General features: G+C 48.9%; 44 protein-coding genes (2 of these 44 only partly in view). 23 read left to right on the top strand and 21 right to left on the bottom strand.

Features of this window, described 5'->3' with window-relative positions; translation table 11 throughout:
* From P304_RS14455 to P304_RS14440, 7 genes are all read right to left on the bottom strand, one after another.
* On the bottom strand, window positions 1-44 hold the beginning of the coding sequence (locus P304_RS14455) for a putative bifunctional diguanylate cyclase/phosphodiesterase (RefSeq protein ID WP_051321485.1). 1,765 nt of this gene lie to the left of the window's left edge; 44 of the gene's 1,809 nt are visible here — the first part of the coding sequence; the start codon lies at window positions 42-44; its stop codon lies beyond the left edge, outside the window.
* On the bottom strand, window positions 41-2,335 hold the full coding sequence (locus tag P304_RS16130; RefSeq protein WP_051321484.1) for a PhnD/SsuA/transferrin family substrate-binding protein: 2,295 nt from the start codon (window positions 2,333-2,335) through the stop codon (window positions 41-43). The genes P304_RS14455 and P304_RS16130 overlap by 4 nt, the downstream gene beginning before the upstream one ends.
* A 179-nt stretch (window positions 2,336-2,514) precedes the next feature.
* Window positions 2,515-5,160 carry a response regulator gene (locus P304_RS16125; RefSeq protein WP_051321483.1) on the bottom strand — a complete coding sequence of 882 codons (2,646 nt, stop codon included), beginning with the start codon at window positions 5,158-5,160 and terminating at the stop codon, window positions 2,515-2,517.
* Between the two features lie 436 nt (window positions 5,161-5,596).
* Window positions 5,597-6,100, bottom strand: a complete 504-nt coding sequence (locus P304_RS0106780) for a bacterioferritin (protein ID WP_027389930.1) — start codon at window positions 6,098-6,100, stop codon at window positions 5,597-5,599.
* Window positions 6,101-6,135: 35 nt separating this feature from the next.
* Window positions 6,136-7,590, bottom strand: coding sequence for a catalase (locus P304_RS0106775; RefSeq protein WP_027389929.1), 1,455 nt, complete (start codon window positions 7,588-7,590; stop codon window positions 6,136-6,138).
* A gap of 100 nt (window positions 7,591-7,690) precedes the next feature.
* Window positions 7,691-8,188: an EAL domain-containing protein gene (locus P304_RS17455; protein ID WP_269077601.1), complete on the bottom strand. Its 498-nt coding sequence runs from the start codon at window positions 8,186-8,188 to the stop codon at window positions 7,691-7,693.
* Window positions 8,088-9,557 carry a diguanylate cyclase domain-containing protein gene (locus P304_RS14440; RefSeq protein ID WP_027389927.1) on the bottom strand — a complete coding sequence of 490 codons (1,470 nt, stop codon included), beginning with the start codon at window positions 9,555-9,557 and terminating at the stop codon, window positions 8,088-8,090. The genes P304_RS17455 and P304_RS14440 overlap by 101 nt, the downstream gene beginning before the upstream one ends.
* A gap of 203 nt (window positions 9,558-9,760) precedes the next feature.
* Between P304_RS14440 and P304_RS0106760 the strand changes: the two genes are divergently transcribed.
* Window positions 9,761-11,149 carry a PAS domain-containing sensor histidine kinase gene (locus P304_RS0106760; protein WP_027389926.1) on the top strand — a complete coding sequence of 463 codons (1,389 nt, stop codon included), beginning with the start codon at window positions 9,761-9,763 and terminating at the stop codon, window positions 11,147-11,149.
* Between the two features lie 5 nt (window positions 11,150-11,154).
* Here P304_RS0106760 and P304_RS0106755 read toward each other — a convergent pair whose 3' ends face one another.
* From P304_RS0106755 to P304_RS0106730, 6 genes are all read right to left on the bottom strand, one after another.
* A complete protein-coding gene (locus P304_RS0106755) occupies window positions 11,155-13,629 on the bottom strand; it encodes a U32 family peptidase (RefSeq protein WP_027389925.1) in 2,475 nt (824 codons plus the stop codon).
* Complete coding sequence (gene yqeK / locus P304_RS0106750; protein WP_027389924.1) at window positions 13,626-14,204, bottom strand: bis(5'-nucleosyl)-tetraphosphatase (symmetrical) YqeK; 579 nt, start codon at window positions 14,202-14,204, stop codon at window positions 13,626-13,628. The genes P304_RS0106755 and yqeK overlap by 4 nt, the downstream gene beginning before the upstream one ends.
* Complete coding sequence (locus P304_RS0106745) at window positions 14,201-14,893, bottom strand: P-loop NTPase family protein (RefSeq protein ID WP_027389923.1); 693 nt, start codon at window positions 14,891-14,893, stop codon at window positions 14,201-14,203. The genes yqeK and P304_RS0106745 overlap by 4 nt, the downstream gene beginning before the upstream one ends.
* 144 nt (window positions 14,894-15,037) lie before the next feature.
* Window positions 15,038-17,686: a transporter substrate-binding domain-containing protein gene (locus tag P304_RS16115; protein WP_051321481.1), complete on the bottom strand. Its 2,649-nt coding sequence runs from the start codon at window positions 17,684-17,686 to the stop codon at window positions 15,038-15,040.
* A gap of 38 nt (window positions 17,687-17,724) precedes the next feature.
* Entirely contained in the window at window positions 17,725-18,171 is a 447-nt protein-coding gene (locus P304_RS0106735; RefSeq protein ID WP_027389922.1) for a response regulator, read from the bottom strand.
* Between the two features lie 14 nt (window positions 18,172-18,185).
* On the bottom strand, window positions 18,186-19,781 hold the full coding sequence (locus P304_RS0106730; protein ID WP_160165025.1) for a sensor histidine kinase: 1,596 nt from the start codon (window positions 19,779-19,781) through the stop codon (window positions 18,186-18,188).
* A gap of 133 nt (window positions 19,782-19,914) precedes the next feature.
* Between P304_RS0106730 and P304_RS14425 the strand changes: the two genes are divergently transcribed.
* A complete protein-coding gene (locus tag P304_RS14425) occupies window positions 19,915-21,513 on the top strand; it encodes a hybrid sensor histidine kinase/response regulator (protein WP_051321480.1) in 1,599 nt (532 codons plus the stop codon).
* On the opposite strand, the gene P304_RS0106720 is transcribed toward P304_RS14425, so the two are convergent.
* Window positions 21,488-23,245 carry a PAS domain S-box protein gene (locus P304_RS0106720; RefSeq protein ID WP_027389920.1) on the bottom strand — a complete coding sequence of 586 codons (1,758 nt, stop codon included), beginning with the start codon at window positions 23,243-23,245 and terminating at the stop codon, window positions 21,488-21,490. The genes P304_RS14425 and P304_RS0106720 overlap by 26 nt on opposite strands.
* 258 nt (window positions 23,246-23,503) lie before the next feature.
* Here P304_RS0106720 and P304_RS14420 point away from each other — a divergent pair, with 258 nt between their 5' ends.
* The 10 genes from P304_RS14420 to P304_RS0106670 all read left to right on the top strand — a co-directional run bounded on the left by P304_RS14420 (window position 23,504) and on the right by P304_RS0106670 (window position 41,676).
* Window positions 23,504-23,788: a FeoA family protein gene (locus tag P304_RS14420; RefSeq protein WP_051321479.1), complete on the top strand. Its 285-nt coding sequence runs from the start codon at window positions 23,504-23,506 to the stop codon at window positions 23,786-23,788.
* Entirely contained in the window at window positions 23,785-25,908 is a 2,124-nt protein-coding gene (gene feoB / locus P304_RS0106710) for a ferrous iron transport protein B (RefSeq protein WP_027389919.1), read from the top strand. Before P304_RS14420 ends, feoB begins: the two co-directional genes overlap by 4 nt.
* Window positions 25,909-26,081: 173 nt before the next feature.
* Window positions 26,082-30,890 carry an NAD-glutamate dehydrogenase domain-containing protein gene (locus tag P304_RS0106705; RefSeq protein ID WP_027389918.1) on the top strand — a complete coding sequence of 1,603 codons (4,809 nt, stop codon included), beginning with the start codon at window positions 26,082-26,084 and terminating at the stop codon, window positions 30,888-30,890.
* Window positions 30,891-33,596, top strand: a complete 2,706-nt coding sequence (glnD, locus tag P304_RS0106700; RefSeq protein ID WP_027389917.1) for a [protein-PII] uridylyltransferase — start codon at window positions 30,891-30,893, stop codon at window positions 33,594-33,596.
* Complete coding sequence (gene pilM / locus P304_RS0106695) at window positions 33,593-34,621, top strand: pilus assembly protein PilM (RefSeq protein ID WP_027389916.1); 1,029 nt, start codon at window positions 33,593-33,595, stop codon at window positions 34,619-34,621. The genes glnD and pilM overlap by 4 nt, the downstream gene beginning before the upstream one ends.
* Window positions 34,543-35,910: a 3-deoxy-D-manno-octulosonic acid transferase gene (locus tag P304_RS0106690; RefSeq protein WP_084417590.1), complete on the top strand. Its 1,368-nt coding sequence runs from the start codon at window positions 34,543-34,545 to the stop codon at window positions 35,908-35,910. The genes pilM and P304_RS0106690 overlap by 79 nt, the downstream gene beginning before the upstream one ends.
* Before the next feature lies 1 nt (window position 35,911).
* Window positions 35,912-37,069, top strand: a complete 1,158-nt coding sequence (locus P304_RS0106685) for an efflux RND transporter periplasmic adaptor subunit (protein ID WP_027389914.1) — start codon at window positions 35,912-35,914, stop codon at window positions 37,067-37,069.
* Entirely contained in the window at window positions 37,066-40,116 is a 3,051-nt protein-coding gene (locus tag P304_RS0106680; RefSeq protein ID WP_027389913.1) for an efflux RND transporter permease subunit, read from the top strand. The genes P304_RS0106685 and P304_RS0106680 overlap by 4 nt, the downstream gene beginning before the upstream one ends.
* Before the next feature lie 98 nt (window positions 40,117-40,214).
* Window positions 40,215-41,027: a histidinol-phosphatase gene (locus tag P304_RS0106675; RefSeq protein ID WP_027389912.1), complete on the top strand. Its 813-nt coding sequence runs from the start codon at window positions 40,215-40,217 to the stop codon at window positions 41,025-41,027.
* Window positions 41,020-41,676 carry an HAD family hydrolase gene (locus P304_RS0106670; protein WP_027389911.1) on the top strand — a complete coding sequence of 219 codons (657 nt, stop codon included), beginning with the start codon at window positions 41,020-41,022 and terminating at the stop codon, window positions 41,674-41,676. Before P304_RS0106675 ends, P304_RS0106670 begins: the two co-directional genes overlap by 8 nt.
* Here the strand turns inward: P304_RS0106670 and P304_RS0106665 are convergent.
* Genes P304_RS0106665 through ftsY form a run of 4 tightly spaced genes read right to left on the bottom strand, consistent with a single transcriptional unit; the run spans window position 41,603 to window position 45,560 of the window.
* On the bottom strand, window positions 41,603-43,084 hold the full coding sequence (locus P304_RS0106665; RefSeq protein ID WP_027389910.1) for a PAS domain-containing protein: 1,482 nt from the start codon (window positions 43,082-43,084) through the stop codon (window positions 41,603-41,605). The two genes, P304_RS0106670 and P304_RS0106665, sit on opposite strands and share 74 nt — an antisense overlap.
* A gap of 40 nt (window positions 43,085-43,124) precedes the next feature.
* Entirely contained in the window at window positions 43,125-43,964 is an 840-nt protein-coding gene (locus P304_RS0106660; RefSeq protein ID WP_027389909.1) for a tetratricopeptide repeat protein, read from the bottom strand.
* Entirely contained in the window at window positions 43,961-44,347 is a 387-nt protein-coding gene (queD, locus tag P304_RS0106655) for a 6-carboxytetrahydropterin synthase QueD (RefSeq protein ID WP_027389908.1), read from the bottom strand. The genes P304_RS0106660 and queD overlap by 4 nt, the downstream gene beginning before the upstream one ends.
* Window positions 44,340-45,560, bottom strand: coding sequence for a signal recognition particle-docking protein FtsY (ftsY, locus tag P304_RS0106650; protein WP_236613312.1), 1,221 nt, complete (start codon window positions 45,558-45,560; stop codon window positions 44,340-44,342). Before ftsY ends, queD begins: the two co-directional genes overlap by 8 nt.
* A gap of 101 nt (window positions 45,561-45,661) precedes the next feature.
* Here ftsY and hemL point away from each other — a divergent pair, with 101 nt between their 5' ends.
* The 11 genes from hemL to P304_RS0106595 all read left to right on the top strand — a co-directional run bounded on the left by hemL (window position 45,662) and on the right by P304_RS0106595 (window position 54,757).
* Entirely contained in the window at window positions 45,662-46,942 is a 1,281-nt protein-coding gene (gene hemL / locus P304_RS0106645; protein ID WP_027389906.1) for a glutamate-1-semialdehyde 2,1-aminomutase, read from the top strand.
* 52 nt (window positions 46,943-46,994) lie between these two features.
* The gene (locus P304_RS14415) at window positions 46,995-47,228 is read left to right on the top strand and encodes an AtpZ/AtpI family protein (protein ID WP_236613311.1); all 234 of its coding nucleotides are present in this window, start codon (window positions 46,995-46,997) and stop codon (window positions 47,226-47,228) included.
* On the top strand, window positions 47,218-47,586 hold the full coding sequence (locus tag P304_RS0106635) for a hypothetical protein (RefSeq protein ID WP_027389905.1): 369 nt from the start codon (window positions 47,218-47,220) through the stop codon (window positions 47,584-47,586). Before P304_RS14415 ends, P304_RS0106635 begins: the two co-directional genes overlap by 11 nt.
* A 62-nt stretch (window positions 47,587-47,648) precedes the next feature.
* The gene (atpB, locus tag P304_RS0106630; RefSeq protein ID WP_027389904.1) at window positions 47,649-48,311 is read left to right on the top strand and encodes a F0F1 ATP synthase subunit A; all 663 of its coding nucleotides are present in this window, start codon (window positions 47,649-47,651) and stop codon (window positions 48,309-48,311) included.
* Window positions 48,312-48,479: 168 nt separating this feature from the next.
* Window positions 48,480-48,701, top strand: a complete 222-nt coding sequence (gene atpE / locus P304_RS14410) for an ATP synthase F0 subunit C (RefSeq protein WP_034764586.1) — start codon at window positions 48,480-48,482, stop codon at window positions 48,699-48,701.
* A gap of 92 nt (window positions 48,702-48,793) precedes the next feature.
* A complete protein-coding gene (locus P304_RS0106620; protein ID WP_027389902.1) occupies window positions 48,794-49,435 on the top strand; it encodes a redox-sensing transcriptional repressor Rex in 642 nt (213 codons plus the stop codon).
* Between the two features lie 9 nt (window positions 49,436-49,444).
* Window positions 49,445-50,404, top strand: coding sequence for an NAD(P)H-dependent flavin oxidoreductase (locus P304_RS0106615; RefSeq protein WP_027389901.1), 960 nt, complete (start codon window positions 49,445-49,447; stop codon window positions 50,402-50,404).
* A gap of 4 nt (window positions 50,405-50,408) precedes the next feature.
* Window positions 50,409-50,909, top strand: coding sequence for a low molecular weight protein-tyrosine-phosphatase (locus tag P304_RS0106610; RefSeq protein WP_051321503.1), 501 nt, complete (start codon window positions 50,409-50,411; stop codon window positions 50,907-50,909).
* Window positions 50,890-51,495 carry a class II aldolase/adducin family protein gene (locus P304_RS14405; RefSeq protein ID WP_051321478.1) on the top strand — a complete coding sequence of 202 codons (606 nt, stop codon included), beginning with the start codon at window positions 50,890-50,892 and terminating at the stop codon, window positions 51,493-51,495. Before P304_RS0106610 ends, P304_RS14405 begins: the two co-directional genes overlap by 20 nt.
* Window positions 51,492-52,211 (top strand): 2-C-methyl-D-erythritol 4-phosphate cytidylyltransferase, encoded by a 720-nt coding sequence (gene ispD, locus P304_RS14400; protein WP_051321477.1) that lies wholly within the window; start codon window positions 51,492-51,494, stop codon window positions 52,209-52,211. Before P304_RS14405 ends, ispD begins: the two co-directional genes overlap by 4 nt.
* A 47-nt stretch (window positions 52,212-52,258) precedes the next feature.
* Window positions 52,259-54,757, top strand: a complete 2,499-nt coding sequence (locus P304_RS0106595; protein WP_027389899.1) for a TIGR03960 family B12-binding radical SAM protein — start codon at window positions 52,259-52,261, stop codon at window positions 54,755-54,757.
* A 7-nt stretch (window positions 54,758-54,764) separates the two neighbouring features.
* Here the strand turns inward: P304_RS0106595 and P304_RS0106590 are convergent, their stop codons facing one another.
* The 3 genes in view from P304_RS0106590 to P304_RS0106580 are tightly spaced (at most 14 nt apart) and all read right to left on the bottom strand, a layout consistent with a single transcriptional unit that may run on beyond the window.
* Window positions 54,765-55,598 (bottom strand): UbiA-like polyprenyltransferase, encoded by an 834-nt coding sequence (locus P304_RS0106590; RefSeq protein ID WP_051321502.1) that lies wholly within the window; start codon window positions 55,596-55,598, stop codon window positions 54,765-54,767.
* A 14-nt stretch (window positions 55,599-55,612) separates the two neighbouring features.
* Entirely contained in the window at window positions 55,613-57,604 is a 1,992-nt protein-coding gene (gene ligA / locus P304_RS0106585; protein ID WP_027389897.1) for an NAD-dependent DNA ligase LigA, read from the bottom strand.
* On the bottom strand, window positions 57,604-57,671 hold the end of the coding sequence (locus tag P304_RS0106580) for a DUF2232 domain-containing protein (RefSeq protein ID WP_027389896.1). Its footprint extends 826 nt past the window's final position; 68 of the gene's 894 nt are visible here — the last part of the coding sequence; its start codon lies beyond the right edge, outside the window; it ends in the stop codon at window positions 57,604-57,606. The genes ligA and P304_RS0106580 overlap by 1 nt, the downstream gene beginning before the upstream one ends.

Raw genomic sequence — 57,671 nt, 5'->3', positions numbered from 1 at the left:
AGTATGGCCGCACTAATCAGGAAAAAAAGCGTTAAATAGGTCACGTACGTGCCTCCGTTGTAGTATCGCCAGTATAATCATTTTTGAGCAACCAACGATGGAGCGCAGCAGATAACGCATTGCGGTCGATTGGTTTGCCTAAGTGGTCGTTCATTCCCGCTGCCAGCACCCGCTCCCTGTCGTGAGCCAACGCCGCAGCCGTCAATGCTATAATCGGTAACGTCTGATGGGTCGAGCGAATGTGCCGAGTTGCTTCAAACCCATCCATTACAGGCATTTGCAAATCCATTAGTATAAGGTCAACCGGTTGTTCGGCGACCATTTTCACGGCGATGGCGCCATTTTCGGCGTGCATTACCTCGGCGTTCATCCGTTGGAGAATATACGTGATTACGTCGACATTCAGGGGATTATCTTCCACAACTAAAATTTTCTTTCCCCTCAGGTCAATTTTGGCAAGGGCTGGCGTGCGCATTGGTTGCGTGTCAGCAACGGGAAACGCTATTGCTATCACCACTTCTGTCCCGACGCCGAATGTACTTGTCAGTGATATCGTACCACCCATTAGCTCCGTCAACCGTTTGGCTATCGTTAGCCCAAGGCCTGTTCCACCATAGCGGCGCGTGGTAGAGGAGTCGGCTTGTGTATAGGCCGAAAAAAGTCGCGCGAGTTGCTCTTGCTTCATCCCGATCCCGGTATCGCGTACGGTAAATCGGACGAGCACCGTCTCATTGATCTGTTCCGCCAGCGTGACATCAAACGTCACTGACCCAGTTTTTGTAAATTTAACGGCATTGCCGATAACATTCGTCAACACCTGTGCCAAACGTCCAGAATCTCCGATGACGGCAGCAGGGAGCTGTGGATCGAAATGGCTTATCAATTCGATCCTTTTGGTCGATGCCGTGTGCGCAAACAGATCGCGCATCAGGCGAGGTATTTCCGGTAAAGAAAATGGCTGGCGTTCGATTTCAATTTTACTCGCTTCGATCTTAGAAAAATCGAGAATGTCGTTAATAATTCCCAGCAACAGGTGTGACGCGTGCCCTATTTTCGCACAAAATTTCTTGGTATTTTCGTCGCGACACTGTTCTTGCGAAATTTCGGTGATGCCAATAATGGCGTTTAAGGGAGTGCGGATTTCGTGACTCATATTAGCAAGAAATTCCGATTTGGCCGTATTGGCCGCTTCAGCTTGGTGCGCCATATCGCGTGCATAGTCAAGGGCTTGGGAAAGTTCCAGATTGGTCTTTTGTAAGACGTCATCGGCATCGCGCAGCGCTTGGCGTTCTGCGTCAAGTTCGCATAACGTTGTCTGTAATGCGTGATTGCGCCGGATAAGCGCGAAAAGCAACACGATAATAATAGCGAGGAAGAAAAATGCCGTACTACTGGTGACGCGATATTGTTCCCATAAATCATGCAGGGTGATGTCGTGCTTGATATCATACGGGGGAATTTGTAGCGCACGCGCTAATTGTTCGACCGGAAAATAGTCGGCGGGTGGACTGAATCCACCAATATTTGATTCACGCGCGGAGAGCACGTTTTCATCCATTGCCAGCAAGACGGAAGCAATTTGCCGTACATGACGATCGTCCACATGCGGCAGCGCCAAAAAAGGCCACTCGGGATACAACCGCGTCGAGGTTACATAGGGAAATCCCGGAAAGTTCTGTTGATTGATGACGCGAATCTGATCTTCCGTTATTCGCCCCTCGTTTATGAGACTTTCTAGAATGCCGGTGCGCACAAAACCAACGTCTGCTTGGCCGCTAAGAACGGCATTGACCACTGCATCCTGATTCTCAGCAAGTACGAGCGTGACATCACTTGGAACATGTATACCGGCTTGTTGGAGTTCAAAGACTTGCGTCTGGTACCCTCCAAGGAACGTGCGTCCAGGGGTCGCAATCCGTTTTTGCTTTATATCTTGCAGGGTGAAAACATCAGAGTCATTGCGGGTCAGTATTACTCCCCCGAGACTGCTTGTTAGGATCCCTTTTTCATAACTCAGCAACGTGGCCAGCACACCGGTAAATGAATTCCTGCTTCTCAAGTCAAGGTAGTGGCTTGGGTTGGTAAAAATAAGATCTAACTCATTGCGCGCCAGCTTTTCTTCCATTTCTGGCTTTGTCAGAATCAAGAGTTCTACCTGTAGCGTGCTGAGTTGCGCGTTGAGGTGGTTGATAAACGTGAGCAGTTGTTTTTCAAGATAGGGTTTGGAACGATACGCGAAGACACCTAAGCGCAATGTATCGTGCGCCTGCACGTATGCAGGCAGAAGCACGAAACCGATGAATACACTACAGAATGTTTTGCATACCAGTCGCATAGCTATCTCCCTTTATCTTGTGGCAGGAAGCGGTTATCATACAAATCACGAAGTGTATCTTCAGCAGGGATAATATGCTTTTCGTACATGTTACGAGCGACCGTCACGGCGGCTTGCGGTAGAGTGCATCTTGCCGATTCACCACAAAGTGATCGAGAGCACGGTAATGGGTATGGCATCTATCGCCCTTTCCCAGCAGTGTGTTCAATATCCAGCCAATAGCTAATCGTACGGATGAGGTGTTCAGAACGAATTGGTTTACTCAGGTGATCATTCATCCCAGACGCCAATACTTTTTCCCGCTCTTCGACCAATGCTGCGGCCGTGAGTGCGATAATCGGGATGAACGGGGCAAATTCTCGGATACGGCGTGTCGCTTCGTACCCATCCATTATAGGCATTTGTAGATCCATTAAGATCAAAGCAAATGCCTTGTTTTGCGCATACTGTACCGCTTCAGCTCCGTTGTGAGCCACCGTTACGACTATCCCTTCCCGTTGTAACATGCGGCAGACAACCTGCTGGTTAATTTCATTATCTTCAGCCACGAGTATTTCACAGCCGCTCAGCGACTGAGCTGCCACAGGGAGATGGAGTGGTGCTTGCGCCAACTCTTTGGCATATTCAAATCGCAGGGTAAAAAAGAACGTCGTGCCAAAGTTCGGCTGCGAAGTAACGCCAAGTGTGCCACCCATTGCGTCCGTCATGTGGTGCGCAATGGCTAACCCCAATCCCGTACCACCAAAACGGCGCGTAATGGAGGTGTCTGCTTGTGTAAATGGTTGAAATACGCGCGCGACTTGTTGTTGATCCATCCCAATACCGGTATCGGAAAGAGAAAAGTGAAAGGCGATACTTTGTGCCGTACGTTCGACAACGGTGATTTCAAAACGGATTTTTCCGTGTTCGGTAAATTTCAGTGCGTTGCTGATGAGGTTGGTTATAATTTGCCCGAAACGGATGGAATCTCCGACCACCATGGTATGCGCTTCTGGGGGGAATATCAGTTCTAGGCGGATCCCTTTGTCGCTAATTGCCCGTTCAAAAAGTGATATGGCTTGCTGGCACGGAGTGATCAGAGAAAACACATGGTTGTCGAGTTCCAGTTTTCCGGCTTCGATTTTAGAATAGTCCAGTATGTTATTCAGAATACCCAATAACATCTGCGACGAGCTGTGAATTTGGAAAATGGCATCACTATCTTTACAGCTTCCGCAACCATCTTTGTCCTGAATGGCCAGTTCACCCAAACCAATAATGGCGTTCATTGGCGTCCGGATTTCGTGACTCATATTGGCCAGAAAATCTGACTTTGCGCGATTGGCTGCTTCAGCTTCTTCCATGCTGCGGCGCAAAGCCGCTTCGGTATCTTTCAGCGCACTAATATCGCTAAAGGTAATAACAGAGCCGCTACGTTTGTCAGCAAACGGTTTCACCGATAAACGAACTGGAATGAGTTGACCATCTTTACGGCGGAATATCTCTTCGCCAAAAAATGGTTCCTGTCGTTTGATGGCCGTCATGACAGGGCACTGCTCTGGCGGAAGGTAGTTATTACAAGAATGGGTATGGAAGAGTGCGTGGCCATCCTGGCCGATGACTTCGGATGGGGTATATCCCAGAATTTCGGCGCCTGCACGGTTAATGGCTGTAATAATCCCTGCCGTACTGCTGACATACAGCCCTTCCGCCATCGTATTGGCAATAACTTCGAGATATTTTTTTTCTTGCTGGCTCCGCTGACGACTCAATAAGAGTGAATAGAGCAATGCCGCCGCAATCAAAATCAAGATCATAGCTACGGTGTACTGAATCCAAAATGTGACCTGAATCTGCTTCAGCTCTGGAGCAGACTCAATCGAAATAAGATACCCTACAACCACATCGTGCGTGTTACGAATCGGCGTGAGAATCACCACAAAGCTGTCGCCATCATGTGTGAGCGGAAAAGTACCACCAATGCGACTGGCAAGAGCCTGTTGGAAGGGTTGATGTGTACGCAGCGTTTGCAATTTCAGTCGGCTGGTATTGCTCATCTGCGGTGGGGCATACGGCAACATGCGTAGGGGATCTTCTTCCAAATAGGCGGGATTTCCTGTCCACGTTACATAATAGTGGTGCAGCTCTTCAAAAAGTATCGGATCAATGAATTCTCTATTCAGAATTAATTGAAATTCACGTTTAGGATAGAGGTGCTGCATTTCGAGCCGGAGTGTTTCAAAAGGCAAACTGAATTCAACGGTTCCAAGGTGCTCGTCCGCAGCGGTTATAATAGGGAATACCATACGAAAGCCGGAAATAACCCTTCCTGTCTCAAAGGCATACACGGGCGAGCGTGTTTCGTTCGCTCGCCGCACAGAAGGGCGAATGGAGCTTAAATCATCGCCATACCGCTCAGGCATATGCATGCGGAGTAAACTGACACTTGACGGGAGGTGAAATTGTAATTGCCCTAAGCCAAGGCGCTGCAATTCCTTATAAGTTGGTGCTATATGCTGATACAAGAGATCTCTGGCTCGATCACGTGTGTGTGAATCCTGTGCCATACGCAGTATACTGAGCGTATCTTCCGATAGAATATGCTGCCGAAAGTAACTTTGCATGGTGTTTTGATGAATACGGCTGACCGCTTCCCAAGCAACGTCTTGAGACACTTGGTAGGTGTGTAAGGTGTCTCGTTGGTGCCCATTGCGAATAAAATTAAAAAAAATCGCGGCACTGACGATGAAAAATGAGGCAAGGAGAAGAACGAGAAAGAAATGCGAACGGAACGGACGGACAGACACCATGCGTAAAAGAAGATCTTGTTGCGTTGCTTGTTTCACTCGCCTACCACCTCTGCATGCTACCCTGATATCAGGCCTTTAACCTTTATTTGTAACTATTCAGCACTTTTACCCGTCATCTCGAACGTATGTGAGAGATCTCGCCTTTGAGATTTCTCGCTTCGCTCGAAATGACATAAAAAACCTTGAAAAAACTGGTAACTGTTCAGCACTTTTACCCGTCATCTCGAACGTATGTGAGAAATCTCGCCTTTGAGATTTCTCGCTTCGTTCGAAATGACATAAAATCTTTGAAAATACTCTGGTGTTATTAAGCTGAATAGTTCCCTTTTTTTGAGGAATCAATACTACTCTATACAACGAGAGGTTTCGAGCGAAATATCACGACCAAAGTGATTTCTTTGCGATAAACGCAGTAAGCCAAAGCATGACGAACATGCTTTGGCTCTGCGAGTGTACTTGGTCACAACGTGGATTATTGCGCGGTGGGTGCACCCATTCCGCTACGGCTCTTGCTCCGTTCCATCGACTGCAGCGCAAGGTAATTTTCGCCAAACCGCTTCAGGTTATCAATTTCATTATCATATTGGTCGAAATGACGCTCTTCGTCCAACACCAGCTCTTCAAAAATTTTCTTGGTCGCGGAATCTGCATTCGCACCACATTCGTTGGCCATGCGGTTGTAATCGAGCGCACTGTGCTCTTCCATTTGGCGAGCCATTTCTAACATTTTTGCCACATCTTTGATCGGCTTCACAGGGTCGCTCGCTTGCATCACAATATCGCCACCCAGAAAAAGAATGCGATCAGCCAGCTTTTCCACATGAATCATTTCTTCAATCGCGGTGCGCTTAAAGAGCATTGCCAGTAAGTCGTACCCCTGATCATCACAGTGAAAGTGAAAATACATATACTGATGCAAGGCGGTGATTTCGTCGGCTACTGCCTGATTTAATAACGTAATGCTTTTTTCATGCATAAAGGCCTCCTGAAGATATGTTGGTTGCAAAAAACTTATACAGGAACGTCACTCATACTGATGCCAAGCGCCTTGGCAACACCTTCGCCATAGGCCGGATCGGCTTTATAGCAGTTACCGATATGGCGAACTTTAATCATTTTTGGGGCATCCCCCATCGCACGTGCGGTGTTTTCGAACAACACGTGCTGCTGTGCTGGTGACATCAAGCGGAACAACTTCCCTGGTTGCGTGTAATAGTCGTCATCTTCGCGATGGTTCCAGTGGTCAGCCGCACCTTCAAGCGATAGTGGTGGCTCGGCAAATTCCGGCTGCTGCTGCCACTGTCCATAGCTATTCGGTTCATACCCTAACGTGCCACCATGATTGCCATCCGTGCGCATAGCACCGTCTCGGTGGTAGCTGTGGAACGGACAGCGTGGCTTGTTGACTGGGATTTGGTGGTGATTGACGCCTAACCGATAACGTTGCGCATCACCGTAGGAGAAGAGTCGCCCTTGTAACATTTTATCGGGCGAGAAGCTAATACCCGGCACCACATTGCCAGGATTAAACGCCGCTTGTTCAACATCTGCAAAGTAGTTTTCCGGATTGCGGTTAAGCTCCAGCACGCCCACTTCGATCAATGGATAGTCTTTATGATACCAAACCTTCGTAAGATCAAAAGGGTTATGGGGATAGGTTGCCGCATCTTTTTCCGGCATAACCTGAATCAACAGGGTCCAACGTGGAAAATCTCCATTTTCAATACTGTCGTACAGGTCGCGTTGGTGGCTTTCACGGCATTTACCAATAACAGCTTCTGCTTCGGCATCGGTCAGGTTTTTAATCCCTTGCTGCGAACGGAGATGGAATTTGACCCACACACGCTCGTTGTTGGCATTGATCATACTGAAGGTATGGCTGCCAAATCCATGCATATGGCGATACGTTGCTGGAATACCGCGTTCGCTCATGGTGATGGTAACCTGATGAAGCGCTTCTGGAAGCGACGTCCAAAAATCCCAGTTATTCTGCGCACTGCGTAAGTTGGTGCGCGGGTCGCGTTTGACGGCATGATTGAGATCAGGAAACTTCAGTGGATCGCGCAGGAAAAATACCGGCGTGTTGTTGCCGACGAGATCCCAATTGCCTTCTTCGGTATAGAATTTGACTGCAAAGCCACGAATATCGCGTTCAGCGTCTGCCGCTCCCCGTTCACCAGCAACCGTGCTAAAGCGAATAAAGAGTTCGGTTTTTTTGTTGATTTCCGAAAAGATTTTCGCTTTTGTATACTGGGTTATGTCATGTGTGACCGTAAACGTCCCAAAAGCGCCGGAACCTTTGGCGTGCATCCGTCTTTCGGGTATCACTTCGCGATCGAAATGTGCCAGTTTTTCTAAAAACCAAACATCTTGCAGCAACATCGGCCCACGTTTTCCCGCAGTCAGAACATTTTGATTGTCAGGAACGGGAGCCCCACCGGTAGTCGTTAATTTCTTTTCACTCATGAGCTACTCCTTGTTTGTTAAGGTTATCTAAACATTTTACCCGCACATAAATTGCCAGCATTACCGCTCACAGTCAAGAGTAATCCCTAGTTAAGATGCATTATTCTCCAGATAAATCGTGTGCCAGTTTCTCCAGTTGGTTTAGCGGTACAGGTTCATCGAAGAGAAACCCTTGGAAGGCATGGCACCCATACTCAATCAACTGTTCAAATTGCCTTTCGGTTTCAACACCTTCGGCAACGACCCGAAAGTTCATATGCTCGGCGATTGCCATGATAGATTGGACAATATCGCCACTATTGTTCAAGGTATCATCCAAGTTGGCAATAAAAGAGATATCAATTTTCAATTGTTCCAGCGGAAGTTCGTTCAGGTGCTTGAGTGACGAATAGCCGGTGCCAAAATCGTCAAGCGCAACACCAACGCCTATTTCACTGAGATCCTTTAACACCTGGATAGAACGTTGCATATTTTCCGCCAGGATTGATTCTGTCACTTCAAGTTTTAATTTGTGTGGTTGAATTTGAGCGAGGCGGACAAGGTCGTAGATTTGCTGCACAAATCCCGATTGCAGAAAATGACGTTTGCCAATGTTCACCGCGAGTTGCAGCCGCGAAAGTCGCGGATCGCTTTCCCATGCTTTCAGGGTATGGCAGGNAGGTGGTTTCAAGCACCCACGACCCGATCTGAACAATTAACCCATTCTCTTCGGCCAGCTCGATAAAATCTGCCGGCGCAATAAAGCCCCGTTCCGGGTGATCCCAACGCAGCAATACTTCGGCGCCGAACATTTTCCCTTCGCGATTAAATTGGAGTTGATAATAGAGACGAAATTGATTGTCTGGTAGCGCGGCAAAAAGATCGGCACTCAGTCGAGCGCGGTATTCGAGCTGAGAATGGAGCGCAGGGCTAAAGAAACAGAGCATTTCGCGCCCGTTGCCTTTCGCGTAATACATGGCCGTGTCAGCACGACGCAGCAAATCGCTGGCGGTAATTTCCTGGCCACGAAATAGCCCGATGCCGATACCAGCGGTGATATGCAGTGTTTCTTCCCCATCGCCAACAGGCTGTGAGATGGCTTCGCGAATGCGCAACGCTAAATTTTCGACTTGTTCCGTTGCGTACCCAACATTATTGCCAATGTGCTTCATGATAATCATAAATTCATCGGCACCATAGCGACCAAGAAAGCACGTATCGGTGTTGATCGTGTTCAGAATACGCTGAGCAGACATTTTGAGGATCATATCGCCGCCCATAATGCCAAGTGCTTCGTTCAGCGTGCAAAAATTGTCCAGATCAACGAATATCAGCGCGCAGTAGCCACCATCATTCAGCTCATTATTTACCATCGTTTTACATAATTCATCCTGCAGCATGCGTCGATTCGGCAGTCCGGTTAATGGATCGCGCAACGCAAGTTTCTGCATCGCTTCGACCTGATATTCAACGATCAACGCTGAAGCCTGCTGCGTGAAAAGATTTTGACCACTCCCTTCGCGAGTGTTTTTCGGTTCACGGGTATGAAAAATTTTATTCAGCCGGTGCTGTTCATTCAGTTGATCAATAACGCTTTGCGCCCCCTCTACCATCAGCATAATGCAGCGAGGTGGTACACGGAGTAAATCAGTTGGAAAGTGAGTTACCACAGCAAGATTAACGGGAATATGGACAGAATCAATGCGGAGCTGTACAAAAACACTCTCTTCAGCAGGAGCTGTTTGTGGCCGTTGCGCCAAAAATGCATCAAACGCAGAAAGATATTCGGAGGCGATTATATCACGCAGAAACATCAGTTCAATATGCTCCGGCGAAATATGAGACATCGCAAGAAATCGATTATTGACCTGCACAATTTTGTAATGCGCATCAACAACTATCAACGCTGTGGGAAATGCTGTAAAAAACTGCTGGAATTGATCCTGTAATACAGAAGCAGAATTTGAGGCATTACCATTATTTCCCATAAAGCCACCTTACTATACGGCCGGAAACGGTCGATATTCTCTATTTTAAAAAAGATTCACAACTTTCTATCTCTCAATCATCACCGCTTGCTACTTTACCGTTGCAATGGAAAAATATCAATTATACTTTAGTGCCAGTAAGATATCGTTACAAACGTTATGCCCATAAAGCCTGAGCTTTATAATGCATACTTGGAGTAGAAATGAGACGCGAAAATTGGGAGCAACGTAAGCGAAAGCTCCAAGAGCGAGCCGAACAGATGTTGCAGGCCGCCGACAAAAGCTACAACAGTGAAGATTTTCCTGCCGGAATAAGTGAGTTGATTCACGACCTGACTGTCCAGCAAGTCGAACTCGAGATTCAAAATGATGAGCTGCAGAAGGCACAATTCGAACTCGCCCAAGCCAATGAACGTTTAATGAACCTGTACCACTTTGCGCCCATAGGCTTTTTGTTGATTGAGTCGCATGGTATGGTCATTCAGGCGAATAAAACCTTTGCCGATCAAGTTGGCACTCCATATCAAGAAATGGCAGGAAAGCCATTCGTTACCTTTGTGTATGCAGAAGATAAATCGATATTTCACGGTCGTTTTTCCACATTTTTTAAGTCGCCTGAAGGGAAGCATATTGATGTGCGGATCGCACAAGCAAAAGGGGCATTTTTCTATGCTCGGATTGTCGGCTGTACTCAAATGGGGAAACTCTTTAACCATAATGCCGCCCCCGATGATGAGATGCTTTTGGTCGCGATTCACGATATTACCGAACAACAGAAGGTTCAACTGGAACTACAAATCACCCTTATGACCATGCAGCAGCAAATTGACAGCGGCATTGACTTATGCCGCAGTAAAGATTCGATCATTGCTGAGCAAAACCGACGCCACTCTCTGTTTAAGTTGCTGGTAAATATTGCCCACCAATGGCGCCAACCATTAAACGTCTGCGGCATTATGATTCAAGAAATTGGCGAAATGATACGTCAAAACGATATTGATACCGACCTCGCACTCGAATATACCACTGACGCGATGGATCAACTTATCAGCCTTTCGAATACCATTTCGGTGCTCACCAATATGTACGATTCACAAAGTGCACCGAAGCTCTATTTCATCAAACAACTGATAACCACTGCACTGAGCTATATTACCAATGACCGGTTACAAGTAATCGAAATTGACATGCAGATCCCCGACGAACTCACGATCTATGCCATTGAAAGTGACATGGTAGAAGTGTTCTTGGAGCTTATCGGAAACGTTATCAACATTACGCAATCCCGCAAACTCGATTCCGTTCGTTGCACAATTACGGCACGAGCGCTGACACCGGAACGGATTCAGCTTATTTTCGATGATACCGCGGGCGGAATTGATCCAGCGGTCTTGCCGTACCTGTTCGATCCTTACAGCACAACTGCATTTAAAGGGCAAGGCAAAGGGCTTGGACTCTATCATTTGCGCCATATTATCGAAAACCGTTATCGCGGTTCAATAGAAGCCGAAAGCAGTAAAAGTGGCGCCCGATTTATCATTACGATAGGAAAATTGGCGATTGATGAGGCGAGCACTACAAAGGTGTGTTGATTTCTCTAGCGTTTGCGACTGCGATACGCTTTGTTTTTCATCAATTGCCCTTCATTAATGCCACAAAGCTCACTGACTTGCAATTCACGGACGAGCTGACCATTGTCGATTCGTCCGGCAAAGAGATCCTGATAACACTGGAGTTTTTGGCGCAACTGTTCGGCGGTATCAAACAGTGCCTCAATGCGATATTCTCTCACACCGTGCTGCTTCAGATCAGGAATCAAAAATGCCGATGACTGCGCAATGCCATGAAACATCGTATTGCGACACGCTTCGTCGGTTTTCACCGGATGACTTACCTGTTCAGGATCGCGCAACGCCACGCGATGCCGTTCACATATTGTACCGCACTGCGGATACCCAACCGCATTCGTTAAAAACGCCGCAAACACGCAAAAATCCATATGAAAAGCGGGCATATGGTGATGCAACGTCACTTCCCATGATATCTCAGGAGCCGCCCGCAGCAATGCCAGTAATTGCCATTGATTCAAATCATATGAGGGACAAAGCGTTGAAAGCCCAAAGTTCTGATACGTCTTCGCCGCAACGGCATTGGTGATATTGAAACTGAAATCGCCACGGTACTCGCCATCCCACTGATGCTGTTTCAGCCACTGCAAAGCACCAGCATTGCGGAGTAAAAATCCATCAGGCTTGAGCGCTGCCAACGTTTTCAGGTAGTGCCATTCACCGGGTTTCAGGATGCGGTTCGTGGCAATCGCCGTTGTATGCCCCATCTGTCGCAGTTGTTGCAAGGCTGCGCCATAGTCCTGCCCATATTCAAAATCAAGGTACACCGTACCCAGCGTCATCCCAGCCAGCGCTTCAAGTTGTTGCGGCAAACGGAGCAGCACATTGAGACGTGGTGTCGTAACCTGCGGCATACTCTTGGCCGTCACCTGATACGGTGCCAGCCACTGTTGCGCCTCGCTGAGCGCAACAACGTGCGATGGAGTTGCGGCTATCCGTTGTGCATCAAGCATTTCCAGAGCTAAACGCCGCATTTGCTTAATTTCGCGACTATGTAAAAAGAGATCATTGGCGATAAAGACATGGAATTGATCAATCTGATATGCCGTGTCACTCAAGGTGCCACACGCCTGGCGCACATTCTCAACCGTCAACGGTGCCTTTTGCGACAATTCCAGTTGTGACGTTGACTCCACACAAACCGTACGCCCCTCAGGATCGCTGACACGGAGCGATAGCGGCGTGCCAATCGTTCCCTGCACCTCGAAAGAAACCGGAATGCGACGCAGCCGATGTTTATCCTGATAACTGAGTCGCAGCTGCCGTTGCTGTTCTGGAGCGCTATTCCAGTACACACCATCACCAGCGCGGACAGCGTGCAGGGGGAAGTCGCGTGCCATTTCGATACGATAGCGCTGTTTTCCCAGCGCAGTACTATCGTATATCGCGCCGCCATGTTCGGAACATCGCTCGTCACCAGCGAACAGAAGGCCGTCGCCACGTTCAACCCGATGCGAGGCCTGAATAACCAGACTCCGCTTGTCACAACTTTCAACCGTACCGAGGTGGAAACCACGATGTGCACTATACGTTGCAGATACCAATGATTGATTATTCGTCCCTTGCAGCCAGCCACTCCCGACACCACGCGAAAACGTTACTTCCATCATTATTTCCTGCAACGGATCACGTTCCAGTGTCGACGAAACGGCAGCATCAATAGCACGGCGATAGGACGCCACAACAGCGGCAATGTGTTCCGGCGACTTCAGGCGACCTTCGATTTTGAATGATTCGATCCCCATCGCCACCAACTCTGGTATGTGCCGCAAGCCGCAAAGATCGTGTGGTGAGACTAAATAGCGACGGACACCGAGAGTGCGCGGTTGACCGTCTACCATCAAGTCATAAGCAAAACGGCAACTTTGGGCGCATTGCCCCCGATTGGCGGAACGTCCACCAATGCTTTCCGATGTCAGGCATTGCCCTGAATACGCAACGCAGAGTGCACCGTGGACAAAAACTTCCAGTTCCGCATCGGTTTCACGGCGAATACGTCGCAAGGCATCGAGCGAAAGCTCACGTGCCAAAATAAAACGGGCGATATCGAGATCTTGATAGCAAGCAATCGCTTCCGCAGCAGTGACACTCATCTGCGTGGAAGCGTGAATACCCTGCTGCGGGGCAACGGCACGAATAAGGCGCGCGAGACCAACATCTTGCACAATAATGGCATCTGGCGAAAGATCGCACAGTCGCAGAAGATCGGGGAGCAACGGCGAGAGTTCATCCTGAAAGAGCAGAATATTCCACGCAACATACAGACGCACACCGTACCGCCGTGCGAGTACGCCAAGCGTGGCGAGTTCGTCGAACGTAAAATCAGCCGTGCGGCCACGAGCGTTGTAGCCCGGCATACCGACGTAAAGCGCATCGGCACCGTTATGAATAGCCGCCAACGCCATTTCGTGCGTCCCTACGGGAGCAAGGAGTTCCGGTTTCATGTGTGATTCGCGTGTGACAGAATACGGTGCGCATCGCGTAAATCCTGCGAAACTGGGAAGCGCGCCTCACGTTCCATGCCATCAATCATCTGCTCCACCAGCATGAGAGTTGCGAGACGGAGATCAGTCTCGGCAAGTGTTAGAATCTTTTGATTATTACGCCCTTTTTTGGCTGGCTCCAGCTTGTCCGCCAGAAATATATTCTGCGCAAGCGGGAGCAATGCGGCACGCGCGCTGAGAGTGGTGTGATCGGCTACAGCAAACAAAACAGCCTGATCTTCCACGCCATGTTCGGCCTGAAGCCACGCCGCCGCAATCGCGCCGTGATACATCAGCGGCGCATCGGCATATTCAGGGCGCAACAGCCTGAAATGTGCGGCGTGTTCACGGTAAAACTCCTGTGGGCGGGCACGAAAAAGATCGTGCCCCAACGCGGCTACTTCGCACGCATCACGGTCTATATGATGGACGGCGGCAAGGCGCAACGCCACCTCGCGCACACGCCATACGTGGTCACGGAGTTTTTGTGGCTCATGGATATAGTGATTTTCAAGTAATGGAATCAACGTTTTCATGAACGGAGACAGTCAAGCCCTTCGAGTTGTTTATAGCAATTTTTCAACCAAACCCGCACCCGTTGCCGTTCGAGCAATCCAAGTCCAGCATCTTTATTATTTGCAGCCGCCCAGAAGCTAATCCCAAGGTGATCAATTTTCTTCATGGTGTTACCGTGGAGTTCTCCAAGGTCGAAAAAACGGGCGTTCGCAGCGATAGCACGCTGACATACTTCGGAAGTATTGAATGGGGTAAAATCTTTGCCGCGCCCATGGTTGCGCACAATCACGTAGCCGAGGGTATCACCGAACGTATTGAGCAGGTCGTCAAGAACGGTGAGCGTGTCGCGTCCATCATCCATAACATGCCAGTACCAAAGGGGAACACCGAGTTCTTGCGCCAACCCAGGAAGGTCACTTTGTGCCGTCCATTTTTGCAGTGCCGCAGCCGTTTGCGCCGCAAGGTCAACAATAATCGCGCGGTCATCTTCACTCGCTGCTTCCATAATCTGATCCGAACTTTCGAAATCATCCAGATTTACCGGCAAGCAAAATTCGCTATAAAAACGGAGCAACGCACCATGTGACCGGTCTGAGTCAAAAACAATCAAAGGCTGCTGGGTATCAACATAGTATTGCGCCAAAAGTCGCGACGTAACCGACTTCCCCACGCCGCCTTTTTCTCCGCCAATAAAGTGAATCGTACTCATGTGTTCCCTCCAGAAAATTCAGTTGTATCGCACAATACCACAGAGGGTGTTGTCAGAAAAGTAGGCAGTGAGTGCTCCTCGCTTACGCTTGTTCAAAATGCCAGCAGCGCAGAACTCAGGCGAATGCGCTCGTTGTGCGACCGGTTACTTGTGTACCACCGCCAAAGGGAGCGTAAAGCGGAAGCAGCTGCCATGACCAAGACCGGCGGATTCAACCCAGATGCGACCGCCATTCAGTTCCACGATTTTATGAACAAGCGCTAAACCAAGCCCACTCCCTTCGCTATTCGGATCAAGCTGCGTAAAGAGACCGAATACCCGATCGAGATCCTCTGACGCTATCCCCATCCCATTATCGCGAATCCAGAAGATGGTTTCATCTTTCTCATGGTCACAGCCAATTTCAATGCGCGGGGCAGGTTGATCTCCCATATATTTGATCGCATTTTCGATAAGATTTTGCCAAATTTGTCCAAACCGTAGGGGATCTCCGTGCAGACGAAGCTCCATATCAGCGGCGACGGTAATCGTAATTTTTTGTTGCTGAATTGCGCCCGCCAGTGCGGCCAATGAAACGTCTATTAACGCACGTACGGTATGTGTTTCCGGTGGGTTATCTATTCGGCCAACCCGCGAAAGCTGGAGCAATGCCCCTAATAACTGCTCCATTTTATTGGTAGCGCCTTGAATAAATTGTATATCGGAATTGATCCTTTCCTGATGCTGCTCTGCGATATCTTGTTGCAGCAGCCCCAGAAAGGACTGTACGGTAATCAGTGGACTTTTGAGGTCGTGCGAAATGGTATAAACGAACCGTTCCATCTCTTCGTTTTTCTTCTGTAAGGTCGCTTCTGCCTGCTTCCATGCGGTAATATCCCTTACCAACGCCAGAAAGTGTCCCGCCGAGTTACTCACCAGACGGCTTTCGTACATGCGGTGCTCGCCATCAATATCCATCTGGTACACATAGGGTGGGAGCGTCCCTTTTCTCTCAATTTTGGCGAGATTTTCACGGGTTAACGTGGCAATATGCTCTGGCAGAACATCGCGTACATTGCGTCCAAGAAATTCGTGTGGCGCTACGGCAAGCGCACGTTCATTGGGCGCATGCACGTCGAGAAAGTTTCCTTCGCGGTCAAACACAAAAATACAATCAGGGATCGCACGGAGCAGAGTACGGTTGCGCGATTCGCTCTCTTGCAACTCAGCCGTGCGCCGCGATACTTGGCGACGAAGTGACCACGACCAAAGCGACATAATAAACAGAACAATAACCAGCGGAATCAACGTCATAGCCGCATAGCGCAGAATTATTTCATGCGTCTCAGGGTCATTGTGGTACACACCAAGCCATTTGTCGCGCAGGCGATGGTATTCGCCATTGCTTTCAATGATATGGAGCCCTTCCTGAAACTTCGCTAACAGTGCTTTTTGCCCCTTGCGCACGGCCATGCTGTAATGGCCATCCAGAAAACTCACTTTACCAACGTGAAGTTGCGGGAGATTACAGATTTCGCGGTGATGTAAGGCAACCAGGCGCGCCATAAGTGTTGTATCGTACATTCCAGAAGCAACCGCTTTTAAAGCCTCTTCCGGCCCATCAACAAACGTGATCTGATCTGCTAACCCTGCTTTTATCAGCGGATCAACAATGAGATCTCCCCGCTGCAAGACAATGCTTACCCCTTTGAGTTCGTCAAAAGATGCGGGAGGATTGAGTTCTCCACGACGGACAACACTCACGTATTGCGTCAGAAGGTATGGGGAGGTGAAATCAAAATATTCTGCCCGCTCAGGCGAAGAAAAAATTCCCTGAATGGCATCGATTTCGCCATTTTTCAGTTGTTCGAGTATCGTACTCCACGAGCCAAGACGCACTTCAATGTTCAGACCCATCTCCTGCGCTACAGCACGGCTGATTTCCGTCGCAAAACCCGTGGGGTTGCCCCGCTCATCAAGATACTCATACGGTGGATACCCCTTATCCCCGCCAATAATAAAGCGTTGTTTCGGTGGCAACTCTAAGGCGGCAAACCAGTTTGCGTGGAGGCGATTATACGTTCCATCCGCCATAACCAACGCCAGACCTTCGTTCAGCAATGCGAGTGTGGCACGGTCACCATCCTTGACCGCGAAGCTGAAATCCTGCTGAAAATCTTCGATCGGACGCGGAGCGATACGCAAATTCGTCAAGCCCGTTTCGGCAATTAAACGGAGTGCCACCAGTTTTAGGGTAATAACGGCATCGCACTCTCCCGCAGAAAGGCGATGGAGTGCGTCTTCAAATGATGGCGTGGTGAGTATATCTATGCCGCGATCTTCACGCCGCAGGTATTCTTCAACATTATCACCCAGCATCACGGCAACGCGTTTGCCACGCAGATCGTCCATCGTGTGAATATCGCGGGTGTTTTCGTGCGTGATTATTGCACCGTGCATTGTCATATAGGGGAAGGTAAAATCGAACAGCGCTTCGCGCTCAGGGGTACGCCCCACGAGCGGCAGAACCTGAATTTCACCCGCTTCCAGCAGTTCACGTACTTCGTTCCACGTTCCAGTGGCAAACGTGACGTCACGCCCCATGGCTTTCAATGCGGCACGTAACAACTCCACTGAAAATCCGCTGGGAATGCCATCGGCATACACGATACTGAATGGCGGGTAGTCGTCTTCAGCCGCTGACGTGATGGGCACTTGTGCCCACGCCATAACAGGAACAAGCAGGAAACAGCACAAAAACATCTTCACGAGAGACCACGTACGGAGAGATTTTTTCAGATACATTCGTTTCATGCGCGTCCCTCTTTTTCTTACAGTCAGGATCCCATGTGCTACCTGTTGGTTCGGTTCCAGATGAGCCAGTAATACCCAAGCGCCTGAATCAGTTCGACAAATTGTGCAAAATGAACGGGTTTAACCAGATAACTATTGGCGTTGCATTCGTAGGCTTTGGCAATATCAATTTCAGCAGATGATGTTGTTAAAATCACGGTGGGAATACTGCACAGTGAGGAGTCGGCCTTGATGGTACGCAGCACTTCCAGTCCGTCAACTTTAGGCATACGCAAATCAAGCAAGACTAATCCTGGGCGTGGAGCAAGGGTAGGGTCGCTGTACTTTTCGCGCTGATACAGGTAATCAAGCGCTTCAAGGCCGTCAACCACATGCACAAGGCGGTTGGCAACTTGCGCGGTTTCAAGGTTACGCCGAACAATTTCGGCATGCGCGGGATCATCTTCTGCCAGCAAAATAACAATTGGTTCACCTTGGACGTGCATAAATTCGTGTCTCCTTATGATTTGCTTGCTTGGAGTGCGAGCGGTAAGGTAAACCAAAAACAGGTTCCCGTTGCAGATCCGCTTGATTCAACCCAGATTTCTCCACCGTAGAGTTCAATAATCCGTTTCGTAACCGTAAGGCCGATTCCTGAACCGGCTGTTTGCGGATCAAGTTTATCAAAAATCCCGAAAATCTTTTGGTGGTACTGCGGCAAAATACCAATCCCGTTGTCTTTCACATAAAAAGTGGTTTCGCCTTTCGTTGTGGTAACGCCAATTTCCACATGTGGCTGATCGGTATGCCCCATAAACTTTATGGCGTTTTCGAGTAAATTTTCCCAAATCTCACTCAGTCGCTCGATATCGCCATGGAGCAGAATATCGTCGCCGTGCAGTATGATGGGTGGCATCTGCTGTGCCGTGAGATCCTTTTCGAGCGCTACCAGCACTTCGGCAATCAGGTCACGGAATTTGATATCCCGTGCGGGAGCTATCACCACGCCAACCTTGGATAAGTGCAACAGTTCGTCGAGGAGGATACTCATCCGCTCGGCGGCCTTTTCAATATACGTCACATCCTGCTGAATCCGCTGTTGATTGCCTTGCTCCAAAGAGGTTTTCAGGTATCCCAAAAATGAGCGGATAGTGACAATCGGGGTGCGCAAATCGTGTGAAATGGTGTAGGCAAAACGCTCCAATTCGCTATTGCGCTGTTCAAGCTCAACCGTTCTGGCTTGGAGAGCACTTTCTGTGTGGTGAACTTTCTGGCGATGCAGCCAGATACCGCACATCCCGAACAGCCACAGCGCACTGTATCCTATACCATACACAAAGAGCGAAGCGTACAGTGACTCTCGGTGGGTCTGCCACGGAATACTTACACTTAAACCGCCACGGATATCACCTACGTGGTAGCCTTGATGAGCGTGGCATTTCAGACACCCTGCTTCTACGATAAGTGGGCGCATATACCGCAAAAATGGGATGCCGCCGATTGTCTCCAACGACCACCGCTCAGTTTCCCCCGCCTCAAAGGCCTCTAGGGCGACGATCTCCCAACTATCAGGAGCATTTTCAAGACGTAACGGTTTCAGGCTGGTGATATGGCCACGCGTACCAAAGGTGCTGTCAGAAAGTTCATGCACTTGACGCGTCATGTAGGCTGGATTTATTAAGGTTAATTTTCTGCCACTTGGGGTTTCTATTTCGCGCTCAAGAATATGGGTCAGATACGGGTTGGGCGGTGTGTGCTCAGTGATCGGGACGTAGACGCCACCATGTATCGTCGCCCAACGCCGGTAGGTAAGGTCTTTGGCATAACTGTACTGCGCGGCAGCAACGACTTCTTGCAATGCCGATTGGTACGCTTGATAGCTATGCAGTGCCGCAATACCTGAGATGATCAAAGTCCAGAGGATCGCAAGCACAACAAAAGAGGTTTGAGGAAGCTTATGGGCGTAGCGCACGTGCGATACCTCGCGCAAACAGTCTTTACATTCTATAGTATGGTGCTCCGCTACTATCGGTGAATCCGGCAAGAAGTCAAGCGAGCTTTCGCTGAGTGGCACTATTTTTACCATCAAGTGCGTCACTACTGAGAAAAGAGGCACATCGCAAAGAAATCACACGATGCTCTGTTTGGCCATATTGTTCGTTGCTAATTCATTTTAAATGCCCCATACTTATCGCTACTCAATTGCAGATGACTGTGCTTCTTCGACTATCCATTATAAGGAGAACGAGATGTACTCTTCACCACTTTCCCTGATTCTACTTGAAGATGAAGTGGCGCACGCAACAGCCATTATTCGTGCGATTTCACGCGATACGCCGCAGATTACGGTGCGTCATGCGCAAACAGTACGCGAGTTCTTCCAGATGGAATCCGAACACACTCCCGATTGTGCCCTGATTGATATGCGACTGCCAGATGGTACGGCTTTTGAAATCCTGAACCATGAGCCAGAGAAACGATCCTATCCCATTCTTATTATGACCTCATATGGTGATGAAAAGATGGCCGTTGCCGCCATGAAGGGCGGCGCGCTCGATTATATCGTAAAGTCAAACGAATCATTTTCTGCCATGCCTCGTTCGATCCTCCGTTCGATGCGTGAATGGAACACGATACAAGAGAACCATACGATTCAGGCGGCATTACTTGAGAGCCAGACCAAGCAGCGCGAAGCAGCCGAAGCGGCAAGTCGCCTGAAAAGCTCGTTTATTTCGCGCATGAGTCATGAATTCCGCACGCCAATTAACGGGATTGTTGGTTCCATCGAATTAGCGTTGCAAGACGATGTGAATGAAGAACATAAACAACACTTGCGTACCGCGCGCAATTCCGCACGTTCATTGGCCATGCTCCTCAGCGATTTACTCCTCTTTGCCGACCAAGAGTCTGGCACGATTCAATTCAAGCAAGAGGAATTTGAACTTGCACCACTGCTTGATACCGTCTGGCAAACACTTGCCATCCTGACACCCGATAAAGGGCTGACCTACTCGACTCACCTTGCCGATGCGGTACCCCGTACGCTAAAAGGTGATTCAGAACGAGTGCACCAGATTCTGTACCATTTGCTCTCAAATGCTGTAAAATTTACCGATACAGGATCGGTACAATTGGAGGTTACCCTCAAGCCGGATACTGACCATTCATCACCAATGCTTTGGCTTGTCTTCACGATTCGTGACAGTGGCATAGGGATTCCGGCGGGTCGTCAGGAACAGATATTTGACCCTTTTGTGCAGATTGACGATTCGGAAACGCGCCGCTTTGGTGGTTCCGGGCTAGGGCTTTCGATTGTCCGTCAAGTTATTCGAGCGCTCAATGGTACTATACAGATTATGAGTCAGTTGGGGCGCGGATCGACATTTCTGGTTGAACTTCCTTTTACCCGGGTTCCCGAAAATACCGCCAACCTTCCATCCACGCATGACGCGGAAGGGCATGCCAAAAAAATTCTGCTGGTCGATGACAATAAGGTCAATCTTGAGTTAGTCATGAAATTGCTTCAGCGGCGCAAGTTTCTCACGGAATCAGCCATCAATGGGCAAGAGGCACTGGATATGCTGGCACGGGAATCGTTTGATTTAGTATTGATGGATGTGGAAATGCCCGTGATGGATGGTTTGCAAGCAACGCGTGCGATACGCAGTGGCGCTCACCAAGGCATCAACTCAGACATTCCAGTGCTGGCACTAACGGCCTATACTTCGGCAGAAGATTGGAAACGGTGCTTGGATGCAGGGATGAATGATGTCTTGGCGAAGCCAATTGACGTAACGAAGCTGTTCGGTAAAATCAACGAATTCACGGCGTCAGGTTCGCATCACTGAGGTTGTCAAGAGTAATCGCAATACGTGCACCCTCTTGAGTATTCCCCGCCTGAATTGTTCCATGATATCGCTCTTCTACAATCCGCTTCAGCATGTACAACCCCAGCCCTTTATTGCGCTCTTTAAACGCTGTTGTAGCGTACGGCGCAAAGATTACCGGCAAAATGCTCTGGTCGATTCCACCCGCATTATCCTCGATCTCAATATACAACGCTCCACTTTCCAGACGTGAGCCGCGAACAGTAATGATAAGCGTTTCAAGCCGCTGATCGTGCGCCGCAGTACACGCATTCTGAACGACTTCAATAAGGATTTCGGTCATATCGCTTTTGCGTGCTCGCAGTTCGAGCGACGCATCCAGCCCCGAAGATTCTACTATCAACACTCCGTCATAGTAATACTTTATATCAAAATAAGTTAACCCCTGCTTTAACGCTTCGGCAATGTTAACAAGGGTTGGAGTTTCATTGCTTTCATAAAGTGACGTAAAATAGTTTAGCGTTTCAGAAAGCGACATAATTTGACCGACACCACGATCCAGCGTCGCTCTGAATGGCTCCAGTTGCTCCGCGGGGATAAGTGCTTGATATTCATCATCAATTTCCTGCAATGTCAATGCAACGGCACTGAGTGGTTGGCGCCACTGGTGGGCGAGATTCACCAGCAAATCCGTCAGCGACTTATGTCGATTCTGTTCAAAGATGATATTGTCCTGCTCGCGTGTTTTCTGGATAGCCATATCAATCTGACTCTGGAGTGTCGCCAACGTTTCTTGCAACGCTGCTTCCGCTTGCTTGCGTTTGGTAATATCAATCAAACTGAAGAGGAGCAGTTGCTCCCCCTGATGTTCCACTAACATCAAATGGGTATCGGCATCCCACACGTGACCATCAGGGCGACGATGACGCCATTCGAAGACGGCTGAGCCGTGTTGCTTAGCATGTGCAATATGCGCTTGGGCAGCAATTTCGGATGGCGTTCCATCCGCTTGTATTGGTGCAGAGACGTCGAGGGGAGTCTTGCCCAGAACATCTTTTCGCGAAGTGAATCCATAGATAGCAATCGCCGCCTCATTACAATCACGAAATTGACCTGAGATCGGATTGATAACAACTTGCGCGATACGCGAGTCGGCAAAGAGTGCCCGATTATATTTTTCACTGGCTGACAAGCGAGCCAGAAACTGTTTGCGTTGTCGGACAGCAAAAAACAGCAGAATGATGATGCTTGCCTGAAGCAGTACCGCCACACCGAAAACCCAAACGAGCCATTCGGTGCGCTCCACAACCAATGCTTCGACTTCTGCATGTTGCGCCAGGAGTTGCGCTTCGGCAGCAACTTTATCCGAAACATCGTGAATAATCGAAAAAAGCTTGGTGGTGTCACCATCGTGTATTGGCCAAGAATACACTTCCACCGTGCGCATTTCGCCATTCGCCAGCCGGTGAGGAAATATGAAATAATTACGGTTTTGGGCGGCAGCAGCAGCCATTTCGTCCCGTATTTGATCTGAAGAGAGCGCATTGATCTGTGAAATCAGTAAACCTTGCAGTGCATCAAGGGGATAGCCATAGAAATCAACTGCCGCCTGATTCGCGCGGATAATCTGGCCGGTCTCGGTATCAATCAGCAACATGATGGCCCCATGATGCTGAAAGAGATTGTGCGTTTCTATCGCAAAGACAGGCTTAGCATGGTGCAACAGGAATAACACGGAAAAGGCCGCGCCCATTGCTATAAACCACTTACTAAGCAATGGTTTTTGCTTTGAATCACAGATACATAGTGTCGGCAATTGTCGCATAATGTTTCCCTTTTGTTACATCAGAAGCAAAGCAGGGTTGCACTTTATAATGGATAATCATTCACGAAAAGCTTTTTTTGCTGAAAAACATAGCAGTGCCAGCAGAAATATTCCTCTTGCCATCTTAAAAGACATAGTATATTTAGTTATTCGCGCCTTACATTTTGGGAAATTGAGGAGAGACGTATGGGAAGAGATGCGGTTGGTTCACAGCCTCAACCAGAAACAAAGTCTGAGCGAAAGCTTTCTGAACTCAAGGTCGGAGCCAAAGGAGTGATTACTTCGCTGCAGCCGGGTGGTGACTTTCGGCACCGCTTAATTGAAATGGGAATCCGTCCTGGTGCTCGCTTTGAGTTGTTTCAGGTCGCACCGATGGGTGACCCTATTGATGTGAAAATTCAGGGTTCTTTCCTTTCTCTACGTCGTTCTGAAGCTGAAAAAATTATTGTGACTCTTGGTGAACTCGCATGAAAGTTGCTCTTGCCGGAAATCCGAATTGCGGAAAAACAACCCTTTTCAATAAGCTTACTGGTTCAAATCAAAAAGTTGGCAACTATCCCGGTGTAACCGTCGAAAAAAAAGAAGGCTTCATGCAGTGCGGCACAGCGCGGGTGCAGGTGGCAGACCTTCCGGGTATTTACTCCCTTTCATGCGCCTCCTTGGAAGAACGGATAGCGCGCCAACATATTCTGAACGAAGACTTCCGCTGGGTTATCAACCTCCTTGACTCAACAAATCTTGAACGCAACTTATACCTGACCGTGCAGTTGTTGGAAATGGAGTTGCCAGTTGTTTTGGCGCTCAATATGACTGACGAACTCTCTGCTGCCGGCTTGACCATCAACTATCGTATGATGGAAGAGATTCTGGGTTTACCCGTTATTCCTATTTCGGCGAAGAACGGAACTGGAGTAGCGGACTTACAAGCCGCCATCACCCAACCATCCCATAAAGCCAAACTCACCATAGAGTATGGATCGCATATTTCTGAAGCCGTTGAAGCCTTGGTTCCGCTATTAGAATCGCACGGTTTGCCGTCAGACGTCTTCGCCCATGCACCATCGCGCTGGTATGCACTCAAGTTACTCGAAAATGATAAGGAAATTCGCGCTGCCTTTGAGCGCCATCTGGGAACCGATGCCACACTGTTTACCAAAGTAGCCGAAGCGCAAGCGCAAATAGAGTCCGTGTATCACGATTCGCCACAGGTGGTGATAGCGGAAAAGCGCTATGGATTCATTTCGGGCCTCTACCGCCAGAGCGTCGAAAAGGTCGTGGAAAATCGCGTCTCAGCCACCGAAAAAATCGACAATATTTTTCTAAACCGCTTACTGGGATTGCCGATTTTCCTTGGAATGATGTACTTGGTGTTTCAGTTTACCTTTACGCTCTCCGAAAAACCGATGGAATGGATTGAAATCTTCTTTGGTTGGCTGGGAGAAGCTGCGGGGAGCGTACTGCCAGAAGATTCGCTGGTAAGCTCGCTTATTATTGACGGGATTATTGGCGGCGTTGGCGGTGTTGTTGTTTTCCTCCCCAATGTAATCTTCCTTTTCTTAGCCTTAGCGATTCTCGAAAGTACCGGTTATATGGCGCGAGCGGCGTTTCTGATGGATCGCACCATGCACTTATGTGGCTTGCATGGGAAAAGCTTTATCCCGATGATTTCTGGATTTGGGTGTTCCGTTCCCGCAATTATGGCCACACGTACTCTCGAACGTGAACGCGACCGAATTGTCACCATGATGGTTATCCCCTTTATGAGTTGCGGGGCACGTTTGCCGATTTACGTCTTGATTATTCCAGCGTTTTTCCCGTCACACCTTCATGCGAACGTCCTCTTCAGCATCTATATCATCGGGATCTTACTCGCCGTTCTGGGGGCGTGGGTTTTGCGTCGTACGCTCTTTCGTGGTGAAAGTTCTGAATTCCTGATGGAATTGCCTCCATATCGCATCCCAACCCTGCACAGCATTGTGCTCTACACAACCGAGCGGGCATGGCTTTACCTGAGAAAAGCCGGGACGATTATTCTGGCGATTTCTATTATCCTTTGGTTTTTATCGGTATTCCCGCACGATCATGCGACGGATGAATATGTCGAACAGGAAGTTGCTCTGATAGAGTCAGATGTCACCCTTTCTGAAGAGGTAAAAGAGGAATCCATTGCACAATTAGAGCAACTCCGCGCAGAAAGACTTTTAGAATATTCACTCCTCGGCAAACTTGGCCATGGGATTGCCCCTATCATGGCACCACTCGGATTTGACTGGAAGCTTTCTACGGCCTTTATCGGTGCTTTTGCCGCGAAAGAAGTGTTTGTCGCCCAACTTGGGATTATCTTTTCACTCGGAGAAGCGGATGAAGCAAGCACTCCACTTCGCGATAAACTGGCCGAAAACTACTCGCCACTTATCGGATATTGTATCATGCTGTTCGCCCTGATTTCTTCCCCCTGCATGGCAACATTTGCGGTAGTAAAGCGGGAAAGCAACTCGTGGAAATGGCCAATTTTTCAATTGGTTGTCATGACGGTCTTTGCTTGGATTATTACCTTTATTGTGTATCAAGTTGGATCGCTTATCGTGTAGCGGTTGCCGTACACTCACTACAGCCCCTCTTCTCTGTACTCATACCGCGCACGGAGTTCGCTCTGCTGCGCGGTTGCTTTTGTGTTCTTTTTCGAACAATCGTGTTTGTAAAATGTTCCTAAAAGCGATATATTCAACCTTCTGTCACTCAGCATATTTACGAGGAGGGCTATATGGCGAAAGTCGTTTTACGGAAAGATCTCAATCGTGAAAGCAGGGATAATTTACAGTACAAACTCGATGCCACGCTTGAGCTGCTGCGCAAGCAAAAAAAAGGGCCGAGCGAGCACCAGATGAGTCTGGCTAATAACTTACTATCGATTTTGTTCCAGTCTGCCCCGCGCAAATATCTGGATTTTATTTCAGAAGAACAGCTCCACATTCAGGTAAAAAACTTTCTCGAATTTCTGCAGAAGCGCGCTCCCGGACAAACCAACATTCACGCCTTTACACCTGATCAAGACGCACTTGATTTCGGCATCTTCAACTCCAGCGTTATCCTTATCAACACCGCTGACAAACCGTTTTTATTAAAAAGTATCTACTCTTATCTCAACAAAAAAGGGATCACACCGTATATTACCATCCATCCTATATTGAATGTAGGTCGTTCGGCTGCTGGTGTACTCCAAACTATCGATATCAACTACAACGATCCCTCAGTCAGTAAATCGTTGGAATCCTTCATTGTGCTGCAGACAGAAATTATTGAAAATGATGTTCAACTTCAATCTCTGGTAACCGACTTGCAGCAGATGATTGGCTCGCTCGACTACGTTGTGCGCGACTTCCAACCAATGATGCAAAAGATGAAAGAAGTCGAACTGTACCTCAACACGTCCGCAGCTATTGACGAAATTGAACGGAAAAATGCAGCGGAATTTTTTGAGTGGTTGCGGATGGATAACTTTATTTTCCTCGGATATCGCCAGTACCGCATTGTGCTGGAAAGCGACCCCAAAAAACAGACCATTCAGGTCGTTGACGGTACTGGGCTGGGTATTTTGCAGGACATCACGCAATCAAAATTTTCGCAGCCAACGCCTCTCAGTTGTCTTCCGCTCCATTTGCAAGAACGGATTGCTTCCGACCATTGCATCACTTTGGATAAATCGAATGCCATCAGCCCAGTCTACGATCAACGCAACATGGTGTACCTTGGCATCCGCCAGCAGGTAAACGAAACACGCTTTGTAGAGCACGTTTTCCTTGGTATCCACGCGACAAAGTACTATTCCGAGCCGGTAGGCGCCTTCGCGTATTTGCGGCGTAAAATCAACCGCGTCCTTGAAAAGCGGAAAATTCTGTATAAGTCGTACTCCTACAATAAGGTTTTTGAAATTTTCAACCACTACCCGAAAGAAGATCTTTTCTTCATCAAGGATGCCTTACTGGAGAAAGTTGTTGTCGACTTATTGAATGTTATTTCGTTTGAAAAAGTCAAAATCATCGATATTGAAAACCTGAATGCCCGTGGGCAAAGCCTGCTGCTCATTCTTCCGGCACTGAACTACAGCATCAATTCGCTCCGCACGGCGCTACGCGTGATTCGCGACACCTTTCAAGCCACCTTATTTGAGTACCGCGACTTTGGCGACAGTACCGAAGCGATTAAAGTCTACATCTACCTTGTTCCGGGTGATGCTGTCTCTGAAGTGGATATTTCGGCACTCGAACGACACATTGACGCGCAGACCATGGACTGGCACGGGGCGTTGGCCGATCAGGTATCGTTAGTACAAAGTGGTCAGGGCTCTAAGGCAGACGCCTTATTAAAAAAATTCCAGTCTGGTTTCAGTGAAGCGTACAAGGCGAGCAATTCACCGCGTGAAGCTGCGGAAGATATGGTTTTCTTCGAAAAACTCTATCAAACCGGCAAAGACCAAGTAGAAATTTCGGAGCACGGGAACGGCAAAGTTCAACTCCGTTTTTATAGCCTGGAAAATCATCTCCTCGTCGATTTAATCCCTATTTTTCAACATATGGGGATCAAGGTTATCGAAGAAAATACGTTCCATATTTTACCTGCAGGGCAACCCGCCATTATGCTGATGAGCTTTTCGCTTGGTGTCAGTGACAGTTCATTTCATTTGCTCTTGCAGAATCGTCGCACGATTGGGGAAACCTTTCTTGCCGTTGTCCATGCCGAGGTTGAAAGCGATCCGCTCAACGCGTTAAGTGTTCTGGAAAACATGTCGTACAATGCCATTAACGTGCTACGGATGTATGTGGAATACATCTTCCAAGTCGGCATCAAGTACACCAAACGGACGGTATGGGAAACGCTGGTAACGTACTCATCAATATCGGCGGCCTGCTGGAATTATTTCGATGCAAAGTTCAATACGAAACGGAAGCTGTCCCACGAAAAGCGCTTGTTGGAGCTGGAGAAATCCAGTGCGGCTATTGCATCGCAGATCGACGAAGTCGTTTCGCTGACTGCTGACTACATCATCCGCCGTCTGCATAACGTTTGCGAAGCAACCCTGCGTACGTCTTACTACAAAGGGGATGCGCAACAGCGTGTCCTCTCCGTAAAAATCGAATCGGCTAAGGTGATGGACATGCCGTTGCCACGCCCGCTCTACGAAATTTTCGTCTTTTCGCGCTCAATGAACGGCATCCATTTACGGGGCGGAAAAGTCGCCCGTGGCGGATTGCGCTGGTCGGATCGCCCTGACGATTTTCGTACAGAAGTATTGGGATTGGTCAGCACACAAATGACGAAAAATGCCGTTATCGTCCCCGTCGGTTCGAAAGGCGGTTTTGTCCTGAAAGGGAAATATCAAAATGCCGAAGAACAACGTGCTGCGGCCGATCTATACTACCGCTCATACATTGGAGCCTTACTGGAAATTACCGACAACATTATCGATGGTGAAGCCGTGCATCCCGACAATGTCGTGTGCTATGACGAGCTCGACCCGTACCTAGTCGTTGCAGCGGATAAGGGAACCGCGCACCTTTCGGACACCGCCAACGCCGTCAGTGAACAGTACAACTTCTGGCTGGGCGACGCTTTTGCCAGCGGTGGCAGTTACGGATATGACCATAAAAAGATGGGCATCACCGCCAAAGGGGCGTGGGAGTCGGTCAAACGACATTTCCGCAATACAGGAATCAATATCCAGGAAGAACCATTTACCGTCGTAGGTATTGGCGATATGAGTGGCGATGTGTTTGGGAACGGCATGTTGCTCTCAAAAACCATTAAGCTTGTGGGAGCCTTCAATCATAAACACATTTTCATTGACCCAGATCCCGACACGATAACGTCATGGGAAGAGCGCAAGCGTCTGTTTGTCACGCCACGTACGCAATGGAGCGACTACAATCTTGAGTTGATCTCCAAAGGTGGCGGCATCTACAACCGTTCTGACAAAAAAATCGCATTAAGCACTGAAGCAGCAAAAGTTTTTGGCGTGAGCCGAGGCAATTACACGCCGGACGAATTGATCCGCATTATGCTCAAGGCTCCCGTCGATTTGTTATGGAATGGTGGTATTGGCACGTACGTGAAAGCGACGTTCCAGACCAACGAAGAAGTGGGCGACAAAGCAAACGACAACGTGCGTGTCAATGGTGCTGACATTCAGGCAAAAGTTATTGGCGAAGGTGGTAACCTTGGCTGTACTCAGGAAGGGCGGATTGAATACGCGTTGCGTGGTGGCCGAATCCTCTCCGATGCTATTGATAACTCGGCCGGAGTGAATGCTTCGGATCATGAAGTAAACATTAAAATACTTCTGAAAATTGTGACGAATAATGGCAAATTGACTTTCGATGAACGCAATACCTTGCTGAGTTCGATGACCGATGAAGTTGGTAAACTTGTACTGGAAACAAACTACCTAAACGGATTGTCGATCATGATCGACACCATCACCAGTTACGAAAACCCACGCCTGCTGGCAGACCTTGTCGGGTACCTAGAAGGGAAAGGTTTACTGGATCGCGTAACGGAAAACATTCCGTTGGAAGAAGAACTGGTCGCCTATCCGACGCGCGGCATATCAATTCCCGCACCGATTTTGTGCAAAATTTCGGCCTACGCGCGGATGGATCTGTTTAACGAGCTCGTAGCGGCCAATTTGGAATGGAACGATTCGCTGACCACGCTCTACCACTCGTACTTCCCGAAAAAGCTTTTGGAACTCTACCCAGACGAAATGATGCAGCATAAGCTGAAGAACGAAATCCTGTGCACCCTGATTGCCAATCGCATTGTTGACTATGCGGGATCAATGTTCGTCTATAATCTCACGTCTACCACAAATGCCAGCGTCGCTGAAGTGGCGAAGACCTATGTGTACTTTGAGCATTTATTCGGGACATCAAGTATTGTGCAGTCGATTTTCGCCCTCGATAATCAGCAACCATCGGAATTACAACACCGTATGGTGATCGATTTTGAATCGTCTTTACGTCGCGCAGTCCGCTGGGTGGTCACCAAAGGGGTTATCGATCCGAAGTGCAACACTGCGAATGCCGAATTGTTTACGATGTTCGATTCACTCTTTAAGAATGCCGACCAGCATTTGCCAGCGGATTACTGCGAGAAAATCAAGAATGCAACGCAGCAGAACCCGTATGCCGAGTATTTGCCAGAAGTAGCACAATTTATCGAAAAAAGCCGTTTCACTGCCGACATGTTGTCCATATGCTACATCACCACGCAGTCCGGTAAGAGCCTTGACGAGAGCATTGTCAACTATATCGAGATGAAGAAACTCCTTGATGCCGACACCTTCCGCGCTATGATTTACGCTATGCCGGTAGCCGATATCTGGGATCGGAAAGCGCGCAATACGCTGATTGCCGCCAATTTTGACTATCTCGAACGGTTAGCGATGGAACAAATGAATCGCGATACGCCGCTGGAACTCAACCTTGAAAGCTATAACGCTATCCTGAGCTACGTGAAGGAAAAGGGGATGAAAAACTTTAATCCGCTCTTTATCGCATTGCGTGGAATTTCGTAAATGGACTTACGCTTCCACAGTAACTTAAAGCAGAAACTTGACTTTATGGTTCAGCAGCGCCTAATGGCGCTGCTGAAGTCCGTTGAATACGAATATGCCACGCGGCGTGAACAGCGGCAACAACGTCGCAATGCGCTCATAGATGTCTTTAAGAAATTCTATAAATTCTCTTTCGGACGCATCAAAAACCTGCATCAGAACGGTTCCAACCCCGAGTTTGTGGTACTCCTTAATACAACACTCATTGATATTATTTTCGCCAAACTCTGGGAAATTGTCTCCGATTTTAACCGCCCGATGTGCACACGCGAAAACTACTTGCCAGCCATTATTGCGGTAGGCGGATATGGACGCGGTGAGCTAAATCCCTACAGCGATATCGACCTGCTCATTGTTGCCCCGCGCGAGGTGTGTCCCTATATTGAGCTCGTCGCGAATCGCTTATTGTATCTGGGCTGGGATATCGGCTTGAAGGTTTCGCATTCCGTGCGCAGTGTGGATGAATGTGTCTCGTACGCACTTTCTGACGTGACCATTCGTACCGCCATTATGGAAGCACGGCTCATTTGTGGTTCAGAGCTTACATGGCAACATTTTCATGCGACGATTACCAAAAAAGTTTTGAATAAAAGTGTCGCAAATTTCATCAATGCAAAAATAAATGAAAGTAAAGTACGTCACGAAAAGCAATCGGTCAGCCTCTATCAGTTAGAGCCGAATGTGAAAGAAGGGATCGGCGGTTTGCGCGATATCCATACCTGTTTTTGGATAGCGAAAGCCAAATACCCAGAAAAAACAACAGAAGATATTTGGAAACTGTTTGCAATTGGCGATGTCCGCAAAAGTCGTGATTTCCTCTGGCGTGTTCGCAACGAGTTACACTATCTCTGCGGCCGACCACAGGATGTTTTGACCTTTGAAAACCAACAATTGATTGCCAATAACTTTGGCTATGAAGATGAAAAAGCGCGTTGCCGACTCGCCGTTGAAGAGTTCATGCACGATTACTATAAAAACACCCGCCGCATTCATGCCGCCAGCGAAATTATTATTGCGCGGTGCGCTCCGGAAAAACTGCGTCAGCAGGTATTCGGGTCGTTGCTGGTGCGTGAGCTTTCAGATGGCTTTTACCAGCGTGGCAACGAAATAACCGCCCCAGCGACACCCGATTTATTCCGTTCAGACCCTGTGCGAATTTTGAAGGTATTTTCCATTGCCCAGCGGCGAAACCTCCATATTTCACCAGAATTTAAAGGATTTATCCGCCGAAATCTTGGGATAATCACTCCGCAATTACGAAGCAATCCATCCGCCGCGCATGTCTTTCGTTCAATCATGAAATACAATACAAACGTCGCCCGCACTTTGAGTCAAATGCACGGATGTGGCGTGTTAGGGCGCTATATTCCTGAATTTGGAACGCTTGATTGCCTTGTGCAATTTGATCGCTACCACTACTACACCACCGATGAACATACCATCCGCACCATTGCGGAGTTTGAAACCCTTGCTGCGCCAGAACACTTGGGGAGTCGTTCACTCTTTGCCAGTGCCTTATCCCGTTTAGGCGGTCGAGAAATTCTCCTTTTCTCTCTACTGCTTCACGATATTGGGAAAGGGCGCGGCGGTGATCATTCACGAAAAGGGGCGGAAATGGTGCCACCTATTGCTGCTCGGTTGGGACTGAGTTTTCGCGAACGTAATTTGATAGAATTCCTTGTCCGTCACCATTTATTGATGGCAAATCTTTCGCAAAGACGGGATCTTTCCGACCCGAAAACAATTGAAATCTTTTGCGATACAGTTGATACACGGGAGAAACTTGATCACCTGTATGTATTAAGCAATTGCGATATCCGCGCAGTCGGCCCCGGAGTGTGGACGGATTGGAAAGGTTCTTTACTCGATACGCTCTATCGCTCGGCAACAGAGTATATAGACAGTGGTTCGTCTGACGCCTATCAACAACAAAGTCTGGCACGCTTGCAACGAGAAGTTCGTGAGTACAGCGCCATTGACGAAGAGCTGTTTGCGCTGTTCGACCGTGAGCACCTTGTCAGCTACCCACCGGCAGAAATCCATCGCCATGTGGCAACACTACGCGAGCTGACGCAGCAGCGCGAAAGAATTCATATTACGCACACCACAAACGCCGCAACACAAACGACCGATATTCTGGTGGCAGGCTATGATTATCCTGGCATTTTTAGTCATATTGCGGGCGCTATTCTGGTGAAAAATCTCGGGATTATTACGTGTAAAATTAACACCTTCCAAAATGGGATGATTCTTGATGTCATCACCGTCCATTATACGGAAGCGTATCAGGCCGATGATGATGCATTTTGGCACGATGTGAAAACGTACGTGAAAGAAGTGCTCCTTGGAAAAACCGCATTGGCGGTATCCCGCTCATGGCTGCGTATGAAACCGATTACAAAGAAAAACCTCCCTGCAATATCTATCCATAATGACCAGTCGCAAAAATGTACCGTCATCGAGGTTTTTTGTAATGATAAACCGGGACTGCTCTATAAATTAGCAACCGCACTTTATCAGTTGAGTCTTTCTATCCATGCCGCTAATATCACCACCAAGGTTGAGCAGGTGGTTGATGTCTTTTACGTCACCGATCTGCTCGGGCATAAGGTCGTTTCCGAAGAACGCCTCCAAACCATTAAAGAACGGATTTACAAGCTTTTATGAACAAAAAAACCATTGGAATAGACTTTGGTGGCTACAGCCTGAAGTGCGCCGCATGCGAGCGGATAAAGGATAAAATCACCATCTCGCACCTTGGCGAGTCGGTACTGCGTCATGGCGCGTACTGTCGTGGAGATATTCTTAACCACGAATTTTTCATGGAAGGGCTGAAAAGTCTGCTGAGCAAAGTCACTGTTTCCGACTCCAATGTCGTGATTGCGGCTCCCCGCTCTACGGTAAATATTGCTTCTATCGAATATCCGCATACCCCGCTGAAGGAAGCACTCCAGCTGGCACGCTGGGATTATGTGCAATACCTTGAAGAAGCGTATCAGACGGGCACGTCGGTTGACTTTATTGGTCGCGATGGAAATCGTGATGGAATGAGTGTCGTCGATGTTGTTGCCACGAAGAACTTTATGCTGGCAAATTTTCTGAATATATTTGAAGAGTTGACCATTCCTGTGCACGCCATTGATGTGTCAACGTTTGCGGTCGAAAAACTCTACGAACGTACCTCGTTAACGTCTGGTCTCTTATTGCTGCTCAACGTCGGTCACCACGCCTGCGAATTTTCTTTTATACTGGATCGTCAGCCTGATTGGAGCGCTTCGGTTCCATTGGGGGTCTTTTCTATCATCGAAAAATTCCAAGAACTCTTCCAGGTTGAACACAATGACGCTCTAAAAATGATTTCCGGAGAACTCGGTAGTGACGAAGAAAACGATTTTTATAAAATGCTCAATGATGAATTTATCGAACTTGCCAACAGAATAGCTGCCGAACTCTTGCAACATCGCAATTTACGTTATAACGACACGCCACTGACCAAGTGCATCCTCACTGGGGGTGGCGCGGCAAATCTGGCGTTTGCCAACCATCTGGTAGATATCCTTGAAACACAAGTTGAGTATATTTCTGCATTGCAAGGGGTAACGTTTTCTGAGGCATGCAGTTCGATACAGAAACAAGGGATATCAAAGTATGCTGTCGCACTTGGACTCTCATTGCGAGATGTGAACGTATGATTCTCTACAACATCCTCCTCACGATCCTCTTTCCGTTGGCCGTGCCGTACTTTATTATTCGTTCGTTATTCCTTCGCCGCAGCATGCGCCGAAGTTTTTTACAACGTTTCGGACTTTTTTCAGGACGCAAACGTGGGATCCTGAAAAGTATGGGACCAAAGGTACTGATTCACGCCGTAAGCGTTGGCGAAACGCGCGCAGCGATCCCCTTGCTAAAACGGATAGCAGCAGATTCTGACTATAAAATCGTCATTACCAATGTGACGGATACGGGACATTTAATCGCACAAACCATTGATCAAGTCGCGTTAACCCTCTATATGCCATTTGATTTTCCGTTTTCTGTCCGCTGGTTTTTACAAACGGTGCGACCGGAAAAACTGATTATTGTTGAAACCGAAATTTGGCCAAACCTGATTACTGAAGCGCATAGAATAGGAATTCCCGTTGTCATTGTGAATGGTCGCATATCGGATCGTTCATACAAGCGCTACCTGCAATGGAGCTGGTTTTTTGGCCCACTGCTGCAGAAGACCAAAATTTTTGCGCAAACGGCAGAGGATAAAGAACGATTTATCGCTATCGGAGCGGACCCCGACAGCGTTGCGGTAGCCGGAAATTTCAAGTTTGATCTAGCGGTGTCAGATGAAGAAGAGCATCGCCTTGAGTACATTCACGATGAGTTTAAACTCCCAGAAGATCCGATCCCTATTTTCTGCGCTGGCTCAATCCACCCTGACGAGTTTGCGTGTATGATCGAACTGCACCGGAATTTATTGGCAGAGGGTAACTCAGTTATTTCCATTTTTGCGCCACGCCATCCGGAAAAAGTACCTCTGCTCGCGGACGCCGTTCAAGCAGCAGGCTTTCACACTGCATTGCGCACGGAATTACCTTCGCGGAAAAAACGGCTGAAGTCGGGGGATGTCTTGATTGTCGATACCATTGGCGAATTGCTGAAAATCTATAGCATTGCCGATGTCGTCTTCGTCGGCGGGAGCTTTGGCGCGACTGGCGGTCACAATATACTCGAAGCATGCTCTGTCGGTAAACCCGTTGTGTACGGCCCCAATATGGTAAACTTTCGTGAAATCGCACGGATCGTCAAAGAGTGGGAAGCTGGTTGCTGGGTAACGACCCAAGTTGAACTGCTTGAATCGGTCAAAGGCATTCTGTGTAACGAAGCGCTTGCAACACATATGGGAACACAAGGAAAAGCACTTTTGAAGAAAAATCATGGTGCCGTCGATATGGTTTTTGCTCACGTTTTTCAATCAAAGGAACAGTGAAATGAAAAAGAATATCGCAGTATTGGTATTAGTTGTCCTTGTCGTCATACTCGGCATGGATCGTCTGGCAAATCTATCAAAACCCGGTCAAGCACCCAGCGCCACACGGAGCGCAACGCGCGTAGAAGTTGCACCTGTCAAGACTGGAACCATAAAGCCCCACCGTGCTTTTAGTGCTACGCTTGAATCTCCTGAGCGATTCCATATCGCTTCACGAATTTCATCAACCTTACAAACACTGCATGTGGAAATCGGTGATGAAGTGACGTCTGGCCAACTCTTAGCCGAACTCGATGACCAACAACAAAAACTTGCTCTGGCACAAGCCGAAGCGGAGTGGAAAATCGCCGTTGCCAATAAAGACGATATTGCCGTTAAAACACGGCTCGCTCAGAACAACCTTGAACGGGCTCGTTCGTTACGGCAGCAAAACATTACCTCGGTCGCCAATTTGGATCAGGTAAAATCAGAATGGGAAGCGCAAGAAGCGCGGTTGCGCCTTGCCCAAGCACAAGTAGAACAAAAGCAGTTACAAGTCGAACAAGCCCGTTTGCATGTGAGCTACACACAAATTATTGCGACATGGGATGAAACCTATCCTCGTAAAATCGACCGTTTGCTGGCCAACCGTGGCAGCGTTGTCAATGCTGGAACCGCCATTTTTTCATTAGTACAGGCCAATCCGCTGACAGCAGTGGTATCCCTCAACCAAGCGGATTACCTCGCATTGAACCCCGGTGATTCTGTCGAAATCATCGACCCGCACCGTCCCGATATCCGCACATGGGGCGTTGTTCAGCGCAAATCACCCGCATTTGATGATCAATCGCGTCATGCTCGGGTTGAGATTGAGCTGGATAACCAAGCCGGCGCGTTTGCACCCGGGATGTTTGTTCAAGCCGTATGGGTCGGTACAACCGATGTTGAAGCCCAATTGGTGCCGCTGAATGCCCTTGTAGTGCGTGATGGCGAACAAGGGGTTTTCTGGTACGACGCCGAAAAGGAAAATGCCAACTTTATCACCATTGTGATCGGTGCCGATGATGGGAAAATGGTAGAAATTCGCGAACCGCACCTGCCTGGTGCAATTATTGTTGCCGGTCATGAACGGTTGATGCACGGCACAAAAGTAACCGTTACCAAAGCGAACCAACCATGAATCTTTCTCACCTTGCGGTGCGTCGCCCGATTGCGACCATTATGGGGATTATGATCGTGGTCTTTTTCGGGCTCCTTTCATTGTATCGCCTGCCGATTGACCTTATGCCGGATATCACCTACCCGACCCTCACCGTTGTCACCACCTATTCCGATGCCGGCCCTGAAGAAGTGGAACGGCTGATTACCATTCCACTGGAGCGCTCGCTTTCAATCATCAGCGGCATCGAAACCATTAACTCTACCTCATCTCGCGGCACCAGTTCGATTCGGATGAGCTTTGCCTGGGGCACTGACCTTGATAGTGCGGCCAACGATATTCGCGATCGGCTTGATCGCGCCGTCCGATTCCTTCCTGAAAGTGCTGATCACCCCCAACTGCGCAAGTTCGATGTTTCGGCGTTCCCAATATTGATTCTCGGAGCCTCCGCGCGCGATCTTGATCCAGCTGAATTGCGCCGCATTGCCGAAGATGAAATCGGTGCCCGTTTGGAGCGGATTCCTGGAGTTGCTGGTGTCGAAGTGTGGGGCGGACAGGCACGCCAATTCCAGGTTAAGATCGACCCACTGATTCTTGAGGGATTAAACCTGACCCTCAATCATGTGGAACGGGCGATTCAGGAGGCGAGCCGCAGCTATGCTTTTGGAGAAATTGAGCGTGGTGACTATGAGTTTCAGTTACGCTACCCAACGGCGCTAGAATCGCTCGACGATATCGGTGAAGTGGTGATCGTCAACCGTGGCAATAACGCAATTCGCCTGAAAGACATCGCACAGATTGAGTCGGGATACGAGAAGGAGACACGCAGAACCCGCATTAACGGCGAAACCGGAGTGCGCCTGTCGGTACGCAAACAAGATGGAACCAACACCGTAGAGGTTGCCGAAAACGTCAAACGAGAAATCGAAAGCATCAATCGGCTCTACCCGCAATTTACCCTCGTCACGATGATAGACACCTCATCGTATATTCAAAAATCCATTGCGAATATTACCTTTTCTATGATGTATGGCGGATCGCTCGCCGTCTTTGTCATCCTCTTTTTCCTGCGCGAAATACGCAGTACACTCATCGTTTCTACCGCCATACCGGTTTCGGTTATTGCGACGTTTGTTCCAATTTATTTCTCTGGTTTGAGCCTTAACCTGATGACACTCGGCGGACTCGCGCTCGGCATTGGGATGATGGTCGATAACTCCATTGTTGTTCAAGAGAATATTTCCCATATACGACGAACAACCTCTCTGGCGTGGCGTGAAAGTGCGGCACGGGGAGCCTCGTCGGTCACGGCAGCGATTATCGCCAGTACGTTGACCACGCTGGTTATTTTCTTACCGCTCTTTATGGCCGAAGGGATTTCAGGAATAATGTTTCAGCAAATGGCCTACGTGGTCGCCTTTGCACTGATGTGTTCGTTGCTTATCGCATTACTGCTTGTGCCGGTATTCAATGCCAGCGAAAAAGGGAAACGGCAAAATCACACAACTCTCCCTGCGTGGAGTCGCGTGTTAGAATCGCTTTTTAACCGCTTACAACGGCGATATGAACTCCTCCTTGATCTAGCGCTACGGCACAGTTTTGTGGTGTTTGCCATCATTGCAGTGCTTTTTATTATAGCCTTTCAATTGACCAACATGATGGGTCGGGAGTTTATGCCAGCCGCCGATGAAAGTGGCGTCCGTATCAATGTTGAAATGGGCCAAGGGACAAAAATAGAAGCGCTCGACCCGCATATGCTCGCTATTGAAACACGTTTAGCAGAATTGATTCCCGAGATGAAAGATTACATGACTCGTACCGATCTCAATGGGCGCGGTGAGTTTCGCATTTCTCTGGTATCGCCTACCCAGCGGCAGCGCAGCAGCGAACAGGTCGCAACTGACCTGCGACGTGAGTTGAAGCTGCCAGCGGGTGTGATAGTACGCACGCGTGCCGACCAAGGGTTGTTTATCCTCCGCATGGGTGCGACGGGCGATAGCAATCAGCTTGAAGTGGTGATTCGTGGACACGAAATTGCGGCATTGGAGCGCTGGGGCGACATTATTGAAAGTGAATTAACCAAAGTACCAGGCATTACCGATGTTGAACGGGGTCAATTCTCCACGACCGCCGAGACGCACTTACTGGTCAACCGTGAACGTGCGATGCAGCTTGGCGTGCAAGTGCCTGATCTCATGCGGGTCATCCAGTCGGCGCTTGATGGATACGAAGCCGCCTTGGTACGGCAACGTGGCGAAGAAATTCCCATCTATCTGATTCTGACCGGGAGTGGCACAGGAGTACTGGATCGCATCGGCAACATGCCGGTTGCCAGCGATGGTGGGCACACGGTGGTGTTACGCGAACTTATTGAGTTGCGCCAAAGCGAAGGGCCACCACTGATTTCGCGCCGCAATCAACAGCGGTTTCTCTCACTTCTGGCCAACACGGCTGGGCGTGACCTCGGCAGTATCGGCGCTGACGTTGAAAAGCTTTTGGACGAAGTCGAACTTCCTACCATGTACACTGCTGCGATTGAGTCGGACTACAAAGAACAACAAAAAGCATTTCGTGAACTGATCGGGATGATTTCTCTGGCGATCCTGCTCGTGTATATGATTCTTGCCGCGCTCTACGAGTCACTGCGCGCGCCGCTTGTCGTCATGTTTTCTGTCCCGATGGCCTTTATTGGTGCTATATTTGCCCTCTGGGGTACGGGAAGTACGCTAAATATGCAGTCGATGATCGGCCTCATGATGCTGGCCGGTATTGTGGTGAATAATGCTATCCTGATTGTCGATCACGCGATGGAATTGCAGGCAGCGGGAGAAGAACCACGCGCCGCAGCGGTTAAATCTGCTATGCGGCGCTTTCGACCGGTTTTAATGACCACGGCAACCACTATGCTCGCCTTATTACCGCTGGCAATTGGTATGGGCGAGGGGGGAGAAGCACAAGCCCCCATGGCACGGGCAGTCATCGGAGGACTCTGTAGTTCGACCCTGATTACCCTTTTTGTCATTCCGATTGTCTACCGGAGAATCGTTGGCACGGTGGTCAGCCGTTGAGTTCCCCGTGCACTCATGACAATTGTATGTTAATTTCTGCTGGCATGTAACTCTGTGTAGAGTACCCGAAACGTCCCTTTACAGTATGGATGACACGTATGCAACTCCATGATTATCATACACACCTTGAAAGTGGCCCGTACGATGTCGAGTGGGTCAAGGTTTATCATAAAACGGCAATGGAGCACGGGCTTTCTGAAATTGGTTTTAGCGACCATGCATACCGTTTTGTGCAAGCTCGCAATTTACTGACAACCCAGTGGGGGAATCAACACGATTTTGACCTTAATCAATATGTTAGTTGCGTAGAACAAGCTAAAGCTCTGGGATTGCAGGTGAAGCTCGGTATCGAAATGGATTATGTCCCTTCTAAAGAGAGTGGGATTCGACAATTCCTTAACAGTGTGGAGTGGGATTATATCATTGGCAGTGTACACTGGATTGACGATTGGGGCTTTGATCTAGCAAAGTTCATCCACGAGTGGAATGAACGTGATGTGGTCGATTCGTACTACAGCTACTATGAAATTCTGCAAATGGCGATCCGTTCGCGGATGTTTGACATTCTTGGCCATTTCGACGTCATAAAAGTCTTTGGCTATCGTCCCTCGCCACATATCAATATGATGCCGGTCTACGAAAGCACGATTCGCCTGATGAAAGACTACGACATCGTTTTTGAAATCAATACCGCTGGTTTACGTAAACCCGTCAAAGAGCTTTACCCATCGCTCGATATTTTCGGTTTGGTGGCGAAATACGAATTGCCAATTATTATCTCCAGCGATGCGCATCACCCGAATAATATTGCCCAAGACTTCGAAATGGCACGGCAATTGGCACTTTCCTACGGATTTCGGCATGTGGTGAAATTTACCAAGCGACAACGGGAGCTTATCCCCCTTGCATAGTCACCAGCCCCACTATCAAGCCATTGTTTTTGATGTTGATGGAACGCTGATCGACAGCCATAAAGTGATTTTACACTCTTTGGCTGATACCGCGCGCGATCTGATTGGTCGTGAGTTGAATGAGGCCGAATTGCAGCGGGCAATGGGGTATCCGGGACGCGAGACGTTACGCCATCTCGGGTATCAAGGCGATCTCGATGCCGCCATTCTTTACTGGTATGCCCAGTACCAAAAGTATGAACACTTCATGAGCTGGTATGATGGCGTACCGCAAATACTCCAGTCACTTGTCAATACTGTACCGCTGGGAATTGTCACCAACAATATGCGCTTCAAGTACGAGACGATTGCACGGCAATTCGCCTTCGATAAATTTTTCCATTTTGCGGTCTGTGTTGATGAAACGACGGCACCAAAGCCAGCAGCCGACCCTTTAGAACAAGTAGCAAGCCATTTTGGCGTTCCGCTCCATGCAACAGTTTATATTGGTGATTCGCTCAATGACCTTTTGTGCGCGCGCAATGCTGGTGCTGACTTTATTGGCGCTGGCTGGGGTATTCTTGACCCCAAACCATTTATTCAGCATCAAGCAAAAGTTGCGGCTGATCCTGTTGCATTAATGGCATTTCTGATGGGAGCACAACCGTAAACATCGCACCGTCTGGCATGTTTTTGCAGTGAATCTCTCCACGATAGCGCTCTTCGATTATCCGTTTCATCGTATACAACCCCAACCCTTTATTCTGAGATTTGAAATAGGTTGTGGTATATGGAACAAATAGCTGATCAAATATTTCTGGGCGGATTCCGCCAGCATCATCGAGAATCGTGATGCGAATACGCGTTTTGGCGTCATCTTCCCACTGCACACGAAGCGTTATATGAACGGTGCCTCTTCCCCGTTCGTGAGCGATCGCACTGGCGTTCAAGAAAAATTCGGCAATACATTCAACGACGTCAGACTGATAGGCAAACAGTTGAATATCAGGCGCAACCTCTTGATGGAGCCGTACCGCCGCCATCGCAGGTGTTTTAGCGTTGACAATGCTCATGACAATATCGATGGATTCGATAAAATCTATACTGGTCGCCTTATCACTTGACTCATAGAGTGCCGTAAACGTTGTCAATGTCCCCGAGAGTTTTTCCAGTGTTTGAATGGCCAACGCTACCTGCTGCGACACATACGCCGGATCTATTTCATCGTGCAGCACATCGCTTTCAATATTCTGAATCATGATACTGGCAGCACTCAGTGGCTGCCGCCACTGATGGGCTAAGTTCACCAGTAACGACATCAATGACTGGCGACGGATCTGATCAAATAAAACAATATCCTGTTCTTGTGATTTACGGACGGCAGCATCAATTTCTGATTGTTGCCGCAGGAGAGTATCCTGCAGCTTTTGCTCTGCTATTTTACGATCAGTTATATCAATCCATACCCCGATAATTTGGTGCGATTGCCCATCTTCGCTTTTTATCAGACGCAGAGTATCGTGAAACCAGAGATAGTCGCCATTTTTACAAAAAAAGCGATACTCATGCCGTAAAAACCCTTTTTCAAAGAGAATTTTCTGTCGCGCTAAAACATTCTCGCGATCATGAGGGTGAATATTATCCAGCCACCAGCTTGGTTTCATAGCATCACTGACAGAATAGCCCAATATTTTTTCAATATTCGGACTGATGAGATCAAACACTTTGGCACCATCAACGGTGACTTTCACCACATACAAGAGCGTCGGGCTCACCGCCAAGTAATGCTGTAAGCGGGCTGAAAGTTCAGCGGCAGCACACTGCGCAACATGCCGCTCATGAGCTTCTTGGTTTATTTTTGAAAACTGGCGCAAAAGAAGTAAGTAGAGAATGGATGCCGTAACAATAACAAAAAGTAATCCTTTGTACGTTTGGATGGCGGTATTGATATTTGCAGTCGCATAATCGTAAACAAACCATTCCAAGAATTTATCCGAAACGAATATCCAGAGGGCGCCTACAAGGAGATAGACGAAGGCAATTGACAAAGCTGATCGCTGCGGATTGATAGTACTCATGGCGCTCCTGACTCATCAGGTTAAGGTAGGTGAAAAAAGACTAAAAAGAGAAATTGATCTGTAGCGAAGGTGTCCGGTTCTTTTGGTAATATTCGAGGCTTGCTTTGTTGATGGCACGTTGATTATATTTTTGTGCACTGTTCATCGCATTGTACACATTACCACCATACCAGCCAACACCAAAAAAGCCAACAATCACCGCGAGCGGAATATTATCCGATTCAATAGCCGCTGCCGTAGCACTTATAAACGCAACGTTCAAAAAAAAAGCGATGGTGCCGTCCATATACCGTTCGGCATACATTTGACCGCTGCCAGGGAGGAGTGCCGAAAGCACTCCCGCCGTACGCACATCCTTCTGCGGAATCTCCAGTTGATTGATATGTTGATTCATCAACGGATCAAGCGTTATCGCTTTTTCCCTTTCTCCAAGTGCCAGATAGGTAGCACTTAACATCGCGGTAGCTTCGTGTTTCCGAGCGTGCTCGGGGTAGTGATGGAGGAAATACTCAAGATACGGTTTGGTTTCGTCGTACCGTTTGAGGCTAAACAGCGTACTTCCAGCAAGCCAGATCGCTTCGGGAGCAAGCGCATCAGAGGGATATCGTTCGACAACACGCTTGGCCTGTTCAAGACCCGCTTCTATTTTACCACCGGAAAAATAGGACTCGGCAATCGCAAAATCGGCGCTGACAAGGTGCGCCCCTTCAGGATAGTACGACTTCAACCGCTCATATTCAGTGATAGCACGGTAATATTCGCCTTGCTCCTGAAGCGAGCGGGCGAAATTCATAATACGCTGCCCTTCGCTATCGAGCGAAAAGGCCGGCAAGACAAGGAGACCAACGACGATACAGAGGCAAACGATACGGGCCATCATGGTGTTTCCATATAGGAGGCGCTAGCGGTTGGTGTTTCGTAAACTTCCACTTTATAGACATACGCGTTGTCGATAGCGTGATCGAGTAACGCTTGTGACATTTGCTGAAAAATATAGCGCGCCAGATTTTCGCTGGTCGGGTTCACTTGATCAAAGGGGGCAAGCTCGTTGAGATAGGTATGGTCAAGGTGCTTCATGATCGCGCGCAATTCGTGTTTTAGCACCTTAAAGTCAACCAGCATTTCCGTCTTTGGTTGCAAAGTTTCACCGCGTACATAGAGAAAAACCTGCCAGTTGTGGCCATGCAGGTTCTCGCAATTTCCATCGTAGTAGCGCAAGTTATGGGCGCTGGCAAATTCACTGGTTACTTTGAGTTCAAACATGGGTGTTTTCCTTATTGGCGTGAAATATAGCGTCGACAAAATCCTGCGGATCAAAGGGGCGAAGGTCTTCGGCTTTTTCGCCAATACCAATAAACTTCACTGGCAATTTCAGTTCCTCAATAATGCCGATGATAGTGCCACCTTTGGAGGTACTGTCGAGCTTGGTCAGTATGAATCCGGTAATCGGAACCGTCTGAATAAATTGACGTGCCTGAATCAGCGCGTTCTGACCGCTGGTGCCGTCGAGCACGAGCCATGTTTCGTGCGGAGCGTCAGGAATGTCACGCGACAGGATACGATTGATTTTGCGCAATTCGTCCATCAGATTGCTTTTGTTGTGCAGCCGTCCAGCGGTGTCGATCAGCAAAAGGTCGGCGCGACGGCTGAGCGCCGCTTTAGTGGCATCATACGCGACGGCTGATGGATCTGAGCCATGTTGGTGATGAATAACGTCGACACCCGTCCGCTCACCCCACATCACCAACTGCTCTATGGCAGCGGCGCGGAAGGTATCAGCAGCAGCGAGTATCACCTTTTTCCCCTGTTGCGTGTAATAGTGTGCCAACTTGCCAATGCTGGTGGTTTTTCCCGAACCATTCACACCGATCACCAGCACAACTTTGACAGGTGGCTCGACCTGACGAGGCGGTTCCGGCAGCGTGATCACACGCAGAATTTCTTGGCGGAGGAATTCTTTCAATTCGTCGGGATGTTTCAGGGCACTGCGCTTGACGCTCTCGCGGACGCGGTCGATAATTTTTGTTGTCGTTTTTACGCCGATATCTGCACTCAAAAAGATCTCTTCAATTTCTTCGAGGAGATCTTCGTCGATCACCTTCTTCCCTAAAAATGCAGTTTCTAGTTTCCCCAGCAATTGTGTTGACGTTTTCGACAGTCGCTCTTTAAGGCGCGAAAAGAAACCGCTGCGTGCTGGCTTTTCCATGGACGACACGTCCGTTGATTCCAGCTCCGGTATGGATGGTGGAACCACTGGTTCACTCTCGCTTGGTTCACTCTCGCGTTCGCTGGTAACAGCCTGAGCGTTGGTGGTTGCGTCCAGATCTGTTTCACTTTCAGGAACTTCTGTCGCAGGGATAGCAGCGACCTCTTCCGTAAGTATTTCATCTACCGTTTCTTGTTGAACCATAGGTTCATCGGGAATCGTTTTTTCTGAGGATTCTTTGCGGCCAAATAATTTTTTCAGGAACGCCACGGGCAATTCTCCTTTGCATTTCTCAACCGCCTCTATATAGTACACCCCATTTCAAGCATCAAGGTTTATATACCCAAACGATATTTCTACGAGGTGAATCAATGAAATCAAAAGAACTTTTTGCTGAAGCACTCCAATATATTCCCGGTGGTGTGAACTCGCCGGTTCGGGCGTTTGCCTCGGTCGGCACCGATCCCGTCTTTATCAGTGCGGCGTATGGTTCGAAAATCAAAGATGCCGATGGGAACGAATATATCGATTACGTTGGCTCATGGGGGCCGATGATTTTAGGTCACGGCTACCCCACTGTGACCGAAGCGCTTTTGCAGCAACTCGTAAAAGGGTGCAGTTTTGGTGCACCAACCGAACTCGAAGTTGATTTGGCAAAAATGGTATGCCAGATGGTGCCATCAGTGGAAATGGTACGGATGGTCAGCAGTGGAACGGAAGCGACGATGAGCGCTATCCGTTTGGCACGTGGTTATACAAAACGCGACAAAATCATCAAATTTGAAGGATGCTACCATGGCCACTCTGACGGGTTATTGGTAAAGGCAGGCAGTGGCGCATTAACCTTTGGTGTACCAACCTCGCCCGGTGTTCCCGCGGGGTACGCCAGCAATACTCTGGTCGCACGCTACAATGACCTTGAGTCGGTGCGCGAACTATTTGAAGCGAATGATCAAGGGATTGCCGCGGTCATTATTGAACCAGTCCCCGGTAACATGGGCTTGGTACTTCCACAAGCAGGATTCCTGAGTGGACTCAAAAAACTCTGCCGCGAGTACGGCGCATTGCTGATTTTTGACGAAGTAATGACTGGGTTCCGCTTATCGGCGGCTGGCGCGCAAGGGATTTATACCGATGTTGATCCAGACCTCTCGACATTTGGCAAAATCATTGGCGGCGGCTTGCCAGTCGGCGCATATGGCGGCAAAAAGGAAATTATGGCAATGATTAGTCCATCAGGGCCAATTTATCAGGCGGGAACACTCTCCGGGAATCCGCTGGCGATGCGCGCTGGGATCGAAACGCTGCACGTGCTGAACCAAGAAGGATTTTACGATAAGCTAGAAACTCGCGCCGCCAGCCTTGTCGGCGGAATGGAAGTCATATTGAAGGAAGTCGGCATTCCCCATGTCGTAAACCGCCTTGGCAGTATGTTCACCATCTTCTTTACAGAGGCTCCTGCTGTCAATAGCTTTGCAGACGCAGTCACCAGCGACACCGAACGCTTCGGGAAATATTTCCGGTCTATGTTGCAAGATGGCATTTATCTGCCTGCCAGCCAATTTGAGGCCTGCTTTGTAAGCGCCGCTCACAGTGATCGCGATTGCGAATGCACGCTTGAAGCGTTTGAAAGTGCGATTCGTTCGCTATAATCTCTCTTAGGGTACGGTGAATTGTATTTCTCAGAATGATAATGCCAGTTTGATGCGCCAGATTGCGAATGCGAGTTCTATTGGCATTGCGTTTATCCTCGCCTTTGGGATTTTCGTATGGCTGGGGTACATGGTCGATATCTGGTTTGATTGGCACCCATGGGGGAAAATTGTCGGCCTGATTTACGGTCTTATCGCTGGCTTTCGCAATGTATGGATTATGGCCAAGCGGTATGGTGGCATGGGCGATGAGCCCCCGACTCAGGATCGTAAAAATGACAACTGAACGGATACGGAGTATAGAGTGGTTCACTAGCGCAGTGGCATTTGTGCTTGGAGGAGCACTGTCACTATTAGATGTTCGCTATGGACTTGGGTTCGCGCTCGGTTCACTGCTTTCTGTCTATAGTTTGCGACAGATACGCGTTGGTGTCGCAGAAAATTTATTGAACGAATCGCTCGCTTTTGCGGTAAAAGTTCTTGTCAGGCGCTTCTACGCGCGCTATATTGTCGCCGCTATTGTGATAGCGCTTGCAATCTCTTCTGGATGGTTCTCTATCTGGTGGATTTGCGTCGGCCTCGCAAGCAGTATTGCTACATTATGCCTTTGGGTCGTCTGGATTGAGCGACGGTCTACTTCATAAGGAATTACGATGAGAGCGCTTATGGCGCGACATAAGAAAAAAGAGTCAGGGGGATTTTTCGCATGCATCCGTATTTTTTCCTAAACGGCAATGGCACATGGTTAACGCCAGACGTAATTTATTCATGGATCGCCATGGCAATTATACTCATCGCAGGCAAAATGGCCACAAGCCGTATCCAGGAAGTGCCGCGAGGCATGCAGAACTTTTTTGAAGCTATCGTCGAATTTATCCGCAACGCTGTTGTCGGCAACATGGGTCATCATGGCCATCATTTCGTTCCATTGATTAGCGCCTTTGCATTCTATATTCTTACCTGCAACCTCCTTGGTTTAATCCCAGGTTTCCACTCGCCAACCGCAGGCATTAACACTACCGCTTCATTAGCTATTATTGTTTTCGTACTTACCCACGTGTATGGAGTAAAAACGCAAGGTGTTGTCAACTATATCAAGCACTTTGCTGGCCCAGTACCTTGGATTGCACCTCTCATGATGCCTATTGAAATAGTTGGGCACTTAACCCGCCCCGTATCGCTCACTCTGCGTCTGTTCGGAAATATTCAGGGACATGAAATTGTCCTGATCGTTATCATGAGCCTCGTGGCATATCTTGTGCCTGCGGTCATTATGGGAATGGGGATTTTTGTCTCTCTCATTCAAACGGTTGTCTTCTGCTTGCTGACCATGGTATACCTCACCAGTGCTATGGAAGATGCTCACTAAACTTTGGTATTGCCAGCATTGCTTTGCAATAGAACGTTTTTGTAAGGAGGATTTTTGTACATGATGAAGCGTATTTTTATGGCAGTAGCGTTGGTGGCCATCGCCTCTACAGCCGCACTTGCAGCTGAAGGTTCTACGGGCGTCAACAGTACTGTTCTCGCCGCAATCATGATCGCTGCCGGTATCGGCATGGGTCTGGCTGCATTCGGTACCGGTATCGGCATGGGTTCTGCAATCCGTGGTGCTACTGAAGGGATTTCTCGCAATCCAAATGCCTCAGGTAAAATCATGACGACCATGATCATCGGTCTTGCGATGATTGAATCTCTGGCTATTTATGCACTGGTTGTTGCGTTGATTCTTCTCTTCGCTAACCCGTACGTCGGTTAATCAGTACCGGAACAATCGTTCGATCAATCAAAAGCGGTAGTGTGTACGCACTGCCGCTTTTTTCACAAGCACTTACCGAGAGGGGTACACCAATGAAGATACCTGAAGCGACAATACGCCGTCTTTCTATCTACATGCGATTACTGGACTCCCTTGAGCTACAGGGCACTGAAGTAGTTTCTAGCGATATCCTTGAAACACTTTGCGGCTTTAAGTCAGCGCAAATTCGCAAAGATTTAGCCTATTTCGGCGAGATGGGTGTGCGTGGCGTTGGCTATTACGTTACCGACCTCAAATTGCAAATCCAACAAATCCTTGGCGTGAAAGGATCATGGAATGTTGTTTTAGTAGGGGCAGGAAACCTCGGACATGCCCTTATAACATACCAAGGATTTCGCAAATCGGGATTCAATATTACGGTAGTATACGACAAAGATCCCGCGAAACTGCGTGATCTTCCCTCAACTATTGTCGGCGTGACAACCGAAGCAGACCTCGAAAAGGCTATCAAAGACCACAAAGTCAACGTTGCCATTATGACCGTAACGTCAGAAGCAGCACAGCAAGTTGCCAACCACTTAGTTTCCTGCGGCATTAATGGACTTTTAAACTTTACTCCTGTACGTCTCAAACTTCCTGATACGGTCAAGGTTAAATACGTTGATTTCAGTGTAGAACTGGAAGGACTCGCTTTTTATTTATCGAAAAATCCGCATTTACAAGCGAATGAATAAGGATAAATTTTGACAACCATCCCTCAACTCACCATTGGTAAACATCAACCGAAAGTCCCCATCATTCAGGGGGGAATGTCTGTTTTAGTGTCAAATCCTTCGTTAGCCTCAGCCGTCGCCAATGCTGGTGGTATTGGCGTTATCGGGGGAACTGGCGTTGAGCCGGAAAAATTACACAATATGATCGTTGAAGCCAAGAAACTCACCTCTGGCATTATCGGCGTTAACATCATGGTCGCGGCAAACCATTTTATGGATTTGGTGAAAGCGTCTTTTGAAGCAAAAGTCGACATGATCATTGCCGGAGCTGGCATCTCGAAACAACTCTTTAAGATGGGTCAAGATGCGAATGTCGAGATTGTTCCCGTTATTTCTAGCGCCCGAGTCGGTGAGTTTATCGAGAAAATGGGTGCGAAAGCGGTTATCGTCGAAAGTGGCGAAGCGGCTGGCCATCTTGGAACCGATCAGCCCCTGAGTGAGATTTTTGCGGAAATCAAGCAAACGCTAAAAATCCCCGTGATCGCAGCCGGCGGGCTGATTGACGGCAAAGGGATGGCCGATATGTTTCGCCTTGGTGCCGATGGGGTACAACTCGGAACCCGTTTTGTGCTCAGTGATGAATGCGATGTGCATGACCGCTACAAGCAAGCGTACTTGAATGCTCGCGAAGAAGATATCGTCACCTTCCTCAGTCCAGTCGGCTACCCAGGCCGCGCTATCTTGACACCGTTTCTGACCGAGTTCATCCGCAAAGGAAACATGAAAGTAGAACGGTGTGTCTCCTGCTTGAAAAGTTGCTCCCACTCTTTCTGCATTCTTGATGCGCTACTCAAAGCTCGCAATGGTGATATTGAAAATGGGATCGTCTTTGCCGGAAAAAATGTCTATAAAATCAAAGATATTCTTCCGGTACAAAAAATTATTGATAACCTTATGCACGAAACTCGCGAAGCGCTCGCGACAAACTAACATGATGCGTAACACTCCAGTGAACGCTCAACCAAAGTTCGCTTTGCTCTTTGTCTGTTTAGGCAACATCTGCCGTTCTCCCAGTGCCGAAGCGGTCATGCAACGCCTCATTCAAAAAACAGGGCTTTCAGAAAGATTTCTCTGCGATTCCGCGGGTACATCGGCGGCGCATGCAGGTGAACCCGCTGATATTCGTAGTCAAAGAGCTGCCGCACAACGCGGCTATCACGTTACAAGCATTTCGCGTCAAGTCACCAAAGATGATTTGCGTTCTTTTGATATGATTATCGCGATGGATGATGCTAACCAACAAGCACTGTACCGGATGGCAGCAAATGAACAAGAGCGGACGAAGATTTTCCGTTTTGTCGACTTCTGCCAGAGCACGCACCCCGGCGAAGTCCCTGACCCCTACTACGGCGGCGCTAAAGGCTTTGAAGAGGTACTTGATATACTTGAAGACGGATGTAACGGGATACTCGCACATGCAAAACTCCATCGCTAACCTGATTTTAGCCGGAAGAATCACCTACGAACATTCGCTCAACTCGGCCCATTCAGGCAATATTTCCTATCGTCGCGATACGGGTGAGCGGTATGTCATTACCCGTTCTGGAGCAATGCTTGGGCACCTTACCGAAAGTGATATCGTCCATCTTTCGGTACAGAACGCCGAAATTCACCGCGATCATGATCAGCCCGAACCATCGCGTGAACTGCCGGTTCATCTTGAAATATATCGCCAGAACCCGTTAGCCAAAGCGATTATTCATATCCACTCCCATGCGGCAACCGTATTGTCATCATTCTTTGATATCATCATCCCCGAAGATGCCGAAGGAAAATACTACTTGCCACACATTCCTGTCTGCCGCTTTGAAAACCCGATTGGATCCACAGAAATGGCGCATGGGGTTGCTGGAGCGCTGCAACACGCGCCAGCCATGATTGTCCGTTCGCATGGGGTTTTTGCCATCGGCAAAGATCTCGGCGAGGCACTGCTCTATGCCCATTGTGCCGACTCTATTTGCTCGCTACTTCTCTCTAAAAAAATCTATTCCGCCACCACAGGCCTTCCAGAACTCGTATGAAACTACCGCGCATTGGTGTGTTATTGGTAGGTGGTGTCGGGCAACGGATGGGCGGGTCGGTTCCGAAACAGTACCTTGAACTCAATGGTCAACCGATTTTCGCTTGGACGCTACGCCACACGCTTGCCCTTAACTTTTTTGATGAGATCATTATCGTTAGCCGACCTGAGGATAGCGATATGCTTCAGGCAATCCTTGCTGTGCATTCGATTGCGATACCATGTTTCCATGCTACGAGTGGGACCGAGCGAAGCGATTCCGTACGGAATGCCTTAGAGGCAATCACCCACGAACACGCCCATGTGTATATTCACGATGGGGTACGTCCTTTTCTTACGCGCTCGATGGTGGAAGCATTAGACCATGCCTTGCAGACACACCGTGGCGCCATCGTTGCGGTATCGGCGAAGGAAACCGTCAAAGTAAGCACTGATAGTGCCACCGTCGCACGTACCATCCCCCGTGCAACCGTCTACCTAGCACAAACGCCGCAAGCCTTTGACCTCGCAACATTGCGCGGAGCGATGCGGTCTTGTGCTTCACGTACCATCACCGACGATGCTTCGGCACTGGAAGCCTGTGGAATCCCGGTCGCACTGGTTGCCGGAACCCCCTATAATATAAAAATTACGCTCCCCAGCGATTTGCCGATTGCGGAGTGCATCGCCCAAAAGTGGTCACCCGAAACGGGACTGCAACCGACACTCGCACAATAGATTTCTGCACACGTCTACGTGTTGCCAAAAGTTCAACTGGAGTTCCTGTGAAATTACATACTTTTCTCTCACGCGTCCAAAAGCCAACCCGTTACACCGGCGGAGAACTCGGTGCCATCCACAAACCCTATACTGGAAAGCAACTCCGCATTGCCCTTTTCTTTCCCGATGTGTACGAAGTTGGTATGAGCCACCTCGGATTAAAAATACTTTACGCGATTGGCAACGCCTTACCCAATGTCATTGCGGAACGCTGCTACTCGCCATGGCACGATATGGAAAAATTCCTTGTGCTGGAAAACGAAGAAATCCGTTCGCTCGAATCACAAACACCCCTTTCGGAATTCGACGTTATTGCCGTTACCCTCCAATATGAAATGAGTTACTCGAATATAGTACAGATGCTTCGCTTGTGTAACCTACCGCTCTATGCCAAAGACCGCACTGCAAAAATGCCGCTCGTTATCGCCGGTGGGCCAGTCTGCTTTAGTGCTGAACCGGTAGCACCATTCTTTGATCTCATGTTTATTGGCGATGCGGAAGAGGCTTTTCCAGAAATGTTAGAGCAATTGTTAGCAGCCAAACAAAGCGGTACGTCGCTGCGCGATCCCTCACTACAACGCTGGATGAAACAGCATGATGGCTACTATCTGCCGCATGAATTTTCCCATACCTTCGATACCAACGGATCGACGACGATAACACCACTCGATCCTTCATACACAGCTGTTACTAAAGCGGTTGTCACCAACCTGAATGATGCACCCGGAGTAGAGTCACCGATTATCCCTTTTATGGACACCATTCATAACCGTGCCGTCGTCGAAATATCGCGTGGCTGTACACGCGGTTGCCGCTTTTGTCAGGCGGGGATGATCTACCGACCCGTACGCGATCGCGCACCAGAAAATATTATGCAGCTTGCCCGTTGCGCCTTGGGCAATACCGGACTCAGTGAAGTTGGCCTCATGTCACTCTCTGCAACCGACTATCAGGGAATAGATAGCCTATTAAGCGACTTTTTGCGCGAATATGCCCCACAGGGGGTCTCGGTTTCACTCCCAAGTTTGCGTGCCGGAACGTTGAGCGACGAGCTGATTGCCGAAGTAAAAAAGATTCGCAAAAGTTCCTTTACGATTGCTCCTGAAGCTGGCACGCAACGGATGCGCGACATTATCAATAAAGGGATTTCTGAAGAAGACATGCTCGAAACTGCGCACCGTGTTTTCAGCGCTGGCTGGAAAGGGATGAAACTCTATTTCATGATCGGGCTCCCCTTTGAAACCGAACAAGACGTCCTCGGCATCGCCGACTTATCGATTAAAATTCGCCACATCGCAAACCAATATGGTCGCAATAACCGCGTAACCGTCAGTGTTTCTTGCTTTGTGCCCAAAGCACACACACCGTTCCAATGGTATCCAATGGAATCGGTGGCCTCGTTGCAAGCCAAGCAAAAACTGCTCCAACACAAACTTTCGTCATATACCATCCAGTATAAGTTCCACAACCCGCACGTCAGCCAGCTGGAGGCGGCATTTTCTCGTGGTGACAGACGTTTAGCTCCTGTTTTAGCCAAAGCGGTTGAACTTGGATGCCGTTTCGATGGATGGGATGAATCCTTCATCTACGCCCGCTGGGTGGAGGCTTTTGCCGCTTTTGGGTATACCATCGAAGCGTTCGCACATCGCGAATACCGTCGCGACGAAACGCTCCCCTGGGATACTATCAATGCACGGTTGGCGAAAGATTTCCTTTGGGACGAATGGGAACGTGCTGCCCGTGGCGCCATCACCGAAGATTGCCGCCTAGCCGCATGCTCACAGTGTGGCGTCTGCGAAGGGGAAATCGAACTGAAGCTAGCTCCTTGGAAAGCCGTCGCGCCGGCACAACAACTCCTGACAGCGCCAACAGCCGATCAGCTCTCGGCGCAACCCGTGACCACCCTGCGCATCCGTTACCAAAAAGCGGGACTACTGCGCTTTCTTGGCCATTTAGAGACAGTCAAAGCCATTACCTCCGGCGTTATCCGCTCCGGCTTGCCGGTTGCCTATACTCAAGGGTTTAACCAACGGGTGAAGATGAGCTATGGCGACGCCCTTGGGTTGGGGATTGAGTCTTTTGCCGAGTATATGGATATCTCACTGATTCAGGAGATCAACCCGCTTGAGGCCATTGAAAAGCTGAATCGGACATTGCCACCAGGGTTGCATGTGCTTGCTGCACGTACAGGGAAGTTTGAAAAGCTCTCCGCAACCGTAACGACAACGCGCTACGAATGTCGCGAGTTTCAGCAAAGACATCTCGACCGCTCACGGTTTGAATCACCAGAATGGAAATGGGTGCGTCGCTCAAATAAGGGGATCAAAGAAGTAGATCTACGGCACGGGTTTACCCATGAATCACTGGAACCACTGCGGTTTACACTGGAACAGGTGAGTTCCGCACGCCCGTATGAAATCATAGCCTATTTAGGCAATATGAGCATAGAAGACGCGTGTGGATTGGGATTAACGAAAGTTGAAATGGTCGGGGCAGGCTGCTGACTCGACCTCACCACACAAACGCCCAGTCCAGACAAATGGCAACCAACATCACCACGGCAATATAGCTGTTGACGGTAAAAAACGCGGTATCAATATCATCAGGGTTTTCCGCCGCTCCGGCCAAGTGATGTTCATAAATCAACATGCCTCCAACAACAAGGATGCCAATTAAATAGAGCACTCCTGCAAAACTGAGGGCTATATAACTCAGAAAGAGGGCGATATAGGCTAACATATGCAGCGAAGAAGCAATCGCCAGCGACTTTTCGTGACCATAGCGCGCGGGAATGCTTTTTAACCCTTGGCTGCGGTCAAACTGGATATCCTGTGTCGCGTAAATAATATCAAAACCAGCCACCCACAGCGTCACAAAACACCCGAGTAAAATGCTGAAAAGGGTAACTTCGCCGCGCACCGCAATCGTCGCCCCGATCGGTGCCATCGCCAATGTCAGGCCTAAGATGATGTGCGCCGTATTGTGTAAGCGCTTCATGTACGGGTAGAGGACGAGAAAAGCCACTGCGACCGGGCTCAGCTTAAACGCCAGATCGTTTAGCATGTAGGCCGCCACAATAAAGATTAGCAGCGAAGCAAGCGTAAAGAACCACGCTTCACGGTGTGATAGTTTCCCTGATGGCAAATGGCGACTGGCGGTGCGTGGGTTCGCTTTATCGATATCGGCATCAATAATCCGATTCAGCGCCATCCCCGCACTGCGCGCCCCCACCATTGCCACCACAATCCAAAAAATTGTCGCGCCGCTTGGTAAACCCTGTGCCGCCGCAAGCATGGCCATCAACGCAAAGGGAAGCGCAAAGAGGGTATGCGAAAATTTAATCATTTCAAGGATGGTGATTATTTTTTGCCACACAGTGTCAGGAACTCCTCTTCATCTAAAATCGTTATTTGCAGTTCAAGGGCTTTTTCCCGTTTACTCCCTGGTTTCTCGCCACAGACTAAATAGTCAAGTTTGCGGTTGACACTGCCAGCGATAACGCCACCGTGTTGACGCACCATCTCTTCTAACTCCCGTCGAGGCAGCGAAAGCGTACCGGTAAACAATACCGTCTTGCCCGTCAGTGGTGTCGTTACGGCGAGGGTCATATCGTGTTGCGGTGTCACCGGAGGTTGCACACCCGCTGCAATAAGCTTGTATATCAGGTTACGGGTATCGTCCAGCGCCAAATACGCCGTAATCTCTGTGGCAACTTTTTCGCCAATATCGGGCAGACCGATCAATTCTTCAAGCGTTGCGTTGAGCAGTGCCTCAAGCGTGCGATACCGCTCGGCAAGCACTTCAGCCGTCTTTTTTCCCACATGACGAATCCCAAGGGCAAATAGCAACCGTGAAAGCGAACGCTGCTTGGAACGTTCGATTGCCTCTTCAAGATTGGCAACGCTCTTTGCGCCGTAGCCATCGAGTTGCGCAATCTCGCTGAGATCAGCCGTATAAATATCACTGATCGAACGGATCATCCCTGTGTCCCAGAATCGTTCGACGGCGCGCTCGCCAAGGCCTTCAATATCCATCGCATCGCGGCTGGCAAAGTGAGCAATCGTTCCTTTGACACGGGCAGGGCACTGTTGATTCACACAATACAGCGCAACCAGATCGTCAGACTTCGCAATTTTCCCTGAGCATACGGGACAACATTCCGGTGGTATAACCGCAACTTCCATTCCGGTGCGCTGCTGAATGATGGGCGCAACGATCTTTGGAATGACATCGCCACCTTTTTCCAGAAACACCATGTCGCCCACGCGAATATCTTTGCGGCTCAACTCTTCCAAATTATGCAATGTGGCACGCGCAATGGTGCTGCCAGCGAGCAAAACCGGCTCAAGCTCGGCCACCGGAGTGAGCACGCCCGTGCGACCCACCTGCCACGTAATCGCCTGCAAACGGGTGCTGGCTTGCGTCGCTTCATATTTATAGGCAAGAGCATAGCGTGGAGTTTTAGCCGTGGTGCCTAAAGCCTGATGCAGGGAAAATTCGTTCACTTTAATCACCGCGCCATCGATATCGTACGGCAGGGTAAAGCGTGCCGTAGCAATCGCCTGAATGGCAGCAAACACCTCGTCAGCATTGCGGCACACACACGACAACGGATTGACCGGAAAGCCCAGTTTTTTGAGTTGTTTCAGTGCCTCTTGCTGCGTAGTCAGCGGTGCGCCATATAACGCGTAGGTAAAAATATTCAGGTGACGCGGCGCGGCCAACGCAGGGTCAAGGAGTTTGAGCGTTCCCGCCGCCAAATTCCTGGGATTCGCGTACAACGGTTCGCCAGCAGCGGCACGCTGTTGATTGATCTGCTTAAAGTGCTCGCGGCGGATATAGACCTCGCCGCGAATCTCACATTCCGCCCAGTGCGTATCTATAGCCAGTGGCAGGAGGCGAATCGTCTTGAGTGTGTGGGTAATGTCTTCGCCAAATTTCCCATCGCCGCGCGTAGCACCAAGGCTAAATTCACCTTGTACATACTGGAGCGTGACGGCAACACCGTCAATTTTCGGCTCAACACTAAACGTGGCCTGCTCATCGTGTTGCCATACTTTCTGCATAAAATCGGTTACTTCAGCAAGCGTGTAGGCATTCCCCAGCGAGAGCATCGGCACGCCATGTTCAATTGGTGGCACATTGCCGTTGACTTTCGCGCCAACCCGTTTGGTAGGAGAATCGTTACGCTGAAAAAGTGGGTACTCTGCTTCAAGTTGTTCCAGCTCACGGTAAAGCGTGTCGTATTCGGCATCCGCAATCAACGAGACCCCATCGCTGTAATAAGCACGATTATACCGTTCGATTGCTTCGATCAGCTCATCAATACGCCGTGTCGGGTCAAACGACATCATGGAAGTTTTAACCACTTGCGCCGGAAGTCAAACCACGACTCCAATAACCCAAAAAAGCTCAGCA

Origin of the sequence: Chrysiogenes arsenatis DSM 11915, assembly GCF_000469585.1 — a bacterium.
Lineage (GTDB): Bacteria > Chrysiogenota > Chrysiogenetes > Chrysiogenales > Chrysiogenaceae > Chrysiogenes > Chrysiogenes arsenatis.
Note: the sequence above shows the minus strand (reverse complement) of the source record. Positions and strands in the feature narration are given on the sequence as shown.

Bases quoted from the DNA above. Each gene is read 5' to 3' on its own strand.
- P304_RS16130 (WP_051321484.1), bottom strand. From the start codon at position 2,335: ATGCGACTGGTATGCAAAACATTCTGTAGTGTATTCATCGGTTTCGTG.
- P304_RS0106780 (WP_027389930.1), bottom strand. From the start codon at position 6,100: ATGCATGAAAAAAGCATTACGTTATTAAATCAGGCAGTAGCCGACGAA.
- P304_RS0106775 (WP_027389929.1), bottom strand. From the start codon at position 7,590: ATGAGTGAAAAGAAATTAACGACTACCGGTGGGGCTCCCGTTCCTGAC.
- P304_RS0106760 (WP_027389926.1), top strand. From the start codon at position 9,761: ATGAGACGCGAAAATTGGGAGCAACGTAAGCGAAAGCTCCAAGAGCGA.
- P304_RS0106755 (WP_027389925.1), bottom strand. From the start codon at position 13,629: ATGAAACCGGAACTCCTTGCTCCCGTAGGGACGCACGAAATGGCGTTG.
- yqeK (WP_027389924.1), bottom strand. From the start codon at position 14,204: ATGAAAACGTTGATTCCATTACTTGAAAATCACTATATCCATGAGCCA.
- P304_RS0106745 (WP_027389923.1), bottom strand. From the start codon at position 14,893: ATGAGTACGATTCACTTTATTGGCGGAGAAAAAGGCGGCGTGGGGAAG.
- P304_RS16115 (WP_051321481.1), bottom strand. From the start codon at position 17,686: ATGAAACGAATGTATCTGAAAAAATCTCTCCGTACGTGGTCTCTCGTG.
- P304_RS0106735 (WP_027389922.1), bottom strand. From the start codon at position 18,171: ATGCACGTCCAAGGTGAACCAATTGTTATTTTGCTGGCAGAAGATGAT.
- P304_RS14425 (WP_051321480.1), top strand. From the start codon at position 19,915: ATGTACTCTTCACCACTTTCCCTGATTCTACTTGAAGATGAAGTGGCG.
- P304_RS0106720 (WP_027389920.1), bottom strand. From the start codon at position 23,245: ATGGGCGCGGCCTTTTCCGTGTTATTCCTGTTGCACCATGCTAAGCCT.
- P304_RS14420 (WP_051321479.1), top strand. From the start codon at position 23,504: ATGGGAAGAGATGCGGTTGGTTCACAGCCTCAACCAGAAACAAAGTCT.
- feoB (WP_027389919.1), top strand. From the start codon at position 23,785: ATGAAAGTTGCTCTTGCCGGAAATCCGAATTGCGGAAAAACAACCCTT.
- P304_RS0106705 (WP_027389918.1), top strand. From the start codon at position 26,082: ATGGCGAAAGTCGTTTTACGGAAAGATCTCAATCGTGAAAGCAGGGAT.
- glnD (WP_027389917.1), top strand. From the start codon at position 30,891: ATGGACTTACGCTTCCACAGTAACTTAAAGCAGAAACTTGACTTTATG.
- pilM (WP_027389916.1), top strand. From the start codon at position 33,593: ATGAACAAAAAAACCATTGGAATAGACTTTGGTGGCTACAGCCTGAAG.
- P304_RS0106690 (WP_084417590.1), top strand. From the start codon at position 34,543: ATGCAGTTCGATACAGAAACAAGGGATATCAAAGTATGCTGTCGCACT.
- P304_RS0106685 (WP_027389914.1), top strand. From the start codon at position 35,912: ATGAAAAAGAATATCGCAGTATTGGTATTAGTTGTCCTTGTCGTCATA.
- P304_RS0106680 (WP_027389913.1), top strand. From the start codon at position 37,066: ATGAATCTTTCTCACCTTGCGGTGCGTCGCCCGATTGCGACCATTATG.
- P304_RS0106675 (WP_027389912.1), top strand. From the start codon at position 40,215: ATGCAACTCCATGATTATCATACACACCTTGAAAGTGGCCCGTACGAT.
- P304_RS0106665 (WP_027389910.1), bottom strand. From the start codon at position 43,084: ATGAGTACTATCAATCCGCAGCGATCAGCTTTGTCAATTGCCTTCGTC.
- P304_RS0106660 (WP_027389909.1), bottom strand. From the start codon at position 43,964: ATGATGGCCCGTATCGTTTGCCTCTGTATCGTCGTTGGTCTCCTTGTC.
- queD (WP_027389908.1), bottom strand. From the start codon at position 44,347: ATGTTTGAACTCAAAGTAACCAGTGAATTTGCCAGCGCCCATAACTTG.
- hemL (WP_027389906.1), top strand. From the start codon at position 45,662: ATGAAATCAAAAGAACTTTTTGCTGAAGCACTCCAATATATTCCCGGT.
- P304_RS14415 (WP_236613311.1), top strand. From the start codon at position 46,995: ATGCGCCAGATTGCGAATGCGAGTTCTATTGGCATTGCGTTTATCCTC.
- P304_RS0106635 (WP_027389905.1), top strand. From the start codon at position 47,218: ATGACAACTGAACGGATACGGAGTATAGAGTGGTTCACTAGCGCAGTG.
- atpB (WP_027389904.1), top strand. From the start codon at position 47,649: ATGCATCCGTATTTTTTCCTAAACGGCAATGGCACATGGTTAACGCCA.
- atpE (WP_034764586.1), top strand. From the start codon at position 48,480: ATGATCGCTGCCGGTATCGGCATGGGTCTGGCTGCATTCGGTACCGGT.
- P304_RS0106620 (WP_027389902.1), top strand. From the start codon at position 48,794: ATGAAGATACCTGAAGCGACAATACGCCGTCTTTCTATCTACATGCGA.
- P304_RS0106610 (WP_051321503.1), top strand. From the start codon at position 50,409: ATGCGTAACACTCCAGTGAACGCTCAACCAAAGTTCGCTTTGCTCTTT.
- P304_RS14405 (WP_051321478.1), top strand. From the start codon at position 50,890: ATGCAAAACTCCATCGCTAACCTGATTTTAGCCGGAAGAATCACCTAC.
- ispD (WP_051321477.1), top strand. From the start codon at position 51,492: ATGAAACTACCGCGCATTGGTGTGTTATTGGTAGGTGGTGTCGGGCAA.
- P304_RS0106590 (WP_051321502.1), bottom strand. From the start codon at position 55,598: ATGATTAAATTTTCGCATACCCTCTTTGCGCTTCCCTTTGCGTTGATG.
- ligA (WP_027389897.1), bottom strand. From the start codon at position 57,604: ATGTCGTTTGACCCGACACGGCGTATTGATGAGCTGATCGAAGCAATC.